Raw genomic sequence first — 55,287 nt, 5'->3', positions numbered from 1 at the left:
GGTTGCTGGTCCGACTTTGAGGAAGTCGGATGGGTTCAAATCTGCCGAAATTCGTGAACTGTGCGCCGGGGACTTTGCCGCCAATCAGGGGCAGCTCTCCGACTCGCCTGCCCAATAGCGGCCAGTCCGATCCAGTGACCGCAATGGGTCCTCTTGGTGTCGCAGATGCTCCCGGCACTGCGACACCCGATCCTGTGAACTATAAGAGGCGGACCGACATGCCCCCGTCAACGATCATGGGACTACCAGTCATGAACTGGGACCGATCCGAGAGAAGAAAGAGTGCGGCTTGAGCGATCTCCAAAGCCGAAGCCATTCTCTTTATGGGGTGCAGGTCAGAGACGAACTTTAAAGCTTCAGGATTACCTTCGCCACCTGCCGGGGTGACTGTCCCTCCGGGCAGCAGCGCGTTGACACGGATGCCCTCTCTGGCATGCTCAGCGGCAAGCGATTGGACAAGCCCATTCAACCCTGCCTTGGACGCGGCATAGGCTGCCATACCTGGTAGGCCGCCGTTGCTGAACCCGACGAAAGAGGACGTGAAGACAATAGAGCCGCCGCCTTGCTCCTTCAGAACTGGAACCTGCGCCTTGGCCGCCCAGAAGGCGCTGGTTAGGTTTGTCGAGATTACTCTGTTCCAGTTGTCAATGGACATGTCAGGTACCGCCACCATGTCACCCACCACGCCTGCGTTGTTGAAGGCCCCATGCAGGCTGCCGAAACGCTCCAGGGCCAACTCGGTCAGCACACCTGCATAGGCTTCATCCAGTACATCACCCGCACGGTACACGACGCTGCCGCCGCCTCTGGTGATGTCCTCGGCAACCGATTGAAGTTCATCAGATCGTCGCGCGGCCAGAACGACATTTGCCCCCTCGGATGCAAACAATCTGGCGGCGGCTGCTCCGATACCACTGCTGGCTCCGGTCACGATCAAAGTCTTGTTAGCCAGTTCCATTTTCATCTCCTGTTTATGATGCAGGAGATGGCTATTGCGCCCTCAGGCCGGTCGCCACCCGTTTCCTGTCTCAGCAGAAGTCCGCTTTGGGCCGAACACGGACGCATTGCCCGGCAACTGGCCTTGATGGCACAAGATTGTCCCCCGTCCGCGGTGCCCGTCATTGCCGTTAGGCGGATGACCTCCCCTTGGTGTCACGGCGGCCGCAATCTCGCAGTCCGCTTTTGGGGCATCAGAAGGGCCTGCATTTCGCCCTCTACATGAACCGACACCATGCACGCGATTAATTTGCGATTTGTGGTATTTTGTGGAGCCCTGAGATGGGCAGGCGCGGCGAAACTGGCGTCAGGCGGCCTGAACCACGGTCACGGCAATCATATGGAAGACGTCGGCCGCACTGCAGCCGCGCGAAAGGTCGTTGGCGGGCCGTGAAAGCCCTTGGAGGATCGGGCCTATTGCCGTCGCGCCGCCGATCCGCTGGGCGATCTTGTAGCCGATATTGGCAGCGTCGAGGTTCGGAAACACGAAGACGTTGGCCTCCCCGCGCAGCGCCGAATGCGGCGCCTTGGTCAGACAGACGGCCTCGACGAAGGCGCTGTCGAACTGCAATTCGCCGTCAATGATAAGATCGGGATCGGCGCGCCGCGCCATGCCGGTCGCCTCGACGACCTTCGAAACGCGCTCGTGAGCGGCGCTGCCGCCTGTCGAGAAGGAGAGCATCGCGACTTTTGCCCGTTCTCCGGCAAGCCTTTCAAAGGATTTGGCCGACATGCGCGCGATGTCGGCGAGACCGGCCGCGTCGGGGTCCACGACCAGTCCGCAATCGGCAAAGACGAAGGCCCCCTTCCTGGCGTGATGGGGCTCGCAAAGCATCATGAGGAAGAAACTGGAGACGAGCCCGACGCCGGGCGCCCTGCCGATCACCTGCAATGCGGCACGAACGGTGTCTGCGGTGGTTGCGACCGCGCCGCCGACAGTCCCATCGGCCATTCCTTCGCGCACCATCATCGCGGCGAAGGTCAGCGGTGACAGAACGGCGGCCCGAGCCGCGGTCTCGTCGACGCCTTTGCTCCTTCTGTGCTCCAGATAGGCGGTCGCGAAATCATCGGTAAGCGGAGAGCACGCCGGGTCCTCGATCCGGAATTCCTGCGGGATTGCGTCCAGGGCTGCGAGCCTCTGCGCAACCACCTCGCGGTTTCCGACCAGCGTAATCTCCGCCACGCCTTCCCGCCTCGCCTGCACGGCGCCGGCGACGATCCGCGGGTCCTCGCCTTCCGGAAGGACGATGTGCCGCGGCGCTTTCCTGGCGGCGTCGATGATGCGATCGAGAGGTTTCATCAGCTGTGTCCCAGATAGTACATGCCGGCGAGTATGAAGACGGCGATGAACAGCGTTTCGGCCACGACGAGGGCAACGGCATCTCCGCCAACTTCGAGGACGCGGCGCAGCGACGTCTTCATGCCGACCGCCACGATGCCCGCCAGCAGCGCCCATCTGGATATGGCCATCCCCACCTCGCTTGCGAGCACCGGCACCAGCCCGGCGGAATTGAACCCCGCGAGAACGAGGAACGCCAGGACGAAGCCCGGCACGAGCGGCGCGCGCTTTCCGATGGACGCGCCCTCCTGCGGAACGCCGCGCAGGGCGAGGGAAAAGATCAGGACCACCGGCGCCAGCATCGTCACCCGGATGAGCTTGACGAGCGTCGCGGTCTCGCCCGCCTCCGGAGAGACCGAAAAGCCGGCTCCCACCACCTGGGCGACATCATGGATCGTGCCGCCGAAAAAGATGCCGGTGGCTTGGCCGTCAAGCCCGAGATACTCGGCGACGATCGGATAGCCGATCATCGCAAGCGTGCTGAGCACGGTCACCGACAGCACGGTGAAGATCAGATTGCGCTCGGAGAATTCGTTGCGGGGCAGCACGGCGGCGATGGCCATGGCGGCCGAAGCGCCGCAAATGGCAACCGCGCCACTGGTGAGAAGGGCGAGACGCCAGCCCCGGCCAAGCAGGCGGGCGGCCAGGAGGCCGAACAGGATGGTTGCCACGATCGCCGAGACGAGCAGCAGAATGGTGCCGGCGCCGAGGCCGATCAGAAGATCGACGCTGATGCGCATGCCGAGCAGCGCCACACCGATCCTCAAGATCAGCTTTGCCGAAAGCTCGATGCCCGCGACGCAACGTCCTTCTTCCGCCAGGAAGTGGAAGGCGATCCCCAGCAGCAGCGCCATCAGCATCGCCGGCGCCCCGTAATGCTCCGACAGGAACTGGGCAGCCATGGCGACGGCGGCCGTCACCAGGAGACCCGGTCCATAGGTCGACAGGACGGCTGACAGGGATTGCTTCCGTCGCTCGGTTTTGGGGATCGCGTCCATCTTTTCTTTCCGTTGAGTGAGCTCGGCGGCGACCACCGCCGAGCGAGTCGCGAGAGCTTCTTACATAGGTCGCTGGGTGCGCATGTCGGCGCGATCGATGCCGGCCACCGCTACCGGCTTCTTCATCGCATCGCGGCGGAAGGGCTCACCGAGTTCCTGGTTGAGGATAACCTCGACGAAGGTGGTGATCCCCCTGGCCTGGTCCTCGATCGCCTTCGCAAGGGCCTCGGTGAGTGCGGCCGGCGTGTCGACCGTCACGCCCTTCAGGCCGCAGCCATCTGCAACCTTGGCGTAGCTCAGGTTCGGATTGAGCTCGGTGCCGACGAAGTTGTTGTCGTACCAGAGCGTGGTATTCCGCTTTTCCGCTCCCCACTGGTAGTTGCGGAAGATCACCATGGTGATGGCCGGCCAGCCCTCGCGACCGATCGACGTCATCTCGTTCATCGAGATGCCGAAGGCGCCGTCCCCGGCAAAGCCGACCACCGGCACGTGCGGGCAGCCGATCTTGGCGCCGACGATCGACGGGAAACCGTAGCCGCAGGGGCCGAACATGCCCGGTGCCAGATATTTCCTGCCCTGTTCGAAGCTCGGATAAGCGTTGCCGATCGCGCAGTTGTTGCCGATGTCGGTGGAGATGATCGCCTCCTTCGGAAGCACGGCCTGGATCGCCCGCCAGACCTGGCGAGGCGACATGCGATCGGGCTCGCGCTGGCGTGCGCCGACGTTCCACTCCGTGCCCGGATCGTCATCCTCATGGTCCATCGACGAGAGCTGCTGCAGCCAGGCCGAGCGCGTCTGGTGGATCAGCGCCTTCCGTTCTTCGCGGCTTGCGTCGCCGGCGGCCGGCGCAAGCTGCTGAAGAATCTGCCGCGCTACCTGCTTCGCGTCGCCGCAGATGCCGACCGTCACCTTCTTGGTCAGGCCGATCCGGTCGGCATTGATGTCCACCTGGATGATCGCCGCATCCTTCGGCCAGTAGTCGATGCCATAGCCAGGCAGCGTCGAGAAAGGATTGAGCCGTGTACCCAGGGCGAGCACGACGTCTGCCTTGCTGATCAATTCCATCGCCGCCTTCGAGCCGTTATAGCCCAAGGGTCCGACCGACAGACGGTGGCTGCCGGGAAAGGCGTCGTTGTGCTGATAGCCGCAGCACACCGGCGCATCCAGCTTCTCCGCAAGTGCCATGGATTCCTGGATGGCGTTGCCGATAACGACGCCGGCGCCGTTGAGAATGACCGGGAACTTCGCTTCCGAAAGCAGCCGCGCGGCCTGGGCGATGGCCGCGGGGCCGCCCGCCGGCCGCTCGAAGCGGACGATGCGCGGCAGATCCACGTCGATAACCTGCGTCCAGAAGTCCCGCGGGATGTTGATCTGCGCCGGTGCACAACCGCGCCATGCCTTTTCGATGACCCGGTTAAGGACCTCGGGAATGCGGCTCGGATCGCGCACTTCCTCCTGATAGCAGACCATCTCCTCGAACATAGCCATCTGGTCGACTTCCTGGAAGCCGCCCTGGCCGATGGTCTTGTTGGCGGCCTGCGGCGTGACCATGAGCAGTGGCGTATGGTTCCAGTAGGCCGTCTTCATGGCCGTGATGAAACCGGTCACGCCGGGGCCGTTCTGGCCGATCGCCATCGACATCGTGCCGGTCGCACGGCTGAAGCCGTCGGCCATCATGCCGGCATTGGTCTCGTGGGCACAGTCCCAGAACCGGATGCCCGCCTTCGGAAACAGGTCCGATACGGGCATCATCGCCGAGCCGATGATCCCGAACGCATGCTCGATGCCATGCATCTGCAGGACTTTTACAAACGCCTCTTCGGTCGTCATTTTCATGTCATGTTCCTTTCGCGTTGAGGGTAAGGCCGACCGGGCGGCTAAAGAATTTCATCCTTGAGGTAGTACCAGCGATACATGCCCCACTGGCCGAGGCGTCTGAACGGCGTGAGCAGGCCATGACTCGGCAGCGGCGACGTGAAGATCGGCAGATCGAGGGCGCCGCCCTTGCCCGCCACCATCTGGGCCATGCGGCGGCCGGCCTGTGCGGAATACATGACCCCGTTGCCGCCATAGCCCATGGCGTAGAACAGCGGCTGCTTCGGGTCGGGGCGGAAGATGCGCGGCATCATGTCGTGGCTGACATCGACCCAGCCCCACCAGGAGTAGTCGATCGTGATCCCCTTCAGGATCGGGAACTTTCGGTAGAGCCCTTCGAGCAGCCGATCGAGATGTTTGGGGTTGACCGCGTCGCGGCCGGTGATGGCGCTGCGGCTGCCGATCTGCACGCGACCGTCCGGCAACATCCGGTAGTAGTGGCGCAGCGTGCGCGTATCGGTGAGCGGGATCCGGGTCTTGAAGTTCAGTTCGGCGCGTTCTTCCTCGGTCAGCGGGCGTGTGACGATCGAGTTCGAGAGGATCGGCATCAGCCTGTGCCGCGTCAGCGTATGCAGGTCCGGCGAGGTATAGCCTGCCGTCGCAATGCAGACGGCGCGCGCACGAACGGTGCCGCCCGGCGTCGTCAGATGATAGGCTCCGTTTTTCCAGTCGCAGCCGAGAACGGGGCTTGCCGTGTGGACCCGCGCACCGAGCTTGCGCGCCAGACTGAGGTAGCCGAAGGCGAGCTTGGCCGCGTGGATGCCCATGCCGTCCGGTTCGTACATCGCCCCCCTCGCCTCCTCGTCGCGTACGAAGTCGCGGTGGACCTCATCGCGGCCGACCATGCGCGAGCGGTAGCCGAAAACCTCGTTGAGAAGCCGCGACTCGGCTTCGAGCGCCGGCAACACCTTGTCGCGGTGGGCGATATAAAGATGGCCGCCGTCCTGAGGGTCGCAGTCGATCTCGGGCGAACGGATCAGGTCCCGGAAGAGATCGAAGGCTTCGCTGATTTCGCCATGCAGCCTTTTGGCGACATCGACGCCCCAGCGCTCGATCCATTGCGAACGCTTGAGCCGGCCGGCGGAGATCTGCGCCTGACCGCCGTTGCGCGTGCTGCAGCCCCAGGCGACGCCATTGGCTTCGAGCACCGTCGCCTTGATGCCATGCTCCTGGGCCAGATGGATCGCGCAGGAGAGCCCGGTGTATCCGGAGCCGACGACAGCGACGTCGACGTCCATATCGCGTGTGACGGGTCCGTCGTCGGCAGGCGGAGTGCCGGCCGTGCCGATCCAATAGGTCGGCGCATAGTCCTTGCCGTCGCCCGGATTAGGCGCGCGGATCGGATCATAGGTCGGATCGAAGGGCTTCCGCGATGCGATCGGTCTGGCCAGTTGATGTTCCATGTCGTGATCCTGCCCTGAGGCTCTCAGTATCTCGGCTGCGGTTCGATGAGCGGCCGGTTCTTTCGGAATGCCTGCTTGCGGACGATCTTTCCGTCGCGAAGCGTGAAGAGATCGCAGCCTTCCGCGACGACGCGCGAGCCGTCCTCATTGGTGCCTGAGAACGTCCACTCGGAGACGGCGCGATCAGCGTGGACGAAGTGGCTGTGATGATCCCAATGGGCATCCCGCATTGCCGTCCATACACCTGAGAAGGCATCGGCAATCGCCGCAGCGCCGACGATGCGCTTGCCGCAGGCCTCCGGCCCGGCAACGGCGTTGAAGACGCAATCGGCGGCGAAAAAGGCCATGACGTCGTCGATGTCGTGCCTGTTGAAGGCGTCGAAAAGCTTTGCGAGATCTTCGGCAGTCATGTCGAAATTCCTTTGTTGATGCATGGGCATAGCTTCGCCGGGCGGGCGGCGCTAAGCCCGTTTGAAATGGGTTGGAAGAGGTTGTCCGGGGCGGCGCCCACTACGTCCGATTGGCTGCCGTCACACTTTGCCCTTCCAGGGAATGAGCGCCTTTTCGAGGTAGCGGATCATGAGATCGAAGGCGAAAGCGAAGACGCCGATGACGACGATGCCCATGATGACCGTATCGCTGGCGAGATATTCGGCGGCATTCAGCACCATGAAGCCGAGGCCACGATGGGCGGCCACCATTTCGGCGGCGACGAGCGTGGTCCAGCCGACGCCGATTCCGATACGCATGCCGGTGAATATCTCCGGCAGGGCAGCCTTCAGGATCACGTGCCTGATCACCTGGGCTCGCGTCGCGCCCATCGCATAGGCCGCATGGATCTGTTCCGTCGAGACCGAGCGGACACCGGCTCTGGCGGCGATCGCCATCGGCGCGAAGATCGCCAGATGGATCAGGAACACTTTCGGGAATTCGCCGATTCCGAGCCAGATGATGATCAGTGGCAGATAGGCGAGCGGCGGCAGCGGCCGGTAGAATTCGATGATCGGGTCGAAGAGACCGCGCACCACCCGGTTGACGCCCATGAGGATGCCGACGGGAACGGCCGTGACGAGTGCCAGCAGGAAAGCTCCGAGCACGCGGCCGAGACTTGACAGCGTATGCTGCGCCAAAGTGGAGTTCGAGACGCCTTCCGTAAGCGCAATCACGAACTTGTCCCAGACGGCGAGAGGCGACGGCAGGAACAGCGGCTTGATCCAGCCCATTTCGGTTACGAGCAGCCAGAGCGCGATGAACGCAAGGGCCGTGAGCAGGCTGATGTGGCCGCTCATGCCGTCGCCCGGCGCACCGTAGATCCTGCCCGGACGAACCGGTTTGCTCTTTGCGACACCCTCAAGCATGGAGGATCTCCGGGTTCCCGGACTGGCGCTCGTCGCCATAGATGATGCCGAGGATTTCTTCACGCATGTCGATGAAGTCGCGGCTGGATTTGATTGCGCGTGCATTGCCGTTCTCCAGGAAGCGTTTGTTGAAATCGAGCTCGTAGGTATGGGTGATGCGGCCCGGACGGGGCGACATCACGATCAGCCTGGAGCCGAGGAACAGCGCCTCCTCGACGCTGTGGGTGATGAAGAAGAACATCTTGTTGGTGAGTTGCCACACTTCGAGCAGCAATTCCTGGATGGTCTCGCGCGTCAGCGCGTCGAGGGCAGCCATCGGCTCGTCCATGAGCAGCATCGCCGGATCGCAGGTGAGCGCGCGGGCGATGCCGACACGCTGCTGCATGCCGCCGGAGAGGTGATAAATCATGTGCCGGTGGAAATCCTGCAGCCCGACAAGCGCGAGATTTCTGGTCGCCAGGTCCCGCCGGGTCGCCTTGTCGACACCCCTGAGCTTCAATCCGAACTCGGTATTGTCTATGACGTTAAGCCAAGGGAGCAGCGCGTGCTTCTGGAAGACGACGCCACGGTCGGCACCGGGGCCGGTGATGCGGCGGTCGCCCAGCATGATTTCCCCGGCGCTCGGCGCCATGAACCCCGCCATCAGGTTGAGAAGCGTGGTCTTGCCACATCCGGACGCACCGAGGGCGACGACGAAATCGCCGCTTTTGATTTCGAGATCCACGCCCTTGAGCGCGATGACCGCCTGGTCCGAATAGAGACCGGGATAGGTCAGACTGACATTGCTGACGTTAAGCGTTTCCATGTCGCAGGCCTTCCTGGAAAGTGCTGTGTCGAGGGTATCAGCGGCGCTCCTGACTGCGCACGGCGCGCGGGCGGGAGCGCGCGTCGTCTGCTACTTGGAGGCTTCTTTCGCATATGAGCTGTTGACGAAGGGCGCGTAGTCGTCGAGCGCGGTGTCGATCTGTTTCTGATCGACCAGAAATTTGGCGCTCGCCTCCAGCGCCCGGACAGCGCCGCCGCCAAGCCACTGATCGGAGACCTGTTCGTCGACGGTCGGGAAGGACAGGAGGTTCAAAGCCTGGACGATACCCTCGGCGTCGCCGCCGATCAGCTTGACCATGCCCTGGACCTGCGGCGAGTCAGCCTTCCAGCCGCTGCCATTCGCCTTGTAATCGGCATAGGCGTCCGCGAGCACCTTGGTGAAGGCGGCCATGAATTTGGGGTTTTGCTCGGCCCATTCCTTGTCGGCCACGAGGCCGTCGAAGGTCGGTACGCTCGCCGCGCCGATCGCCTCGGAATCGGAGATGACCTTGCCGCTCTTCAGGAGTTCCGACAGCGCCGGTGGCCAGACATAGGCGGCATCGATATCGCCGCGCTGCCAGGCTGCGACGATCTGCGGCGGCTTCATGTTGAGGATGTTCACTTCCCGCGGATCGGTTTTCCAGACCTGTTCGAGGCCGACCAGCAGGTGGAAGTGCGAAGTCGAGACGAAGGGAACGCCGACATTCTTCCCTTTCAGGTCTTCCGGCTTTTCGATGCCGGATCCTTCTCGGGCGACGAGCGCTTCCGACTTGCCGATATTGTCCAGTATCCAGAAGAGTTCGAGCCCGACGCCGCGGGTCGCCGCGGCTGTCGTGCCGGTCGAACCGATGACGCCGATCGGCACGTTTCCGGAAGCGAGGGCGGTCGAAATGTCACCGCCGGAACTGAACTGGCGCCAATCGATCGTATAGCCGGCTTCCTTCGCTGCGGCATCGAAACGACCGTCGGCGATCGCCGAGATGAACGGGCCGACGATCTGCTGGTAGCCCACGACGACGCTGGTTTCCGCCTGGGCGGCGAAGGAGGTGAGGACACCGGCGGCGATCGCCACGGCTCCGGATAAGTGCTTGAAACTTCTAAGGTGGATCATGTCGTTACCCTCTTGGTTATGTCGCCCCGCTTTTTGCGGGGTCGCGCCGTACATTGAATGACGGTCTTTGCTTGCCGAATAGAAATATGCCCACGTCCCGGATTGCCTTATATCCAGATAGGAAGTTAGATGAGTCCAGTTGGAGGAGGTGAACAATGGCGGGCTCGACGGTCTCGGAAACGATCTTCTTCCTCGACCGGGCCAGCCAAACGGGCCTGCAGGCGCAGATCCGTGAAACGATCGTTTCGGCCGTATTGTCGGGCCGCCTGGCGCCGGGCGCCCAATTGCCCTCCAGCCGCAAGCTTGCGGCCTATCTGAATATTTCGCGGATCACCGTAACGCTCGCCTATCAGGAACTCGCTTCCCAAGGCTATGTGGAGGCGGCGAACCGGAGCGGCTACCGTGTCGCCGGCAAACCCCCGACGACAGCAATCGCGATGCAGGCCGCCCATGCTGCGGCCGATGCGATCGACTGGTCGGCCAAGTTGCGCTCGACCTTCATCGTGGCCAAGCAGATGCGTAAGCCCCTCGACTGGCGAGCCTATCCCTACCCGTTCCTATACGGTCAGATGGACCCGTCACTGTTCGATCTCACGGCCTGGCGCGACTGCGCGCGACGGGCGCTGGCGCGCGAGGATTTCGAGCTGATGGCGGGCGACTTCGCGGCGGCGGACGACATCCAGCTCGTCAACTATATCTGTTCGCGCACCTTGCCGGGCCGCGGCATCCGTGCGAACCCCGACGAGATCCTGGTGACGGTGGGCGCGCAGAACGCCCTCTGGATCGTCATCCAGCTCCTGTTGCGTCAGGGCGCCCATGCGGTCTGCGAGAACCCCTGCCATCCCGACATGAGTGCATCGCTTCGCTTGAGCGGCGCCGGGATCACCTTCGTCGATGTGGACAGGGACGGCCTGCCGCCCGCCGCGCTTCCGCAAGAGGTCGATGCCGTGTTCGTCACGCCCAGCCATCATTCGCCGACCGGCGCGACGATGCCGATCGAGCGGCGGGCGGCCTTGCTCGAGGCGGCCGCCTCCAAGGACTTCATAATCGTCGAGGACGATTACGAGTTCGAGATGAGCTTTCTGGCGCCCCCTTCCCCTGCCCTCAAGGCCTTCGACCGCAGCGGGCGGGTCTTCTACATCGGCAGTTTCTCCAAATCGCTGTTTCCCGGCCTGCGTCTCGGCTATCTGGTGGCACCGGCTGCCGTGATCCGGGAGGCGCGGGCACTACGGGCGCTGATGTTGCGGCATCCGCCGGGACACCTCCAGAGAACGGCCGCCTATTTCCTGGCGCTCGGCCACTATGATGCCGTGCTGCACCGGATGCGCGAGGAGTATCATCGCCGCCACATCATCATGGACGCCGCCCTCCGGGATGCCGGATTGAAGATTGCAGGATCTGCGGCTTTCGGCGGCACGTCCTTCTGGATCGAGGGGCCGGAAGGTCTCGATGCGGACCTGCTGATGAACGCTTTGCGCAAGGACGGCGTGCTGATCGAATCCGGATCCCCCTTCTTCCCGCAGGACGACGGACCGTGCCGCTTCTTCCGCATGGGCTACTCGTCGATTGCACGCAACCGCATAGCCGACGGCGTGGCTCTGACCGCGGCGCGGATCGGGGAGCGGGGGTAGGATGAATCTTGCAGCTTCGGGTGGCAGCGGCGGGCAGTAGCGATCTGCGCATGGGCATTCACCGTGTCAACTTTGGCAGACGTGGGGAGTTGCCATTGGTGAGGGTGAAAAGGGGCCGACTGCTGCTGTCCGGTCCTGGAATATGCCCAGCCGATAGCTGCCGTTCGGCAAGCGACCCATTTCGGCCGTTTATGATGGGAGGCAAGGGCGCTTAAAGCGGACCTTGCACGTCGCTGTTATCTTGATCATCTTCGCGACACAGTTGACAATTTTTGGGAAAATGCCGCTCTTGTCTTGCCTCTCGCACTCACATCGGAGGCAAATCCATGAAGCATGTTCCCTATGTCGGCTCTGGCCCATACTGCTACGCTAATTCGTTCGCGATGATGTTCGGAGGGGATGCGCCGTCAACAGCGGCCATCGAGTTCGCGACCAGCAGCCCCTTCGGTATGCAGCTCGTGGGTGGCGCGCTGCCGTTCTTCGATCCCTATGGATGGACACCCGAAGCCGGTTTCAACGACGCCCTCGACGCGATGGGCTGGACTTCGGCCGTCACCAAGGGCGGCAGCGCGGAGGATGCGCTTGCCCGGCTCAAATCGGCGCTCTCCGACGGCCCGGTCTGGGTTGGCCCGGTGGAGATGGGCTATCTTCGGCACCAGCCCGGCATGGATGGTCCCATAGGAGCGGACCACTATGTTATCGTGCTTGCCGTTGATAACAGACAAGTGCGGATGCACGACCCGCAAGGCTATCCCTTCGCATCCCTGCCGCTGGATAATTTTTTAACCGCGTGGCGGGCGGAAACCCTAGACTATGGGGAGCCCTATACCATGCGGACCCATTTTCGCCGTGTGCGTGAGGTTGGGGAGGATGACATAATCCGGGCTTCGCTGCCCGCTGCGATGCGGTGGCTGTCGATGGAACACGCGCAGCACTTGCCAGAGGGCACCGTTGGCAATGATGAAGCCGCCGAGCTGCTGGCAAGCATGATCGAGAACGGGTGCAGCGAAGATCTACGTGGGCACCTGATCCACTTCGCCGTGCGCGTGGGCGCAAGGCGGCTTGCCGATGCGGCAAAATGCCTTGCCCGTGTCGGTCGAGCTGACGCGGCTCAAATAGCCTCTGACCAAGCAGTTTTGATTGGCTCGCTGCAATACCCATTGGCGGTTGGGCGTGATGCAGAGGCGGCCGCCATCTTGCGAAAGCTCGCCCCGACGTACCCCCGTTTTCTATCCGCGCTTCAAGGCATGTCGCAGAAATCCTAAGTTTCGCGTCAAAATCGCCGGCGCTCTCAGGAATTTCCGTCGCAAAAGTCAGGTGCCAAATTCGGTCCCCGCGTGACCGATTTCTGCGACACCGAATGGTCGCTTTATCCACTGCCAGTCTTAAGGCGGCCGTTCGGCTTCCTACCCAGGACTTGCAGAACGGCAACGTACGCTGTGACCTGAAGCGGTCATCCAATTTGGTGACCGCTCAGATGTCAAATTTCGGTTCGCGCTGCCAAGAGCAGTGCGTCCTCGACATCGACGCCAAGGTAGCGAACGGTGTTCTCGATCTTGGAGTGGCCAAGCAGGATCTGGATGGCGCGGAGATTTCCTGTCGCTTTGTAGATCATCGATGCCTTCGTGCGTCGAAGCGAATGCGTGCCATACTCCTCTGGAGGCAGACCAATCGCGGTGACCCATTCGTCTACCAGGCGGGCGTATTGCCGCGTGCTCATGTGGTGGGCGTGATTGATCCGGCTCGGGAATGCATAGTCGTCGACCGTGCCACCACGCCTTTCAAGCCAAGCCAGAAGGCTGGCTCTGACGTCGCTGGTGATCTCAAACTGGACTGGCCGACCCGTCATTTGCTGAACAACGATCGCACGGGTCCGAATTTCCGCCGGCGACCAGATCGCGGATCCTGATCTTTATCAGGTCGCAGCCGCGAAGCTTGCTTTCGATTGCCAGATCGAACAAGGCGCGGTCACGAACACGTCCCTCGCGATCGAGGAAGAAGCGAACAGCTCAGATTTGCTTCTGTGTGAGCGGACGCTTGGTTCCCACCTTCTTTCCTGTGTTCCAAGCGGCGCGTTCACGGCTGGCATCATCGTATTGAGAGTGGCCCATGTGAGTTCTGCTCGGCCTTGATTGGCCGATGGAGAGCCGGGAAACACCAGCTTAGCAGCTCGGGGGGCCGGAGGCGGACCTTCTGCTTCTAAGGCGGTTGTGAGAGAAGCAGATATCCGAGGCGCGGTGTGAGGTCTGAGACTCGGCCCGAAGCCGTTGTTAAAGCTTCCTGAGGCCGACGCGACACCGACGTTACCCTGCTGTCACGCCGGCATCCCACCGATATAGCGCATCGGGCATCTTCTCCTGACAGTCGGTTCCGTCCGTCTCACGAATCCTGACGAACCCGTTTCGCTCGTAGAAGGCGATCGCATCAACATTCGCCTGGAAAACCCAGAGCTGAAGATGGTCGAAATGGTCCTGCGCCTTCGCAATCAGCTTCCGGCCGATCCCGCGGCCCGTATAGCCAGGCAGGAGGTAAAGATGTTCCACCCAACCTTGCTGGAAGGCGCAGAAGCCGACGACCAACTGCTGTTCGTCAGCCACCCACACATCGCAGTCTTGGAACACGATGTTGCGGAAGTAGGCCTTGTCTTCCTCAAAGGTGTGCAGATCTGGCAAGTAGGGGAGAAAGGCTTGGCGCGACCTCCGGAATACAGATGCCACAACCTCTGGTTCAGTAGATCTAGCCCGACGAATCTTGATGCTGCACGGATCTGAACTCATCGCTTATGAATTTGCCTTCGGTCTGGATGGGCGATCGACCCTGTGAGAATCGCGCTATCGATGTTCAAGTCAGTGTCGATGGTTTAGGGAGCATTCATCGACGCCAGCAGAGCCGCCATGGCTGAAACCTCTTCGGGCAGTCCGAACCGCCCTGGCGGCCTGTCGGCAGTAAGCGCCTCCTTGCGCCTGCCCGGGGCATCGGCGAAGAACTCCTGCTCGTTATCCAATCCGGCCCGGTCTCCCGTCCAAGGTCACGACGCCAGACGCTCTCTATCACGTCTTAACAGTCGGGTCACGTTCGCGCCTCCAGCGCATGTGAAGGATCGGATACGGTCGACCCTCTGAATCCGTGTCCGATCGTCCCTGCTGATCAAAGCCCATGGCTTCATATAAGCCTTTTGCGGAGGCGTTCTGCTCGTTGACGTCGACGGTCGCCTCGCTTCGGGTTGCCAGAAACGAATGCAGAAGGAGCCGCCCGATGCCTTGACCCCTACTCTCAGCGTGGACGAACAAGGCATCGACATGATCTCCAGTCGTGCCCATGAACCCATGGGCGGTGTCATCCGCGTCAACCGCAACTGTAAAATCTGCGGTTGGCAGATACGACTTCTCGACGAGCTCGCCGATCTCGTTGAAGTCTTCCGCCGAGAGAAACTGGTGCGTCGCCAGAACCGACGTGCGCCAGATCTCGAAGTTGCGCGCAAGGTCTTCGCGTTTCACCGCTCTCAAGGTGAACATGCGGTGTCCTTGAAGAGGTGCAGCGCCGCATATTGCAGGAGCATAATGGTCTTGCCGTCGCGGATCCTGCCGTCGGCGATCATCCTCAGCGCCTCTTCGATTGTCGGCTCCAGACGTTCGATGTCTTCGCCTTCGTCCGGGTCGCCACCACCCTCCGATACTTGATCAGCGGTCGAATAGGCTCCAACAAAGAAGTGAAGCCGTTCCGTCACCGATCCAGGGCTCATGAACGCTTCGAACACCTGACTGACATCGGTGACGCGGTATCCGGTCTCCTCCTCCACCTCCGCCTTGATCCGCTCTTCCGGTGTTGCCTTGTCCAGAAGGCCAGCGGGTGTCTCGATCAGAAGATCGTCATACCCGTTGACAAAGGCAGGGTAGCGGAACTGCCGGGTGAGCAAGACCTTTCGGCGCTGCAAATCGTAAAGCAGGATCGTTGCGCCATTGCCGCGATCGTAGGTCTCCCTGCTCTGTCTCTGCCACTCTCCGTCCGTCCGACGGAAGCTGAAGGTCGTCTTCTTCAGGACATACCAGTCGTCCGACAGGGTGGTCACCTGCTCAACCCGAATCCGATCTGCAACCGACATACACGTTCTCCATCACATACTGCACGATATTGCATGATATTTGTGTTCGTGCAATATGCGGAGCATAGGCGACGGACGCATTATGGCGGGCGCGTTAAGGCGAGCTTCCACGTTCGGGAAATTCCTGCAGTCACTCCCGAGCCTGCATTGCAGAGCCGCCACGGGCTGGAGCTAGGGATTCAATTGCAGCGGTTATTGCCAGGTTTGCACTATCTGAAAAGGAAGCTTCCACATGCTGACCACTGAGCGCAAGGCGCTGCTCCTCGACGCCCTCGGCAAGGAAGGCCGGATCGTCGCGAAAGAGTTCAGCCGGAAGCTGGGCCTATCCGAGGACACGATCCGGCGAGACCTTCGGGAGCTTGCTGGCGAAGGACTACTTCAACGCGTGCATGGCGGCGCTCTCCCCGCCTCCAAGGCACTCAAAGACCTTCCCACGCGCCGAAATGTGTCCGTCAACGACAAGGCCGAGATCGCCAAGGTCGCCGCCGGCATGGTCAACGAAGGACAGATCGTCTTCCTGGATGGAGGCACGACGACAATCAGGCTCGCGCGCGCCCTCCCAAAGGGCTTGAGGGCGACGGTTGTGACCCATAGCCCCGACGTCGCAACCGCTCTTCTTGATCATCCGGGAGTGGATGTGGAGCTTATCGGCGGTCACATCTACAAGCATTCGAACGTCTCCGTAGGGGCCGTCGCCATCGAAGCAATATCGCAGATCCGCGTGGATCTCTACTTCATGGGCGTGACCGGTATCCATGTAGAGCACGGCCTGACGACGGGAGACCGCGAGGAGGCGGCGGTGAAGCGGGCGATCTGCCGCCAGGCTGCGGAGACGGTCGTGCTTGGCTCGAGGGAAAAGCTCGGTGCCGTCTCCGCGTACAGCGTCGTTGGCTTCGATGACGTCGACGGGCTTATTGTGAGCAGGAAGTGTTCCGAGGATCTGCTCACCCCTTTTCGCGATCTCGGCATGCAGATCATATCGTCGTAAGCAGACGGCGGACAGTGGCGGAAATGAAGGCCCATTCCTGTCTGAAGAATCGTCGCTTCATGGCCAAAACACCAGGTTCCACGCTAAGCTGGGAACCCGTCACGCCATCTCAAGGTGCGAAGATTCCGTTCCCTGCGTGACAAGCGGCGCGGTAGACTTCGCATGCGGGTGGGAAGCGTTAAGTCGCCGAGCCACGATATCGTGGTTGAGCCACAGGACGGGACCGGAGGGTTCGGAAGATTCGCCGAAAATCAGCTGCCCGGTTGCCTTCACGACGAGACCGCTCAGGAGATCGCTGATCATCAACTTGCTATCCCGATGCATCCGGGTGATTTCGTTGGACGTGCCGATGGTCAAATCGGCCTGTGCCTGGCTGTTTGCCATGGGCCATGCCGAAAACTCATAGAACGGGCGCATGACCTCGCTGGCCTGCATGTCGGTGATCTTCCGGAACACATCCTTCATGGTTAAGCCGTCTGCCAGAAGCTGCTCGCAGGCCTGCCACTGTTCGTCTGCCCATTGGCCGCCGTTTTCTTTCTTCAACGCAAGCAGCAGCGGTATCAGGGGCAGTTCGATACCCGTGAACACATCGGACGAATTGGTCCGGATTTCGGGACAGTTATAGACAGTTGCCTTGATGCCTTTCGCCCAGGCTTCCTCTGCAATGCCTTCGAGCCGCATCTTGGCATAACCCTGGGTGTAGTTGGTGTAGGTCTGCCAACGATAGCTTCCGTCAATGAGGATCGCCGATCCGTGGTAACCATAGGCCGTATATCGTATTTGACCGCCCGAAGCTTCCACGCGCTCGCGAATCGCCGCGCTGAAATCAATGAGATGGCGAAAGGTGTTTGCGGAGACGTCGTCAAAATTCTGCAGGATGAGTTTTCCCATATCACTGTCGAGCAAGGTCTGCGACGACATGTGGCGGGTTCCGGTTCCCTTGTAGATTCGATTGGCGACGACCAATAATACCTTCGCCTTCGGGATGCCTCCGGCCATTGTGTGGGCGAAGAAAACATTGCGGCCAGCGGCGATCATTCCGTCGAGAACGGTCATGACCTTTGCAAGCGACTCCGTAAAACGCGCAGTGGCGATGTCGCGGCATTGCCTCACATAGTCCCAGTCGAGCTTGTCGTGTTCCCAGCTCTCAAGCGTCATCTTTGCCAGGAGATCGGTGGGAGTTGGGCCGCCTGCGGGCGCATCGAGATCGAATCCCGCCATAAGAGGTATGTTGATGATCCTGCCGCCCAGCCGGGCCTCCGCCGAAGACAGTTCCTCGGCGTCGAGCGGCCGAAGCGCGTTGTTCTCGTCGCGCCGCCCGACGGTGATCCCGACAATCTCCATTCCAGCCCGCCGGGCTTCCTCGAGCAAACCGGTGGCGTATCCGCGGCCGAACAGTTCGCCGAAGAGTACGAAAACATCGCCTTTACGGAAGACCGTGTTCTCGGAAAGACGATTCAGTGCAACCGGATTTTCCATGCTGTCAGCTCTTTGATTCGTGTGTCGTCGAGCAATGGCTCATACGAGCGTCGCAAAGACATGACCGCACTGGCACCGAATGGGAACTCATTTTCGGTGACCGTTCATTTCAAAACGTGAAGTCGGTCTCTGCTGTTCCTGCAATGCGGCGAAATGCCGAGGCCGTTGGAGATCGGCGCGCCGATAAACGAGTGCGGCTTTCGGCGGCACGTCCGTCTGGATCGAGGGGCCGGAAGGTCTCGATGCAGCTTGGGGTGGCATCGGTGCGGCAGCGGCACTAGCAAGCGGAGCGCCGTTGACAGCGCTGTTTGCTGGCGGCTCGAAGTTTGTGGGTATCTTCTTTCCGCAAGGCGATACCCTTGTTGAGCGCACCCCAGGTAGAGTGTCTTCACACCCGGATTGAAGGCGGTGATAAAAAGGACCCATGGGCATCAAGAACTATCTAATCGAAGGCGGCTCGGGTACCGGAAAGACGTCTGTCGCTACCGAACTGGAGCGGCGGGGCTACCATGTCGTCCATGGTGACCGCGTTTTGGCCTATGTCGGCGACCCCGAGACAGGCCAGGCGCTCGCAGGACCACCCGAAGGCGCAGACCGCATCGCTTGGGGATACGCGCACTGGATCTGGTCTGTCGAGAAGGTCCGCGCTATTGCTGCCGACACCACCCATCCTGCCACGTTCTTTTGTGGCGGCTCGCGCAATTTCCACAAATTCCTGGACCTGTTCGATAAGGTTTTCGTGCTCGACATCGACGTTGAGACGTTGAACCGACGACTGGATGGGCGGCCGAATGAGCCGGGCTTCGAGCCGGCCGAGCGGGCCCTGGTACTCCGCTATCATCGTACCCGGAAGTATCTTCCTGCCGGCATCGATATCGACACGGCGAATACCGTCCCAAGTGTCGTCGACGCGATCCTCGCTAAACTCACCTGAAGCCCGGCAGGTTTGTGATAGGGAGGGAAGCAACTGATTGTTGCGAGAAAGCCGCTAGCTGCCGTACGGCTCACTGGCGGCGGTGTCGGCTTCACCGGGCTTTTTGATCGGAGCGGGCGCCAAGCAGACGCCGTTCGCATTCGCGGTACGCGCTGAGGATCGACAGGTCTACTCAGGCGCAACCTCAAGGCGCTGTTTCAGAAGCCAGTCCCAGAGCTCGGGATCGTTCAAGGCGGCCCGCTCGACGCCCGAGTGGTCCACGCCCTCCAAGACACTCAGACGAGCATTACGCTTCAGACCCACAAGCCGCTCATAAAGCACGACTGAATCCGACAAAGGGATGACTTCATCGTTCGTGCCGTGGAACACCCAGAAGGCTGCCTTTTCATTTGTTCTGCTAAGGTAGTGGCGATTGCCGCCGCCGGCGATCGGAACGACAGCGGCGAATGTTTCGGGAAACTGTTCTGCCATGGCCCAAGCAGCGAAAGCGCCGCGACTGAACCCCACGACATAGACACGCGCGCGATCGACGCGATACTTCGACATAACCTCGTCGAGCGCCGCCTCGACTTTCTCGATCGGATAAAGCAGCTCTTCACTCGGATTCTGAGGTGAAAACACCAGGAAGGGGAACTTCTTTCCCTCCTCGATCAATTTCGGAATGCCACTCGATCTGACTTTCTCGATATCGGTCCCGCCCTGATCGCCGCCGTGTAGCCACACGACAAGCGGATACGCGTTGCTGGACGACGCATAGTCGTCCGGCGTGTAAATCAGATAGTTGAGATCATTCTTTATGCTGGTGCTCGATCTCGCTGCCAACTGCTCTGCATGCGCCACGCCTGCACTGCCCATTCCAATTACGGCCGTGAAAGCCAGTGCCATGATGTTCCGCGTCATTCGACCACCTGCTTCATAATGTTGCGCCTGCAAGCATCAAATGGAACCGAAAAACGAGAACTCAAGCCTCCCTACCCCGGGGATGGAACCGTCGCCTCGGGGAAGGATTGTCGCGGAACGCCGCGGCAATCCCGGAAGCGCGACCTGACAGCCCGGTTGTCGAGTGAAGAATTACCTCCGGCGTGGCGAGCAATCACTGGGTCAGGCCGTTCTCTCCTTCTCGTAGAAGGGCAGACAGGTCGAGCCGAGCGAGCGGGTCCTGCCGCTACGTTTCCTCGATCGCATCCACCCGGTCCGGATAGAATGCCATGTGCTCCTTGATCTCACGGACCGCTTCATGCGGATTCTCATAGGTCCAGACGGCATTCTTCGAGCGTTCGCCACCGGCCGCGATGCTGTAATAGGACGCATCGCCCTTGTAGGGGCAATAGGTCCCATGATCGGTGCGCGCAAGCAGCGACATGTCGACGTCGCTGCGGGGGATGTATTGCACGGGCCGATAGGACGCCTCGCGCAATGTGAGCGCGTCGCGCGTATCGGCCACGATGCGGCCATCGAGCCTGACTACAACACGCCGGGGATTGCGTTCGACAGTGATCGGATGGTCGGGGCCTGGAATTCTGATCGGCTTGTCTGACATGAGCGTTCGCCTTCAGGTGGTTGCACCGCCCCTTAGATAGGGTCACGCCTCCCGCTCCCCAAGGGCCGCACCGCCTCGACGGGCTGGGATGGCTTCCGGTCCGGCCAAACAAAATCATGAACCATCGGATATCTGAAAGAGTTGGAGCGGATGCGGGCGGAAACGGGCATGCGCCCTTCCTTGATCCCGCTTGATGTTTAGCCAGATTGGAGATGCCGGCAGATGATTGCGAGAACAGGTGGGTGCCTTTGCGGCGCGCTGAGATATGAGGTGCGCGGAGAACCTTTGCGGGTGGGACTTTGCCATTGTGCGGACTGCCGCAAGGAAAGCGGCTCTTCTTTCGTGACCTTCGCCGTCTGGCCCACCCGGGCTTTCAAGAGCTCTGGCGAAGTCAGGATATTCGCGGGCCGTGGCTTTTGCCCCGACTGCGGATCGCGGCTCTTCAACCCGGGAGAAGAGGAAACCGAAATTCGCGTCGGGTCACTGGACGACGCCCCGGCCGCCCTCAATCCCCAATACGAGATCTGGGTCGTCCGGCGCGAAGGGTGGTTGCCTCCCCTTCCGGTGCCGCAATATCCGGGGGATCGAAGCCGAAGCTAATATTTTCTCGCGCGCTGATTTTTGTTGTTGTGTGTTCTTTTTAAAATTGACGCGCGATAAGTTTTATGGTGTTTACTCCCTGCCAAGGTCAGGGACGGGAGGGCCCGCCTGCCTGGTTGCAAACGTTGAAGGCCCGCCGTTTCCAAGGGAGGAAACCATGAATATGCCCCGCATTCTCAAAACTCTCGTCGCCGGCACCGCGCTCACCTTGCTGGCATCCGGCGCCTTCGCCGACGGTATCGGCGCATCGCTCCTGACCCAGCAGCACCCGTTCTACATTGAGCTCGCCGAGGCGATGAAAGCCGAAGCCAAGGAAAAGAATGTCGCGCTCGAAGTGGCGATCGCCAATCAGGATCTCAACAAGCAGCTCGCCGACGTCGAGGACTTCATCGTCAAGGGCGTTGATGTAATTGTCATCTCACCTGTCGACAGCCAGGGCGTACGCGCGGCCATCGCAAAGGCGGAAAAGGCCGGCATCAAAGTGATCACCGTCGACGTTCCGGCCAATGGGGCGACGGTGACGTCGCATATCGGCACCGACAATTTCACCGGCGGCGTGAAGGCGGGCGAGCTCATGGCCGAGGTTCTCGGAAACAAGGGCAAGGTCGCCATTATCGACTATCCGACGGTTCAGTCGGTGGTCAATCGCGTCAACGGCTTCAAGGAAGCGATCGCCAAGCATCCGGAAATGGAGATCGTCGCGACCCAGACGGGCATCACCCGCGCAGAAGCCCTCGCCGCCGCACAGAACATGCTGCAGGCCAACCCCGACATTACCGGCATTTTCGGCTTCGGCGACGATGCGGCCCTTGCCGCGGCCGTTGCCGTCAAGGCTGCCGGACTGGAATCGCAGGTCAAGGTCATCGGTTTCGACGGCATGAAGGAAGCACGCGATGCCGTCGACGGCAATCCGGTAATGGTCGGCGTGATCCAGCAATTCCCGGACCAGATGGGCAAACAGGCGATCGACACCGCCGTAAAGGTTGTCGCCGGAGAGACGGTGCCGGCCGAGCAGCCGATCGTACCGGGCGTCTACACCGGGAAATAGGTCCCTCCCAGGACGGCTGCCGCCTGCTGGCGGCGGCATACCACGGGCGTATCCGGCGCATGCCGCCGGATACGCTCCGGTCCGGCTGAAGGAGGCCCGCCATGCATGGTTCCGCTGCGGATACCATTCTCAAGATCACCGATGTCACCAAGTCCTTCGGGCAGGTCGCCGCCCTCAAGGGGATGCGGCTCGAGGTCCGGCGCGGCCGGGTGCATACGCTGCTCGGCGAAAACGGCGCCGGCAAATCGACCTTGATGAAGATTCTCGCCGGCGTGCACGGGGCAACGTCGGGAGAGATCGTTCTCGACGGGCAGCCCTACCGGCCCGCCAACCCGCAGGAAGCCGCCTCGCTCGGGCTGGCGATCGTCTTCCAGGAATTGAGCCTCTGCAACAATCTGACGGTCGCTGAGAACATCCTCGCCACGCGCGAGCCACGCCGTTTCGGCTTCATCAACGACAAGGCGCTCGTCGCAGAGGCGCAACGGATCGTAGCCGACCTCGGACTTCCCATCGACGTGACGGAGAAGGTCGGCAATCTCTCGATCGCCCAGCGACAGCTCGTCGAGATCGCCAAGGGCCTGAGCCATGATGCCAAGGTCGTCATTCTGGACGAGCCGACTTCCTCGCTCAGCGACAGCGAGGCCGAGATCCTCTTCGAGATCATCGGCCGGCTGAAGCAGCGCAACGCCGCGGTCATCTATATTTCGCACCGCATGGAAGAGATCATGCGGCTCAGCGACGACATCACCGTCATCAGAGACGGCGAATATGTCGCGACGCATGCGCGCGACGAAGTCACCATCGAGACGCTGATCGCATTGATGGTCGGGCGCCGCATGGACGAAATCTACCCGCCGCCGATGCACCGTGTGGCGGCGGACGGCGCCCCGGTCCTTGCAGTCGACCGGTTGACGCGCGAAGGCGAGTTTCACGACGTGTCCTTCCACGTGCGCGCCGGTGAGATCCTCGGCTTCTTCGGCCTTGTCGGTTCGGGCCGCTCGGAGGTGATGAACGCGCTCTTCGGCATGAAGAACGCCGAAGGCACGGTTCGCCTCGATGGCGAGTCCGTGCGGTTCCGTTCCCCGGACGAGGCCATCGCCCGCGGCATCGGTTTCGTGACGGAGAACCGGAAGGAAGAGGGCCTTGTCCTCGGCCACAGCGTCGAGTGGAACATATCCATGGCGGCTCTCGCGAACTTCGCCGGAGGTTTGGGCTTCATCCGCCACGGCGCGGAACGGGCGGCGGCATCCGAACAGGTCGGGAAGCTCTCCATCAAGACGAACTCGCTGGAAACGCCGGCGGGGGCCCTCAGCGGCGGCAACCAGCAGAAGATCGTGCTCGCCAAATGGCTGCTCACGCGACCCAGGGTGCTGATCCTCGACGAGCCGACCCGCGGCGTCGACGTCGGCGCGAAATTCGAGATCTACAAGATCATCCGCCAGCTGGCGGCCGAGGGAACGGCAATTCTGCTGATCTCCTCCGACCTGCCCGAAGTCCTGGGAATGAGCGACCGCGTGGTCGTCATGCATGAAGGCGCGCCCGGCGCCACGCTCGAAGGCTCCGCCCTCACTCCAGAGACGATCATGGCTCACGCGACAGGGTTTCGATCATGACACAGAACACAGCAGCCAAAGCCGCCCTCGTTCGGGCTCTCAAGCAATATGGCGGCATCTTCCTCTCGCTGGTGATGCTCTGCATCGTCTTTTCCTTCTTCAACCCGCGCTTCATGACGGTTGTAAACTTCATGAACATCCTGCAGCAGGTCGCCGTCGTCGCGATCGCGGCCTTCGGGATGACGTGGGTGATCCTGCTCGGCGAGATCGACCTTTCCGTCGGCTCGATCATCGCGGTGGCAGGAATGGTCGGGGCGCAATGCTTTGCCTTCGGGATGGGTTTCGTGCCGGCGATTGCGCTGACGCTCGTTGCCGGCGCCCTGATGGGAATGTTGAACGGGGTGCTGACGGCCAAGCTGCTCTTGCCGTCCTTCATCGTCACCGTCGCGACCATGGGTATCTATCGCGGCATGGTGAGCCTGCCCACCAACGGCGCGCCTGCCATGATCGAGAACGAAACCTGGACCGCAATCGGCACCGAGAGTTTCCTGGGGCTGCCGATCATCATCTGGGTCGTCGCCGTCCTCTTCGTTATCAATCAGATCGTGCTCAGCAAGACGAGCTTCGGCCGGCGCGCCTATCTGACCGGCGGCAACCGCGAGGCGGCCGTCTACTCCGGCATCAAGGTCGACCGGCTGAAGATCCTGATCTTCATGATCTCCGGCGTGATGGCGGCCATCAGCGGCATTCTGCTTTCCTCCCGCCTGTTCTCCGCGCAGACCAATGCGGGCATGAGCTACGAGCTTGACGCTATCGCCGCGGCCGTTCTCGGCGGCACAAGCCTTGCCGGCGGCGTCGGAACCATGGTCGGCACGCTGATCGGCGCGCTCATCATCGGCGTGATGAACAACGGCATGAACATGCTCTCCGTCCCCTACTTCTATCAGCTGATCGTCAAGGGCCTGGTGATCCTCGTCGCCGTCTGGCTCGACGTCCGCGCCAAGCAGGCAAAGCGCTGAACCCCGACACGAGTGACATCCACATGCACAAGATACTGACGATCGGCGAGATTCTCGTCGAAATCATCGCGACCGAGAAGGGCGACGGGTTCCGCCAGGCGACGCCGCTCATCGGCCCCTTCCCTTCAGGCGCACCGGCCATATTCATCGACCAGGCCGGGAAGCTCGGTCAGCCATGCGCGATCATCTCCCGCGTCGGAGGGGATGATTTCGGCACGGTCAACCTCGAACGCCTCAAGGGCGACGGCGTCGACATTTCTGGCATCGAGGTCGATCCGCTCGCCACGACCGGCAGCGCCTTCGTCCGCTACCGGCCCGATGGCAGCCGCGCTTTCGTCTTCAACATCCGCGACAGCGCCTGCGGCAAGATCATGCTCGACGCGCGAATGACCCGGCTCGTCGGCGAATGCAGCCATATCCATGTCATGGGCTCGTCGCTCTACGCGCCGAGCGTGGTCGAAAGCATTCTCGCCGCGATCGGGATCGTCAAGGCGGGCGGGGGCACCGTCTCCTTCGATCCGAATCTTCGCCCGGAGATCCTCAAAAGCCCCGGCATGCGCGAGGCGCTGCTTACGGTGCTCGCCGAGACGGATCTTTTCCTGCCGAGCGGAGACGAGCTTTTCCTCTTCACCGAAGCAAAGACGGAAGGTCAGGCGGTCGCGGAACTCCTCGCAGCCGGCATCAAAGCCGTCGTCGTCAAACGCGGCGCAGCAGGCGCCAGCTATTTCGATGCGGTGACGGCGCTCTCCCTGCCGGGCTTCCCTGTCGAAGAGGTCGACCCGACCGGGGCCGGCGATTGCTTCGGCGCCACCTTCGTCAGCTTCTGGCTCAACGGGGCGAGCCCCCGCGAGGCCCTTGAATTCGCCGCCGCGTCCGGCGCCCGCGCCGTCATGCACTTCGGCCCTATGGAAGGCGCTTCGACACGCGCGGAACTCGAACGATTCATCAGCGAGCAACAGGCCTGATCATGCAAGAGAACTATCTCATCGACATCGCCCGGTGGAGCAAGCGTCCCGGTCCGCGCGGCATACCGTCGATCTGTTCCGCGCACCCGCTCGTCATCGAAGCCGCCATGCTGCGCGCGCGCCGGGAGAATACGCCGGTGCTGATCGAGGCGACCTGCAACCAGGTCAATCAGGACGGCGGCTATACCGGAATGACGCCTGAGGATTTCACCCGCTTCGTCGGCACCATCGCCGACCGGATCGCGTTCCCCCGGGATAAGATCCTGCTCGGCGGCGACCATCTCGGCCCCAATCCCTGGAAGCATCTGCCCGCCGCGGAGGCGATGGCCAAGGCAGAGGCGATGATCGCGGCCTACGCGAAAGCAGGATTCACCAAGCTGCATCTCGACACCAGCATGGGATGCGCCGGCGAACCGACGGCCTTGCCCGATGCCACGACGGCGGCCCGCGCGGCGCGGCTCGCGGCCGTCGCCGAAGACGCCATCGGCGGCCGTGGGGGCGTACTCCCGGTCTACATCATCGGCACCGAAGTCCCGATACCGGGCGGCGCGCTCGAAGAGCTGGACACGCTCGAGGTGACTGCTCCCGAAGCTGCCATAGAAACCGTGCGCGTCCATCGCGCGGCATTCGATGAAGCCGGCGCCGCCGGTGCCTTCAGCCGCGTCGTGGGCGCCGTCGTCCAGCCGGGCGTGGAATTCGGCAACGAGAACGTCATTGCCTATGATCGTGCCAGGGCCGAAAAGCTCAGCGCCACGCTGGGCCAACTTGACGGGATGGTCTTCGAGGCCCATTCCACCGATTACCAGACGCCGGATGCGCTTCGCCAACTGGTCGCCGACGGCTTCGCGATCCTGAAGGTCGGACCCGGCCTCACCTTTGCTCTTCGTGAAGCCCTCTACGGCCTCGACCAGATCGCTGCCTTTCTCTTTCCCGGCGCGCGCGAGCGGACGCTTGCCGAAGTCACGGAATCGGTGATGCGCGAGGAACCGGCGAACTGGGGCAAATACTATCACGGCTCGGCGGACGAGCAGCGCCTCCAGCGGCACTTCTCCTATAGCGACCGCATACGCTATTACTGGCCGCATCCGAAGGCCGCTGCAGCCGTGGACGAACTCATGTCTCTGCTCGACGGCGTTGCGATCCCGGAAACGCTGATCAGCCAGTTTCTCGCCGGCAGCTACGCGCGCGTTCGCAATGGCGAGGTCGCGCCGCAGGCCAAGCCGTTGGCGCTTGCCGCCGTCGACGCCGTGCTGCAGGACTATTTCGCAGCGTGCCGGGTCTAGATCAAGACGTCAGAGCGGGATGCGGGCGGAAAGCCGCGCACACTTTTCCTCAACCCGCTCTAGCGGAAGCGCCGTGATCGGTGAATATTCCGAAAGACCAAATCAGATGAGCGGGGACGCTTCGACCGTGACCAGACAGATCAAGACGATGGAGGATTTTTCGGAGTTCGTCGGCCTGTCGCGCCCCACCGTCTCCAAATATTTCAACGATCCCTCATCGGTGCGCAAGAAGACACGCGACGCCATCGAGGCGGCGATAAAGCAATCGGGCTTTCGCCCGAACATCTTCGCCGTCAACCTGAACCGCCGTCGCACCAATATCCTCGGGGTCATCGTGCCCAACTCGACGGACCCGTTCTACATGGCGCTGACGCGGCGCATCGAGCACATTGCCGATCAGGCGGGATTCCTCGCCTTCGTCCTTTCCTCGGACGGCAGGCCCGAGATGGAAGAACGGGCGATCGAAACCTTCAAGTCGATGAACGTCGCCGGCGCGATCATCGCTCCGCTCGGCGTCCAGTCGCATCACCAGAAGCTGAGCGCGCTCGGACAAAGCATACCGCTGATCTATGTCGACTCGCCGCTCGACGACAGTTCCTCCTTCGTCGGAACCGACAACCGGCAGAGCTTCAGGCTGATGGTCGACTATCTCTGCCGTTCGGGTGGCGCGCCCTGCTATCTCGGCATGCCCCCGGTCAACAACAACGCCATGGCGCGCCAGGACGCTTACCTCGAGGCCATGCGGCAACTGAAGATGAAGCCGGCGGTCGTAGAGACGACGGCATATGCCTCCTGGGACTTCGAGAAGTTCGGCTTCGACGAGACGCTGCGCATCCTGTCCAGGGGCGGTTTCCCCACGCAAACCGTTCTTTGCGCGAACGACCGCGTCGCCTTCGGCGTCATTGCGGCCGCGTTTCAGTCCGGCCTGAAGGTCGGGCGGGATGCCGACAGCGATCTGAGGGTCGCCGGCCATGACGACCATCCCTTGTCCCGCTACACCTGTCCGCCACTGACCACGGTCGCGCAGAACTACAACGAAATCGGCAGGCTGGCGATCGAACTGCTCCTGTTCAAGCTCGGCGAGGCTTCGGGTAACGGTGAAGCCTTTCGCGACGACGAACGTATTTTGCTGAGCGCGGAGATCATGTTGCGCGGTTCGGCTTAGAACTCACCTGAACTGCGCGCACGGCGCAAGCGCGAGCGCTCCCGAGCCGGTCCACAGGACGCCCGTCAGGGCCAGGACCGTCAGAAGGCGCCCCGCGCGGATCAGGAAGGGCTGGTCGTCTCCCGGATCGGCACAGCGAAGCGCTTGCGCGAGCTTTCCCGGAAAAGAGAAGACCAGCAAGAGTGCTCCGGCCGCGGCGAGTGTGGCCACGACGATGGATCCCGGAACGATGGTGGTCGCCCACGGCCCCGCGGCGGCGCATGCCACGGCGTGGAAAGTATAGACGGCAAGCAGATGTCCACCCCAAAGAATCGGCCCGGCCAGAAGGAAGAGAATTGCGCCGGCAATGGGTGGTTCGCGGACGGGATCGTTCATGACGCACCTATCCGATCAGTCGCGGGAAGCCGTGAACCAGTCCGAGGCCCAGCAGCGACTGGGCGACGGCGTAGTGATAGAGCAGCGCGTAGCTGTCGTAGGTCACCCGCCGTACGGCATCCAGCTTCCCGGCCAGATGCCGCGCCATCGCGAACAGTCCCATGATCAGCAGGGCGAAGACGAGTTGAGCGAAGAGAACGGCGCCGAGATAAACCATGGCTCCGTAGGCGTTCCCATCGGGGGTCAAGCCGGTCGCCAAGTGTCCCCGGAGTTCAAGTGCGAACGCACCCGTCAGGCAGGCGAGCGAAAGAAGCAGAGCGGCCGCCATTGCCACGCGCGATGCCGAGAACATCCCCAGCCTGCGGCTGACAAGCCATAAGATACCCGAGCCGGCAAGAAGCAGCGCCGCGGACCCCAAGGGCCAGCGAAGGGGCGGTGGTTCCGGAGAACCGGCCGGTGCCCAGACCTCCGGCGAGACGACCCAGAGGAAAAGGTAGGAAAAGACATAGGCGAGATAGAGGGACGCCGCAACGAACATCAGGACCACCATCGCCCACCAGGAATGCGACGTCGGTCCGCTCATATAGGTGGGAAGGCGGACGCCCTTGGCGATTTCGATCATGCCTTTCGAAGGCCCGGGGTCGAGCCCCCAGGCCCAGACGAGGATGAAGGCGATGGCGAGGACTCCGCAGATCGTCGCGATCGTCACCATCTTGACCGTCAGCAGCAGGAAGAACGCCGCCGTGAAGACGGCCGCGAGGAAAGGCGGCCAGCCGGGACCGGGCATCTGGATGACATATTGCGGACGGGCATGGATCGGCGAGGTCACGATCGTTTCCCGCCAGCCGGTCGGAGCGTTTGGAAGATAGTGATGGCCGTCGCGTACCTCCTGAGGGAGACTCGGCCGGTCCCAGAGCGGTTCGCGACTGGTGATGTGAGGGATGCTTCGGGTGGAGTAGACGTCGTTCGGCAGCCATTCGAGCGTGCCCGCCCCCCAAGGGTTCTCGTGAGGTCCGTTGCCGGGGCGGAACTTCGCGGCGAGATCCACCAGAAACACGAGTACGCCGGCGGCAAGCACATAGGTCCCCACGGTTGAGATGAGGTTCAGCGTGTCCCAGCCCATGTCGCCGGGATAGGTCCAGACGCGCCGCGGCATGCCTCTGAGACCGGTCAGATGCATCGGCAGAAAGGTGACGTTGAAGCCGATGAAGATCAGCCAGAAAACCCACCGGCCCAACCGTTCCGAGAGCATCCGGCGGCTGAAGAGCGGCATCCAGTAATAGATCGCCGCAAACAGCGGGAAGACGAACCCGCCGATCAGCACGTAGTGGAAATGTGCAACCACGAAGTAGGTATCGTGTACCTGATGGTCGAAGGGCACCATGGCCACCATGACGCCGGTAAGCCCGCCAAGGGTGAAAATGAACAGGAAGCCGAGAATGAACAGCGATGCGGTCGTTATCCGGAAGCGCTCCCGTCCCGCGGCGATGGTCGCGATCCACGAAAAGACCTGGATGCCCGAGGGAACGGCGACCGCCATGCTGGCGGCGGAGAAGAAGGCGAGGCTCAGCGCCGGAATGCCTGTCGTGAACATGTGGTGCACCCAGAGCCCGAAGCTGAAAAAGCCCGTGCCGATCAAGGCGACGACGATCAGGTGATAGCCCACGAGCGGTGTGCGGGCCATGGTCGGTACCATCATCGAGACGAGGCCCGCGGCCGGAAGGAAGATGATGTAGACTTCCGGGTGCCCGAAGAACCAGAAGAGATGCTGCCAGAGCAGCGGATCTCCCCCCAGCGCGGCGGTGAAGAAGGGCCAGCCGAACGCCCGCTCGATCTCCAGCATCATCGTCGCCAGGATCACTGCCGGGAAGGCGAACATGATCATGCTGGCGAAGATCAGCATCGTCCAGGCGAAGATCGGCATCTTGGCGAGCGACATGCCCGGCGGCCTTGTCCTCAGCGCGCCAACGACGATCTCCACCGCCCCTGCGATCGCCGAAATCTCGATGAAGCCGATGCCGAGCAGCCAGAAATCGGCGTTGTCACCCGGCGAATATTCCATGAGCGTCAGCGGCGGATACATGAACCAGCCGCCTTTCGGCGCGAGGTCGTAGAAGATGGTCGAGAAGAAGACCAGCCCGCCGACAACATAGGCCCAGATCGCGAAGGCGCTAAGGCGCGGAAAAGGCAGATCGCGCGCCGCCAGCATCTGCGGCAGCAGCATGACACCGAGCGCCTCGACCGCCGGCACGGCAAAGAGGAACATCATCGTCGTGCCGTGGACCGTGAACATCTGATTGTAGAGGTCCTGGTCTATGAGGCGATTGTCGCCGAGGGCGAGCTGCGTGCGCATGACGACGGCCAGCAGACCGGCCATGAGGAAGAAGAGAAACGCGACGCCGATATAGAGAAGACCGATCACCGTATTGTTGACGGCCGTCACCAGCCGCCAACCGCGCGGCGTCGCCCAGATGCGCTCCAGTTCACGGACCTCGCCTTCGGGCCGGGTATCGGGATTTGGCAGTTCCATCATCCGCCTCCACCGCCAGTGTCGCGCAGGAAATAGAGGACGACCAGTCCCGCCAGGTAAACGGTGAGGACCGCGAAGGAGTCGTAACCCATCCGGAAGATCGTCCGGTCGCGCCGTTCGACCAGCCCGATGAAGAAGATCGCCGTGACCGTGATCGCGATCAGCGCTGCAAAGGCTTCGAAGCGCCCGGCCCCGTTCATCACCGCGTCGGCACCTCCGGTGATATCGACGATAAAAAGAAGGAAGAGATCAATGAGGTTCGTGCCGAAGATATCCGACATGGCCATGGTATAGAGGCCGGCACGCGTGGCGCTGAACACCGTGCTGACTTCCGGCAGCGACGTCGCAATTGCCACGAGGACCGCGCCGATGAAGCTCTGGCCGAGTCCGGTCGCTTCGGCGATCGCATCTCCCGAACGCGACAGCAGATAGCCTGCGACGATGATGACGGCGCCGCAGCCGGCAGTCGCCCAGCCCACCTCGCGCAGCGATTTCTCCTTGCTGTCTTCGGCCTCCTTCCGCGCCCTCTCTTCCTCCTTTTCGGGCGTGACCTCCTCGTCATTCGCTATCCAGGGCTTGTCGCGCTTCGTTCGTGACAAGACCCACATGCCGAAGCCCGTGACCGCTGCAAGCAACCACATCCACACGCCCGAGAAAAGCACCGGCACGTCCCCCACCACGATCGAGGCGGCGACGATCGACAGGAGAAGGATTTTGAAGCCACCCTGCAGCATGACGACCGGATCGGGAATGACCGAAGTCAGCGCCTGGCGGCCGATCAGCATGTCGGCAAAGGCGAGGATCGCCACCTGCATGACGATGCCGCCGAGGATGCTGTTGACCGCGAGACTGGCGTCACCGCTGAGCGACGAGGTCACGCCTACAGCCAGCTCCGGGAGGGAAGTGATGCCGCCGAGAAGCACGACGCCGATGAAGGCCTGGCCTACGCCCGTCTTCTCGCTGATCGCATTGGCATAGCCGGTGATCCTGACGCCTGCCATCCAGACTGCCACGGCAGCCCCCGCGAAAATCGCAAGATTCAGCCAAAGTCCAAGGCCGGCGAAGTCAAGCATAGGTCACCTCAACTGGTCCAGATAGGCGGCGAGCTGCCGCAATTCGTCGTCGGTGAAGATTTCGTATGGCGGCATCAGATTTTCCGGCTTCACGTGCTGGCCGTCGCGGATCCAGCGGACGAAGGCGGCGACATCGTTCTCGAGCGTGGCAGCGGCAAGCGAGTGCCGGCTGCCCACATGCGTGAGATCGGGGCCGATCGTGCCCCGGGCATCCGTGCCGCGGACCCGGTGGCATGCGGCACAGCCGGAGGAGAGGAACAGCGCCTGCCCTGCGGCCTGATCCTGTTTCGCAGCCGCGGCGTCGCCGGCCTCACCTGCCAGCCAGGAGGAAAACTGATCTTCGGGCATGGCGATCACGTAAAAGGACATGAAGGCATGCGGCCCGCCGCAATATTCCGCACATTGGCCGCGACTGATGCCGGCCTTCGTCGCTTGAAGCGTCAGCGTGTTGGTATGGCCGGGGATCATGTCGAGCTTGCCGGCGAGCCGGGGCACCCAGAAGCTGTGAATAACGTCTGCCGATGTCAGTTCCAATTCCACCGGTCGCCCGACAGGCAGCCTGATTTCGTTGGCGCTCTCGATGCGGCGACCGGCCTCGTCGACATAGGTCACCCGCCACCACCAGCGCTCGCCCACGACCTCGATGCGCAATCCGCCCTGCGAACGGGCCGCAGTGGCGCCGGGCGCCATAAGATAGAAGCCGTAGCCCAGCAGGACGCTGAGAGCGAGGATCGGGAAAACGAGACCGCCACCGATGACCACCCTTTCGCCCGCAATGCGGGCACGCCAGCGCTCACCGCCGAAAAGCGCGACCGCCGTGATCAGGCAGACCCCGGCGAGAATGGCGGTAGAGAACAGGATCAGCAGCCAACTGAGCGTGCCGATGCGCTCGGCTTCCGCTCCGGAAGGATCGAGCGCGGACTGCAGCCCGGCGCAGCCCTGCAGCGCGAGAGCGCTTGCCACGGCGAAATATCGGGCGAGCCTCATCGGTTCGCCTCCGTCATCGGCGCCGTGGCGCTTCCCGGAGGCAGCGAACCCAGATAGGCGGCGACGTCTTCGATCTGCGCTTCGTCCAGTGCGCCGGCAACCGCCGTCATGATCCTCCCATAGGGGGTCCCGATCCGCCCGCCGCGCCGCCAGAGCCGTATTTGCTCCTCTATATATTCGGCATGCTGGCCGGCGAGGACCGGAAACTGCTGCGATTGACGTCCGGAATGGCAGCTCAGGCAGGCCGGTACGCCCTGATGCGCGATGCCGCGCCTGGCTATGGCTTCGCCGCGCCTGAGTTGCTCAGGGTCAGGTGGCGCCGATTGATTTCCGGCGCTTGGCTGGAGCGCGGAGTAATGCGCTGCCAGCTCCCGCATGGCGTCCTCTGACAGAAGGTCGGCGACCGGTTCCATGGCACCGCTCGCGCGGGTCCCTTTCGCATACTCCTGGAGACTGCGCAGGAGATAGGCTTCGGGTAGCCCCGCGAGCCGCGGGATACGGTCGCCGTTCGTGCCTGTGCCTTCGCGTTCATGGCAGCGCCTGCAGGCGGTCAAGGCGCTGCCGCTCACGGATCCCTCATCTCTACTCGCCTGGCTGCGCGTGAGGCCTGCCAAGTCGGGATAATTGCCTGCCGTTGCGGGCAGGCTCGCGAGGAATGCCGTAACGGCCCAGACTTCGTCGTCGCGCCGCGTATTCGGCCATGCGGGCATGCCGGTATATTTGAGGCCGTGCTTGACGATCCAGAAGATCTCCTCCGGCGGGCGGCGCTTGCCGATGTCCATCAGATCCGGAGGCGGGGGCAGCATGCCGCTGACGATCGGGTTTATCTCTTCGCCGGGGCGGTTGTGGCACGCTACGCACGCACCTTCGAAATGGGATGCACCGAGTCGGATCATGCCGTCGTCATCGAGCGGCGGAACTTCGATCGTAAAGCTTCGGTTGGCGATCGATCGTTCGCGGACCAGCGTCAGGATCCATGTCGTAATCCGCAGATGGTCCTTGGAGGCCGCGACGTTGTAGACGCCGGACCAGACGAACACGACACCCGCAGTCACGAGCAGCACGGCGCCGACCCCGACGATTTTAGCAACGGCCGTCCAGTGAAGGTTTCTCAGGTCCACGCTGCTGCACCCGTTCTGGATCCGGCCTCGTCTTCCTCCATCGTCAAAAGCCAACGCGCGGCAATCACGATTCCTGCGAGAACATAGGTCACAGGACAGGCGACCAGCATGATAAGCCCCGCGAGCTGCTGATCGGCCAAAGTTGCGTTCAGGGTTCCAGTCGCATGCGCCGTGTGGGATGCAGCGAAAGCGGGGTAGAGCGCTCGCGGCGCGAAGACGAAGAGTACGGCGAGAAGACAGTAGAGCTTGCTGGTCATCAGAAGGGCAACGATCGGTTGCCAGGAACGCTTGCCATGAAGGAGCAGGACCGCCCGCCAGAACAGGAATGCGGTCAGGAACAGGCTGGCATTCATCAGCAGATGAACCGTGGGAAATTCCAGGGCCCGCTTGAGAAATGGCGGCGCATGCCAGGCCCAGAGGGCGGCGATCTGCACAAGTGTCGCAAGCGGCAGAACCCACCCGGCGATTTCCCGCCGCTGCGGCCGGCCCCACGTCATTGCGACGGCAGCCACGGGCGCGGCGAGGTTCATCAGCAGGATGTGCACTGCCATATGCGTCGCCAACGGCCCCATCACTCCCCCTAGTCCTCCGAGCGGTTGACCAAGACCGCGCCGGTCAGGTTTCAGAAAGGTCGCCGGCGCAGGCGGCCGGTCGAAACACGGCATCGAATTACTGTGTCGCAAGGCGAAACTGTTTGGGGTGCTTCATGGTTCCAATCCGCACCTCCTGTGGTTGCGGAGACGGCCGAACCGCCCGCCGCGAAGCGCTCACGGAACAAATGGGCAGGCCCGAGGTTTCAACGGTCGACCGAACAGGAGGCGCCGATGAATCTGAATTCCGCATCGACTGCCGCGACCGTCACCAACCCGGTCCATTCGTTGCTCGTGCCGTTTCCGGTCGTCTGCTTTACGCTCGCCCTTCTGACCGATATCGCCTTCTGGCAGACGGGACACATCATGTGGCAGAACTTCTCCGCCTGGCTGCTCTTTGCCGGAATCATCGCCGGCGTGATTGCTGGTGTGGCCGGTGTGTTGGAGTTCCTGTTTCGAAGGGAGCGGCGTAGGCAAGGGGCGGTTTGGCTCCATGTAATCGGCTACGTCCTCGTCCTCGGTCTCGCCTTCGTCAACAACCTCGTCCATGCCGCCGATGGCTGGACGGCTGTGGTACCCTACGGGTTGATCCTCTCCGCGGCGACGGTGCTTCTGACGATCCTCCTCGCTTTGCTTGGCCGCGCCACCCTCTATCGCAGGCAATCCGGAGTGAGCGATTATGAATAGCTCTGCCTTCTTCCGTGCAAGATTCCTCGTCGGAACCGGCGTTCTCCTCCTGGCGCTCGGAGGCTGCGGCGATGACGGCTCGGATTTCGACGTTTCGCAGCAGATCGGCCCCGATCCGGTCTTGCCGGAGCCGACATCGGAACTCATGCCGGACATGAAAATCGCCGAGGTCGTCGGCTGGCAGGACGGCACGGCACCGAGCGTTCCCGACAATCTCGTCATTGCCGCCTACGCGAAGGACCTTGCCAATCCGAGGACCGTCCATACGCTGCCGAACGGCGACGTTCTCGTCGTTCAATCGCGCGAACCCTCGGGCAAGCCGATAGAGCGGCCGAAGGACATGATCCGGGGTTGGATCATGTCCATGGCCCACGGCGGTGGTGCCGGCCCCCAAAAGGAAAGCAATCTGATCACGCTGCTCCGCGATACCGATCGCGACGGAACGGTGGACGAACGCCACGACCTGCTGACGGGGCTCAATTCTCCTTTCGGAGTGGCGTGGCACGACGGAACGCTTTACGTGGCTGCGGCCGATGCGATCCTCGCCTATCCCTATCAGCTCGGGCAGGCGGAGATCACCGGCGAGCCGCGGGTTCTAACACCGCTTCCCGGTGGCCCGATCAACCATCACTGGACCAAGGATCTGGCCCTCAGCCCCGACGGGCGCTACCTCTATGCCTCCGTCGGTTCCAACTCGAACGTGGCCGAGCGCGGGCTCGAGGCCGAAAAGGGCCGCGCTGCGATCTGGCAGGTAGATCGGGAAACGGGTGCGGCCCGCGTCTTCGCGTCCGGCCTTCGCAACCCGAACGGGTTGATCTTCCATCCGGAAACCGGCGTGCTCTGGACGGTCGTCAACGAGCGTGACGAGCTGGGGCCGAATCTGGTGCCGGACTACATGACCTCGGTGCAGGAAGGCGCTTTCTACGGCTGGCCATGGAGCTACTACGGCGCCCATGTGGACGAGCGGGTCCATCCGCCGCGGCCCGACATGGTCGAGAAAGCGATCCCGCCGGACTATGCTCTTTCCAGCCACGTCGCCGCACTGGGCCTGGTCTTCTCCAACGGCTCCGCCCTGCCGGAGCCCTTCGCCAACGGCGCCTTCATAGGCGAGCACGGGAGCTGGAACCGCAGCAGCTTCAACGGCTACAAGGTCGTCTATGTCCCCTTCGAAAACGGCCGGCCGGCCGGGAAGGCTCAGGACGTCGTGACCGGCTTCATCGAAGGCGATCAGGCACGCGGTCGTCCGGTCGGCGTTGCGATCGACGGGACCGGGGCGCTGCTTGTTGCCGACGACGCCGGCAACACCGTCTGGCGCGTCGCCGGAGCCGACGGCAGGGTCACGCCGAGCCCTGTCGGCACGGACGGACAGAGGGATAGCGCGGTCACCAGCGAAGCCACCCCGCCGGCGGGTGAGACAGGAGGAACATCCGGACTGGCCGCTCCTCCCGCAACCGGTGCCACGCCTCCGGAGCCGCCGCAGACCGATGTCGCGCCGGCTACTCTGCCGAGAGCTACGGAACAGGAATCACCGGAGCCGCAGCAATAATTTCCGATCTAATCCTCGGCGTCGCCCACCGTGTCGGCGACATAGGCATCGCGCTTTCCGAGCTCCTTGGGCCGCCCTGTCGTTGAATCCCTCGCCGTCTGATGTTCCAGCTCGGCATTGAGTTCAGCACCGATGATGACGATCATAGTGGATATCCAGATCCAGAGCATGAAGCCTATCAGCGTGCCGAGAGCGCCGTAGGTGGCATTGTAGTTCGCAAAATTGTCGATGTAATAAGAGAACGCCAGGGACGCGACGAGCCAGCAGATCGTGCTCAGGGCCGCACCCCAGGTAAGCCACCTGAGTTTGGCCGGCTCCCGGCACGGACCGTAGCGATAGATCAGGGTGATGCCCGCCGCTACGAGCAACAGCATCACGGGCCAGCGCACGAACCTGACGAGACCTTCCAGTTCCAGGTGGAGAAAGGCCAGCACTGCCGGCAATATGGCGATGGCCGCGATGAGCACGGCCGTCAGGATCAAACCGGCCAGCGTGAAGCCGATGCTTAACAGTGCCAGCCGGACGAAGCCGCGCTTTTCCGTCTCGTCATAGGCGATATTCATGGCTTCGAAAAGGGCGCCCACGCCGTTGCGCGCGCTCCAGAGAGCGAAGAGCAACCCGCCTATGAAGCCGAGGCTCAGGCTGGACGTGTTCTGGGAGGTCAGGGTTTCCAGTTGATCGGTCATCATTTGAAGCGACTGCGCCGGGAGCACGGTGGCGAGCATTGTAGCCTGCTCGGCGATCGCGGCTGGATCGGAAACGAGACCGTAGATGGAGACGAGCGAGCCGAGCGCTGGAAATATGGAGAGGAGCACGTAAAAGGTGACGCCGGCGGCAACGAGCGAAATCCGGTCCTCGCTGATCTGTGAAACCACCCGCCAGAAGACGTCACGCAGACCCCTCGCCGGGATTTCGCCCGGGCTGTCGGCCGTGCGTCCCCTGCCCTCCTCTTGAGCCTTCTCGTCAGTTCCCCTCTTTGCATCACCGGATTTCATCTGCTCTTCCTCACGGGTTCGAAAGTCCGCCGTGCCGCTGATCGGGCTTGCCGATGGCGGGCGAACGCGGGTGGCATTCGAACACGCCAGGCGATGGCTTGTTCCTTGCGATCTCCCCTATTCGGACGCGAAGCCCTTACTGAACGGCGCGACTTATTTTCTCATAAGAAGTGCTCCATGCTCTCGTGGCGCGTTTTCGGATTTGAAAGAACTGAATCATGAAACCTGCGACGCTGCGCCTGACCGCCATACTTTTGTCTGCGGCGACTCCGTTTCTTCCGGCAGTCGCGGGGAATGTGCAGCACGAAAAGGGAGACGTTCGAAGTCAAAGCCTGGCCATGAAGAATTTCGTAGATGCCAATCCCGACTGCCTCGAGTTCAATGATCAATGCTCTCTATGTTCGTTGTCGACGGAGCGGTCGAGTGCTCCTCGCCCAAGATCGCATGTATCAAGGGGGAGTACCGTTGCACGATGAGATCGAAATAAAGTGGCACCCTGAATTGGCGGACGAACCGGGGTTTCCAGCTTGGCACCACCTTTTCATCTCGGAATGATGCTTATTCCCCCGTCCGCCTCGAGAACAGCGAATTTGATCTGGTCGAGGCGAGCTAGACCCTGCTGCTCCCGGGCCGCGACCAGGATGTCCTCGATGTTGACCCGGGCTCTTCTCACGGCGCGCTCGTCGACCTTCCCGTCGGCGATAAGCACCGTCGGCGTGCCGTCGAGAAACAGAGCGATCTTCGGCGACCATTGCTTGACGTAGGAGAGAACGATATCGACGCCGAAAAGCGTCAAGATAAGCAATGTTGCGTTGACGATGGAGAAGTCGTCGCCGAGCAGCGCCTGCTGAGTGGTCTCGGCGATGATGAGCAGCAGCACGAAGTCGAAGGTGGTCATCTGTGCAACCGTGCGCCGGCCGGAAAGCCGGAGCGCGGCGAGGAGTATAAAATAGATCGTAATACCGCGAACGACGGAGTCCATGACGTATCTCCTAGGGCCAGACGATCGTCCGCACCTCCTTTACCGGCTCGTCATCGATACTTGCCCGGTAGGAAACGACGCCCGGAGTTTGGGCACGGAGGTGCAGAGTCAGCACGAGGGGCTGCCGCGAAGCGGACCGGAAGCGGTATACCAGCCCTTCATCGCCTGCTTCAGCGGAGACCGGTGGCGGATCCATATCCTCCACCTGAAAGCTTTTGAAGAATTCGGGCGACAAGGTCAGGCGACGTTCGTTCTCGCCGCCGGCCAATGACGCGTTCAGCGTCTCGGAAGCCTCCCAGCGGCTGAAACGGGGCACATCGACGGCGCCGCCGGCGAACGTCACGGTCTGCCTCTGAAGCCAGCCCCTTGAGCCGGTAACGCCCAGGACGGCGGCAAGCAGCATCAGGCCAAAAACGATCCATGCGGCGCGCTCTACTTTCCAGAAAAACTCCTGGAACGTGCGATGCTCTTCGATCTGCAATCCGTCCGGTCGAACTGGTGGTTGATCCAAAGCTTAGACCTCGCCCTTGAGCTTTGTAGAATGGCTGAACGGGCGGAAATGTTCCGTGAACCAACCCTCTACGACGGCCCGCTTCCTCGCCCTGGTGTCCGCCGCAGAACTCAAGCAGTGTCCGCGCAGAAGGCAGCAGCCCGAGCCGCGCCTGTTCGTCGAACGGGCGGCCTGGAATGCAGTTCTCCTGCGACCGAAGCTAATAGAAGGATACGGGCGGCAACCGGAAATCGGCTGGTTGCCGCCGCGGACGACAGGGCCTTTAGATGTGCTTCGTCCCATGCCTGGTGATGGATGGCGTGGCAGCGCCGTCCTCCGCCTCGGGGTCCATGCCGACGCGATGATGATAGACGAGCTCCCCGCCTTTCCAGCCGGTGTAGAGAAGCAGCAGGACGGTGGCGAGAGATAGCAGAAGGCCCCATGGCCAGACCGCCTCGACGGAACCGTTCGCGTAGCGCAGCCAAAAACTGGCCACTGCGAGGAGTACGACGACAACGTTTCCGATCATGTGCTTCCAAGCGTCGTCGATCGCCCGAATAAGGGCATTTCCGAGGAAATCCGTCAGTCCGGCGAGAGCGGCCAAGGCTGCCATCACGATGGCTGCACCCAGCGACCACATAGACACGTCTGCCCAGAATGAATTTCCGTTCGCGAGATACACGATGTCACATATGAACGTTGCGACAAGGAGCGCGATTGGAAAGGGAACGAGCATCGGATGGATCGGATGCCCGCCGATTTTCGCGCTGGCCGCCAGACCCAAGAGGTCACGATCTGCCATGGCATAGTCCTCCAGCACCGCAAGTCCCGGTGATCCTGAAATGCGTAAGAAGCGGCGATTGTTCCTTGGCGATGCGAACCGGCGCATGCCGCGGCTGATCAGTCGGCCGCCTTGCCGATGGTATCGGCCACATGAGCACCGCGCTCGCCCAAGGGGAGCGGCTTGCCCGTCGTCGAATCTACCGCCGTCTGGTGTTCGAGTTCGGCGTTGATGAGTGCGCCGATTATGAGAATCATCACCGAGATCCACACCCATGTCATGAGACCGGCAAGCGCGCCGAGGGCGCCGTATGTCGCGTTGTAGTTGGCGAAATGTTCCAGATAGTAGGAAAAGAGCCATGAGGCGGCCAGCCAAAACAAGGTACTGAACACCGCGCCCCAGTTCAGCCACCGCAACTTCGCCCGCTCGCGGCTTGGCCCGAAACGATAGATGAGGATGGTGCCGAAGGTGACGAGGAGGAGTACCACCGGCCATCTCGCCGCTCGGGTCACGAGCTCGACCCAACGATCGACCCACACATAGGCCAGTACGGCCGGCACGACCCCGATCGCAGCGATCAACGCGACCGCGAAGAGGAGCGCCGCGAAGGTGAACGCGATGCACAGGAGGGTTCTGGACAGAAAGCCTCTCCTTTCCCTTTCTCCATAGGCGACGTTCATCGCGTCGAAGAGGGCGGCAATGCCGTTGGCTGCCAACCACAGGGAGATTGACAGGCTCACGAAGAAACCGATGCCGAGAGTGGACTGCTTCTGCGTCGTCAGGGTCTCCAGCTGGTCCATGATCAGCCCGTAGGAGTCCGACGGCAGAATCACCTGCAGGATACCGACATGGGTGCCGATTTCCGACGGGTCCGCGACGAGCCCGTAGATCGAGACGAGGGCACCCATCGCGGGAAAGAGCGACAGCAGAAGGTAGAAGCTTACCCCCGCGGCTATCAGCATGACCCGCTCTTCGCCAATTTCGGAAAGCACCCGCCAGAAGACGTCCCGCATCCCCTTGGCGGGGATATCTGCGGGCGTGTCGGCTGCACGCCCCCTGCCCGGCTCCGCGGCCTCCAGCTTTTCGGCAAGTTCGATTTCGTTCGCACCCATGTATCAACGCCCGTCCGGTGACGGAACCCGGCTTTCGCCTCGCCGCATGCCTATCCAACGCCGCGGTAAATAGCTTGTTCCGGGACGCGACGGCTCAAAGGCGGTGCGCCTGCCCGCTTTCCGAAGCGCCGAGAAACGCATTGATGAGCCGGTGGACCTTCAGCGCCTCGCGCCCGTTGACGCGCGGTTCGCCATTACTCTCGACGGCATCGAGAAAGTCGGCGAGGACCGCACGGTGATGGTGATGCGGGAATGCCATCGGATCGGCGCCGGCACCACCCGCGGCCTCGTCCTCGACCGAGAGTTCCGTTCCGTCGTGGAAGGATACGGCAAGCAGCCGGCCGCCCAGGCGCGCCATCCCGCGCGTCCCGATTATATCTATCTCGTCCGGATAGCCGGGATAAGCGCAGGTGGTCGCGCTCACGGTCCCTATCGCGCCGCCCGCGAAGCGGATCGCCGCCATCGCCAGGTCTTCGGTTTCCATGCGGTGGATTCCGCTCGTCGCCGCATAGGCCTTGACCTCTTCCGGCAGGCCAGCGAGCGAAACGAGAAGGTCGAGCGTGTGTATGGCCTGGGTGAGAAGCACGCCGCCGCCGTCGCGAGCCCGCGTACCCCGGCCCGGTTGATCGTAATAGCTCTGCGGCCGCCAATTGTGCAGCCGGGCCGAAGCACTGACGATTTGGCCGAGGCGGCCTTCATCGATGAGCCTCGCAAGTTCCTGGCTGACCCTGCGAAAGCGGTGCTGAAGCACGATGCCGAGTTTTATTCCCGCGCGCTCGGCCAACGTCACCAGAGCTTCCGATCGCTCCGGGGTGATCTCCAGCGGTTTTTCGAGAAGCACATGCTTGCCCGCTTCGGCCGCCTGCCGCACCAGATCGAGATGCGTGCTCGGCGGCGTCAATATCATGACGGCCGTGATCGACGGATCATGGAAGATCGCCTCGGCGGAGTCGCAAGTCGCGAAACCATAGGCCTCGGAAAAGGCAGCCCGCCTGGCGGCCGTGGGACTGTAGGCTGCAGCGACGTCAACTCTCTCCTCGAGGTCCAGCAGGCTTTTGGCATGCGGGCCAGCCGCCATGCCGAGTCCGATCACGCCGATGCGCGTCTTTTTCATTCCGTCACCCCCTCAGCACAGTTCCTCCGGACCTCTCTCTACATCCTGCAGCGATGCGCGGCAAGAAAGTCATCATACAACTTCATGAAGTTTGTATGTTGACAATATATTTTACAAGCCGTAGCCATAGAGCACCTGTTGGAGGAGCGGGAGAGTGATGAGGGGACTGATCGATCCAGATCTGTTGTTTCCGGCCGAAGAGCGCACCCGTGCGCTGGCGCGGAGGCTATATGCCGAAGTAAGCGGTCTTCCGATCGTCAGCCCGCACGGGCATACGGAGCCGCGCTGGTATGCGCTGGACGAACCTTTTCCCGACCCCGCCCAACTTCTCATCGTGCCGGATCATTATGTGTTCCGCATGCTGTTCAGCCAGGGGATCAGGCTGGAAGAGCTCGGCGTTCCGGCGCTCGACGGTTCGCCGGTCGAGACGGATGGCCGCGCGATCTGGCGGCGTTTCTGCGAGAACTACCATCTCTTTCGCGGCACGCCGACGCGGCTTTGGTTCGACTATACGCTCTCCGAGCTTTTCGGCATCGACGAACTGCCCTCCGCCGCCAGTTCGGACCGGCTTTACGACCACGTCGCCGACTGTCTGGGGCGCCCGGATTATCGCCCGCGCGCGCTCTACGAGCGCTTCAATATCGAGGTGATCTCCACGACCGACAGTGCCCTGGACGATCTGGGCTGGCACGGCAAGATACTGGAAAGCGGCTGGAAAGGACGGGTCGTCCCCGCCTACCGTCCCGACGCGGTGGTCGATCCGGATTTCCAGGGTTTTTCGACCAATCTCGACAAGCTCGGCGACATCACCGGCGCCGACACCGCAACGTGGTCGGGCTATCTGGACGCCCATCGCTCCCGCCGCGCCTATTTCAAGAATTTCGGCGCGACCTCGACGGATCACGGCCATGCGACGGCAGACACGGCCAACCTTTCGCAAGCGGAGGCCGCGGCACTCTTCGACAGGGTGCGGCTGGGCAAGGCGGATGCCGACGAGCGGCGCTTGTTCCGGGCGCAGATGCTGACCGAGATGGCGAAGATGAGCCTGGACGATGGGCTCGTAATGCAGATTCATCCGGGCTCGTTCCGCAACCACTCGCCGGCGATCCTGGCAAAGTTCGGCCGCGACAAAGGTTTCGATATTCCGGCACGCACCGACTATGTGACCGCACTCAAGCCGTTGCTCGATGCAGTCGGGCTCGAGCGCGATCTGACCGTCATTCTCTTTACGCTGGACGAGACGAGCTATGCGCGCGAGCTTGCGCCGCTTGCCGGCGTCTATCCCGCGCTGAAGCTCGGACCCGCATGGTGGTTCCACGACAGTGCGGAGGGTATGCGCCGCTTCCGTGAGATGACCACCGAGACGGCGGGCTTCTACAACACCGTCGGGTTCAACGACGACACAAGGGCGTTTCCGTCCATCCCCGCGCGCCACGACATTGCGCGCCGGGTCGACTGCGCATTTCTCGCGCGTCTGGTCGCGGAACATCGCCTGCGGGAGGATGAGGCGTACGAGCTTGCGCGGGACCTTGCCTATGGTCTCGCCAAGGAGGCGTACCGGCTCTGAGAATTCACATCATGCAAACGGGAGGAAAAGCATGAAAATCCTGGTCAAACTGGCGGCCGGTCTGTTGGTCGCCGCTTCTTTTATAGGCAATGCAGCCAATGCTCAGACGGTGCTGCGCTCATCGGATACGCATCCGGACGGCTATCCGACGGTCGAGGGGGTCAAATATTTCGGCGAGCTGGTCAAGGAGCGCACAGCCGGCCGCTACTCCGTCGAGGTCTATCACTCCGCGCAGCTCGGAGAGGAAAAGGACACGATCGAGCAGGTGCGCTCCGGTGTCATCGAACTGAACCGCGTATCGATGGCGCCCTTCAACGGAACGGTGAAGGAATCGATCGTTCCGGCGTTGCCCTATGTCTTCCGTTCGGAAGAGCACATGCACAAGGTGATGGACGGCGCGATCGGCGATCAGATCAAGAAGGCCTTCGAAGGCGCCGGAGTGGTGGTGCTTGCCTTCTATGACGCCGGCGCGCGTTCCTTCTACAACAAGCAGAAGCCGATCAATTCGGTTGAAGACATGAAGGGCCTGAAGTTCCGCGTCATCCAGTCGGACATCTTCGTCGACATGGTGGCAGCACTCGGGGCGAACGCTACGCCGATGCCCTACGGCGAAGTCTATTCGGGCATCGAAACGGGCGTCATCGACGGCGCGGAAAACAATTTTCCAAGCTACGACACCGCCAAGCATTTCGAAGTGGCCAAGAACTTCTCGCTCGACGAACACACCATCCTTCCGGAGGTATTCGTCATGAACAAGGCGGTCTTCGACAAGCTCACGCCGGAAGACCAGGAGATCTTCAAGCAGGCAGCGAAGGAGAGCGTTGCCAAGCAGCGCGAGCTCTGGGCTGCCAAGGTGAAGGAGTCGCGTGCGAAGGTCGAAGCGGCCGGCGCGAAGATCACCACCCCCGACAAGCAGGGGTTCATCGACGCGATGAAGCCGGTCTACGAAAAGCACGTCACCGATGAGGTCCTCAAGAAGATGGTCGAGGACGTTCGCGCGGTGCAGTGACGAGTCAGACGGGCAGGCCTGCTGTGCCCATGCGCGTTGGAGCGGGATGAGGAAATGCGTGTGCGGTTCTCCGCCCGTATCCCGCTCCAATCAACTGAAATCGATGACGTTCATGATTTGGATCGACCCGACCCAGGATCATCGTAATCGAGCGCAAAGGCCGCGGCAGAAGCCTGCCCGTCCCTTTCAATAGGAATGAAACCTTGTCCAACGGATTGGCAAAACTAGGCCGGGGCCTCTCGTGGCTGGGCACCCTCTCGCTTTGGATGGCGGGTGTGGGCCTCGTCGCGATGACGCTCATCGTCGCCTGGCAGGTGTTCTGCCGCTACGTGTTGAACGACTCGCCGAGCTGGACCGAACCCGGCGCCGTCATGCTGATGAGCTGGTTCATCTTCTTGGGTGCCGCAGTCGGGGTGCGCGAAAACTATCATCTCGGCTTCGACGTGCTGCTCTATGTCGTGCCGAAAGGCGGCAAGATCTGGCTGCGCATGATCTCCGATATCGTCGCGCTCGCCTTCGGGGCCGGCATGATCTGGTATGGAGGGCAGCTCGTGGCTCTCACCTGGAACACCGTCCTGCCGTCGCTGCGGATTTCCGGCGGCTGGAGCTATGTGCCCCTCGTCGCGGGCGGCGTCCTTATTTGCCTGTTCGCGCTGGAGCGCATCGTCCTGCGCCTTGCCGGGGAGCCGATCGACGATCGTCTCGACGAAATGCCGCCGGCGGAAGTTGCCGCCGAACTCGAACCTGCTGAAATAAAGGCCTGACCCGATGGACATGATGATCCTCTTCGGCGTGTTCACGCTGCTGATGCTGATCGGCACGCCGATCGCCTTCTGCCTCGGCGTCGCGTCCTTCGCGACGGTTCTTTATCTGGGGCTGCCGCCGCTGGTGATCTTTCAGCGGCTCAATTCCGGCATGAGCGTGTTTTCGCTGCTTGCCATTCCATTCTTCATCTATGCCGGCGATCTGATGGTGCGTGGCGGAATCGCCCAGAAGATCGTCGCCTTCGCGGCATCGCTGGTCGGGCACATCCGGGGCGGGCTCGGTCAGGTCAACATCGTCACCGCAACGCTGTTCGGCGGCATTTCAGGATCGGCCGTGGCGGAAGCCGCGGCTGTGGGCGGGCTCATGATCCCGCAGATGAAGCAGCGCGGTTACGGCGCGGACTACGCCGTCAATGTCACCTCCATGGCGGCCTTGATCGCGCTGATGCTGCCGCCTTCGCACAACATGATCATCTACTCGATCTCGGCAGGCGGAAAGATCTCGATCGCAGATCTCTTCACCGCCGGCATCGTTCCCGGCCTCCTTTACGCTGCCGCACTGATGACTACCGCCTATTTCGTTGCACGCCGGCGCGGCTATCCGACGGAGATCTTTCCCGGGTTCGCCCGGGTCGGGCGCTATCTGCTGGTTTCGACGCCCGGCCTCCTGCTCATCGGCATCATCTTCGGGGGCGTACGTTCGGGCGTGTTCACCGCGACCGAGAGTTCCTGCATCGCCGTCCTTTATGCGCTCGCGGTGACCGTCTTCGTCTACCGGCAGATGACCTGGCAGGATTTCGTCCAGGCAACCTTCGCGGCCGTGCGCACGACGGCCATGGTCCTGCTCATCATCGGCATGGCGGCCGCCTTCTCCTGGCTGATGGCCTTCCTCAGAGTGCCCGCAGCGCTGATCGACTGGATGAACACGATCTCGGAAAATCCGATCATCATACTCCTGTTGCTCAACGTCCTGATGCTGTTCCTCGGCACCTTCATGGACATGGGCCCGACCATCATCATCAGCACCCCGATCTTCCTGCCCGTCGCCATGGCCTACGGCGTCGACCCGGTTCATTTCGGCGTCATCATGATCTTGAACTTCGGCATCGGCCTCAACACGCCACCAGTGGGCGCCGTGCAGTTCGTCGCCTGTGCAGTCGGGAAAATTTCCGTCTGGCAGGCGATGCGCAGCATATGGCCGTTCTACCTGGCGGGGTTGATCGTGCTCGGGCTCGTCACCTATGTTCCGGCCCTTTCGCTATGGCTGCCGGCCGTCTTCAAAGGGTGACAAACCGCATGGATCTTCTGACCGAACGCAAACCGAAGCTTTCCGAACGCGTCGCGAACGCAATACGGGAGCAGGTTCTGAAGGGCGAAATACAGCCCGGGCAGAAGCTGCCGACGGAGAGCCGGATGAGCGAGTTCTTCGGCGTCAGCCGCACGGTGGTGCGCGAAGCGATCGCAACCCTTGCCGCGGACGGCCTCGTGGAGCCGCGGCAGGGTGCCGGGGTTTTCGTCATGGACCACCCGACGCTTGCCTTCGGCTCGATCAGCCTCGACGTCGGCAACAAGATCTCCCATGCGCTCAACGTCATCGAGGTGCGGATGGGGCTCGAGATCGAGAGCGCGGGTCTGGCAGCGCTTCGGCGCAATGGTGCCCAGGAGGCCCAGATCCAGGAGGCCTTCTTCGAATTCGATCGCCTGCTCGAGCGCGGCGAGGCAACCGGAAAGAGCGACTTTGCCTTCCACCGGGCGATCGCGGCCGCGACCAACAATCCCTATTACGTGGAGGTTCTCGATGCGCTGGGTCTGCGGGCTATCCCTTGCGACGTCGCCTCCCCCTGGGGGACGGAAAGCGTGCTTTCTCGTGCATATCAGGAAAGCCTCCAGCGCGAGCATCTAGCGATCCTGAAGGCGATTTCCGAAAGCGATCCGGAAGCTGCCCGCGCGGCCATGCGCGCCCATCTGACCGCGAGCCAGGAACGCTACCGTGTCCGGTTGAGCGGACAGCAGGCCGCCTGGGGCGCTGCCAAGCGCGGCGTCTGATTGCCCATCTCCAGAGCGTTTTCGCTGCCTATCGAAGCAGCGGAACGCTTCAACACTTTGAAACGACGCACTCCTGGACGAGACCGTTACACGTTTTTCCTGGAAGTGCCCCAATCCGAGGACCGTGAGCCGATGACCGCAAGCCATATCGACTACACCATTCGTTTCGCCGTCGACCCGGCAGTAGCAGCCCGCATGGACACCGATGCCTTGCGCGCGAATTTTCACATCGGCGATCTGTTCCGGCAGGGGCGGATCTCGCTCACCTATAGCCATTACGACCGCATGATCGTCGGCGGTGCCGTGCCGGTCGACAAGCCCTTGGCTCTCGAAACCATCCGTCCGACGGGTACGGCGCGCTTTCTCGAGCGGCGCGAGCTCATCGCCGTCAATATCGGCGGCCCCGGCCGTATCGAGATGAATGGCGAAAGCTTCCGTCTCGAGCCGCGCGACATGGCCTATGCCGGCATGGGAGAGGAGGTCACCTTCTCGTCCGAGGACCCGGCCGTACCCGCCAAGTTCTACCTGCTCAGTGCGCCCGCTCATCAGGCGCTGCCAAGGCGCCATATCCGCATCGGCGACGCCAAACGGCTCGACCTCGGCAGTGCGGCCACCTCGAACGAGCGTTCGATCTTCCAGTTCATCCACCCCGAAGGCGTGAAGACCTGCCAGTTGGTCGTCGGCATGACGCAGCTTGCCCCGGGGTCGGTCTGGAACACCATGCCGTGTCACGTGCACGACCGGCGAATGGAGGCGTATCTCTATTTCGACCTCGATGACAGCGCCCGCGTCCTGCACCTCATGGGCGAGCCGAGCGAAACCCGGCACATCGTGATGGCCAGGGAAGAGGCCGTGCTTTCTCCGCCCTGGTCGATCCATTCGGGCTGCGGAACCGCAAACTACGCCTTCATCTGGGCCATGGCCGGCGACAATGTCGACTATACCGATGTGGAGATGGTGGCGATGGAGACGCTGCGATGAGCCTACCGTCGCGCTTCAGCCTTGCCGGCCGCCGTGTCGTCGTCACCGGTGCCAATACCGGGATCGGACAGGGTATCGCTGTGTCGATCGCCAGGGCGGGCGGCACGGTGATCGGCGTGGGCCGCTCCGCCATGGACGAGACGGAAAAGAAGGTCACCGACGCCGGCGGAACTTTCATTGCGGCCCATGCCGATCTTGCCGATCGCGAAGCCACGCGCTCCCTCATCGACGGGTTGTGGAACGAGCACGGCGCTCTGCAGGGCCTGGTCAACAATGCGGGGATAATCCGTCGTGCCGACGCGGTGGATTTCACCGAGGCCGACTGGGATGATGTCATCGACGTCAATCTGCGTTCGCTGTTCTTCCTCAGCCAGGCCTTCGGGCGCCGGATCATTGCCGAGGAAAGCCGCGGCAAGATCGTCAACATCGCTTCGCTGCTGTCTTTTCAGGGCGGCATCCGCGTCGCTTCCTATACCGCGTCCAAACACGGAGCCCTCGGCATCACCCGATTGCTGGCATGCGAATGGGCTGCCAAGGGCATCAATGTGAATGCCGTGGCCCCCGGCTACGTCGTCACCAACAACACGGAAGCTCTGCGCGCCGACCAAAAGCGCAGCGCCTCCATTCTGGAACGTATCCCCGCAGGGCGCTGGGGCACGCCGGACGATATAGGCGATGCGGCGGTCTTCCTGCTTGCACCGGCCTCCGACTACATGCATGGCGCCGTCGTTCCGGTCGACGGCGGCTGGCTCGCCAGATAGGAGAAACGATGGACACGAAACTTTTTGCCCGTGGCGACGACGGCGAATGGACAGAGCTCGGACAGGGCAATCGGCGCCGGGTGATCCTGCATACCGACGAGCTGATGCTGGTCGAATTCGCCTTCGAGAAAGGCGGAATCGGCGCACTCCACTCACACCCTCATGTGCAGGGAAGCTATATCGCAGAGGGCAGGTTCGAAGTCACCGTCGGCGAGCACACGCAGGTTCTTTCGACCGGCGACAGTTTCATTGCTCCATCGGGCGTGGTCCATGGCGTAAAGGCGCTGGAGGCCGGCCGGCTGATCGACAGCTTCACGCCGCACCGCGCCGATTTCCTGAAATAGACTTCAAGGAAGCGGTTTTCCGTCTGCAACCGCACAGCCGCAAGATCCGAAGCCGTCGCGTCGCGCCTGCGTCGGGCATTTCCGGTTCGACGCAGCCTCACCCCTCGCGCAAGGCAAGAGCACGTCCAGTCATCCTCTCGGGGATGGCTGCCGTCGTTCCCCGTTCTACCAGAGGGCCATCCACCTTGATCGTCATCGGGCGCGGGTTCTTTCCGTGTATCGCCATGTCGATCAGCATTTCCGCCGCCTTCTGGCCCATTTCATAGTTCGGCAGCACCAGCGTCGAAAGCGGCGGATGCGTGTAGCGGGCGAGTTCCTGGTCGTCGTAACCCATTACCGACAGGTCCTGCGGCACGAGAAGCCCGCGCTCCGAAGCTGCTTCGAGCGCCCCGATCGCCATCAGGTCGTTGCCGCAGAAGATGGCGGTCGGCGGATTGTCGATGGCAAGCAGCTCGAGTGCAGCCTCGTAGCCGCGCAAAGGCAGCCAGTCGCCATTTCGCACCAGGGATTCGTCATAGGCGATATCGGCGGTGGCCAGCGCCTGCTTATAGCCTTTGAGCCGATCGATTGCCGCATCCATCCACGGTTCACCGTTGATGAAGCCTATACGCCGGTGTCCGAGGGAAGTCAGATGCGCCGTCGCCGCGAAGCCTCCGGCGACCTCTCCGGGTACGATCGCCAGGTGCTGGCGCGGCTCGGCATAGCAGTTCAGCAGGATCGTCGGAATGTTCGCCAGTTCGTGCGGGACGCTCACCTTTCGTGTGAAGATCGTCGCATAAATCACTCCAGCTATTGCCGGATCGCGCAATACAGCACGCAGCACGGCGCTCTCGAGGTCGGGGTTGGAACGGGTCGCGTGCGCGGAAACGAGCAGGCCCTGTTCGAAGGCGTAGTCGCGAATTCCGTCGAGGCTGACCACCGGGTGCGGACTGGTCGATATCTCGTCTACGATGAAGGCTATCGTATCCTTTTCGATAGCGGGAGCGCGGGCGAGATCCTGCCGGGTATTCGGCAGCCTGTACCCGATCTTGCGCGCCGCTTCCCGCACGCGCGCCCTTGTTTCAGCCGAGATGCGGGCTCCGGACATTTCATTCAGAACGAGGGAAACGCTCGATTGCGAGACGCCGGCGATACGCGCCACGTCGGTCATGGTCGGCCGGCCGCCGCCCGCTTCCTTAGTCGACGCACCGCCCCCATTGCCCTTTGCCATTTCGTTCCCCAGTCCGGCGCTGCAACGCCGCATTCAATTTGTGCATGTGCTAATAACTTTAGCCTTGACTGCTAATAATATTAGCGCAAGGTTTTCCCGTGTGAAGCATAAAGTTGCTCGCAGCCGGTAGAGGAGTACCGGCAAACCGGGAGGAGAGAACACGATGAACAGGATTTCACGTCGCGCGTTCATGCTTGCGGCCACGGCGGCCGGCGCAATCGCCGTCGCCGGCACCGTCGCTTTCGCGGAACTGCCCAAACTGGCGCAGAAGGAGACCTATAAGGTCGGTTTCGCGCAAACGGAATCCAACAATCCCTGGCGCATCGCCCAGACAAACAGCATGAAAGCCGAGGCCGAGAAGCTCGGCCATCAGCTCGTCTACACGGACGCCGCCGGGTCCGCGGCCAAGCAGGTGGCCGACGTCAACTCGATGATCGCCCAAGGCGTGGACCTGATCTTCCTGGCGCCGCGCGAAGAGAAGCCGTTGATCCCCGCCGTCATGGCCGCCAAGAAGGCCGGCATTCCCGTCATCCTGCTCGACCGCAGCGTCGATCCGTCGCTTGCCAAGGCCGGCGAGGACTACGTGACCTTCATCGGCTCGGATTTCATCGAAGAGGGCAGGCGCATCGCCGAGTGGCTCGTCAAGAATGCCAACGGCAAATCGAAGATCATCGAGCTCGAGGGTACGACCGGCTCGTCGCCGGCCAACGACCGGAAGAAAGGTTTCGACGAGACGATCAAGGCGGCAGGCGGCTTCGAGATCGTCGCTTCGCAGTCGGGCGATTTCGCACGCGACAAGGGCCGGCAGGTCGCCGAAGCCCTGTTGCAGGCGCATCCGGATGCCGACATCGTCTATGCCCACAACGACGAGATGGCGATCGGTGCCATTGCCGCAATAGAGGCGGCGGGCAAGGTCCCGGGCAAGGACGTGCTGGTCTTGTCGATCGACGGCGGCAAGGAAGCGGTGCAGGCGGTCATCGACGGAAAGATCGCCGCGGTGGTCGAGTGCAATCCGCGCTTCGGGCCCAAGGCCTTCGAGACGATGCTGCGCTATGCCAAGGGCGAGAAGATCGACCCCACGGTCATAAACGAGGACAAGTTCTACGACGCGTCAAACGCGGCTGCCGAACTCGCCAACGCCTACTGACATCCTTCGCCGGCCGGCCGGATCGCTCCGGCCGGCCGGCGAAGTCCGCAATCACTGCGAAATCGGCCGCGATATAGACAGATCGGCATCGGGAGGACTTATGCTTCTGTCCATGCAGGGCATCTGCAAGTCGTTCAACGGCATTCCGGCGCTCCGCGCGGCTTCTCTCGAAGTCGGCGAAGCCGAGGTGATGGCACTCGTCGGGCAGAACGGCGCGGGCAAGTCGACGCTCATCAAGATATTGACCGGCGCGTACCGGCGCGACGAGGGTGCGGTCGTCTTTGCGGGAGAGGACGTATCCTTCAGCATGCCGGCGGAGAGCCAGGCCCGAGGCATTGCGACGATCTACCAGGAAATCAACCTCGCCCCGCAGCGCTCCGTCGCCGAAAACATCTATCTGTCGCGCGAACCCCGCCGCTTCGGCATGATCGACCGGGCCGCGATGCGACAAGGCGCCGCCGACGTGCTGCGGACCTTCAATCTGGAGATCGACGTCGATCAACCTGTCGCCGGCTTCAGCGCCGCTACCCGGCAGATGGTTGCCATCGCGCGCGCCGTGACACAGAAGGCACGGCTCGTCATCATGGACGAACCGACCTCTTCCCTCGACGAGCGGGAAGTCGGCATCCTTTTCGACACCATAAGGACGCTCAAACGCGGCGGCGTCTCGGTCGTCTTCATCGGCCATCGTCTCGACGAGCTCTACCGGATCTGCGACAGGGTCACCATCATGCGTGACGGCAAGACCGTGGCGACGGCCGCAATGGCGGACATGCCGAAGCTCGCACTGGTGCGCCATATGCTGGGCAAAGAACTCGCGGCCTTCGAAGCGATCGCCAAGGACGCCGACGAGGGCGCACAGCGACCGGTGCGGCTATCGGTCCGGAATGCGGGCGCCGGCGTCCGCGTGCGGGATGTGAGCCTCACGGTGCGCGAAGGCGAGATCTCCGGGCTTGCCGGCTTGCTCGGCTCCGGCCGAACCGAAACGGCCAACCTGATTTTCGGCGCCGAGCGGCTGCAGCGCGGCGAAATTCGCTACGATGGCGAAGCCCGCTCCTATCGCCAGCCCGCGGACGCAATTGCCGACGGCATCGGGCTCGTCGCCGAGGACCGGAAGGTCGACGGCATCATTCCCGATATGAGTATTCGCGAAAACATGACGCTCGCGCTTCTGCCGAAGCTCGCCCGCGCCGGTATCGTCGATCGCGCCCGCCAGGATGAAATCGTGGTTCGCTACATCGCGGCGCTGGGCATCAAATGCACCTCGCCGGACCAGCCTATCAAGGAACTTTCCGGCGGCAATCAGCAGAAAGTCCTGCTCGGCCGGTGGCTCTGCACCGATCCCAAGCTCCTGATCGTCGACGAGCCGACCCGCGGCATCGATATCGGCGCCAAATCGGAAATCCTCCGCCTCCTGCGCCGGCTCGCCGACGAGGGCCTCGGCGTGCTGATGATTTCGTCCGAACTCGAGGAATTGCTGGCGGCGGCCGACCGGGTAACCGTGCTCAGCGACGGAACCTCGGTCGCCGTGCTGCCGCGCAAGGAATTGAGCGAGGCTGCGCTCTTTGCCGCCATGGCACATCAGGTGGAGTAGCATGACGACGATCGAGACACAGGCGACCGCAGGCACCGTCCCCTCCGGCAAACGTTTCTTTAGGCTCGCCGGGCGTTACGGCACCGTCGCCGCCTTTCTGGCCTTGATCCTGTTCAACGTCGTTTTCACTCCGAACTTCCTGTCGCTGCAGACGCTCAACGTCAATCTCACCCAGGTCGCTACGATCGTGATCGTCGCCATCGGAATGACGCTCGTGATAGCCACCGGCGGCATCGATCTTTCGGTTGGCTCCCTGATGGCGATCGGCGGTGCGCTTGCGCCGATGATCTTCATGGGGACGCTGCTTCCGGTCTCCTCCATGCCCGTGGCCGTGGCGCTGGCCTTCGTTCTGCCGGTCGTCGCCACGGGGCTGCTCGGTCTTTTCAACGGCCTGCTCGTGACCCGTTTCGCCATCCAGCCGATCATCGCGACCCTCGTGCTGTTCATCGCAGGCCGCGGCATCGCCCAGGTAATGACCAACGGCAACCTGCAGGTCTTCCGGAACGAAGGTTTCCAATTCATCGCCCTGGGGCGTGTCGCCGGCATTCCCGCCCAGGTGATCCTGATGATTGCGATCGCGGCGATCGCCTGGGCGGCAATCCGCTACACGGTGTTCGGGCGGCAGGTCATCGCGGTCGGAGGCAACGAGAAGGCCGCACGCCTCACCGGCATACCCGTCCACCGCGTCAAACTGCTTGTCTACACGATCAGCGGCGCGCTTGCCGGGGTGGCGGGCCTCATCGTCGTCGCGCGCAATTCCGCAAGCGACGCGAACCTCGTCGGCCTCGGCATGGAGCTCGACGCGATCGCCGCAGTCGCCGTCGGCGGCACGCTTCTGACCGGCGGGCGGGCAAACATCGTCGGCACCGTGATCGGCGCCCTGGTCATCCAGCTGGTGCGCTACACCCTGCTGGCCAATGGCGTGCCGGACGCGGCCGCCTTGATCGTCAAGGCTGCACTGATCTTACTTGCGGTGTTCATCCAGCAGCGCGCCGGAAAGTCGTGAGGGAGAATGCCGATGAACTCACTCCTCAAGGCTCTTGCCCTCAAGTCCCCCGGCGATATGGCCCGCCTCGGCGTCATCCTGGCACTGTTCGGCCTCATCCTGTTCGGAGCGCTGCGCTACGAGAACTTCCTGTCGCAATACAACATCCTGAGCTTCCTGCGTTACAACTCCATGTTCGCGCTGATCGCGCTGGGCATGGCCTTCGTCATCATGACCGGGGGCATCGATCTCTCCGTCGGCGGTACCGCAGCCATGGCGAGCGTCGTCGCCGCGCTTCTGTCGCC

At 62.4% G+C, this 55,287-nt stretch carries 55 protein-coding genes and 1 pseudogene (2 of these 56 running past the window's edge); 26 read left to right on the top strand and 30 right to left on the bottom strand.

Annotation, left to right across the window (positions count from 1 at the left end):
- Positions 1–20: the 3' portion of a TetR/AcrR family transcriptional regulator gene (locus CN933_RS23980; protein ID WP_050563215.1), read on the top strand. 559 nt of this gene lie to the left of the window's left edge; 20 of the gene's 579 nt are visible here — the last part of the coding sequence; the start codon falls outside the window, past its left edge; the stop codon is at positions 18–20.
- A gap of 179 nt (positions 21–199) precedes the next feature.
- Here CN933_RS23980 and CN933_RS23975 read toward each other — a convergent pair whose 3' ends face one another.
- The 9 genes from CN933_RS23975 to tauA form a co-directional block, all read right to left on the bottom strand.
- Positions 200–958 (bottom strand): SDR family oxidoreductase, encoded by a 759-nt coding sequence (locus CN933_RS23975; RefSeq protein WP_102762615.1) that lies wholly within the window; start codon positions 956–958, stop codon positions 200–202.
- Positions 959–1,303: 345 nt separating this feature from the next.
- Positions 1,304–2,296: a phosphate acetyltransferase gene (gene pta, locus CN933_RS23970; protein ID WP_102762614.1), complete on the bottom strand. Its 993-nt coding sequence runs from the start codon at positions 2,294–2,296 to the stop codon at positions 1,304–1,306.
- Entirely contained in the window at positions 2,296–3,333 is a 1,038-nt protein-coding gene (locus tag CN933_RS23965) for a YeiH family protein (protein WP_102762613.1), read from the bottom strand. Before CN933_RS23965 ends, pta begins: the two co-directional genes overlap by 1 nt.
- Before the next feature lie 60 nt (positions 3,334–3,393).
- Positions 3,394–5,169, bottom strand: coding sequence for a sulfoacetaldehyde acetyltransferase (gene xsc / locus CN933_RS23960; RefSeq protein ID WP_102762612.1), 1,776 nt, complete (start codon positions 5,167–5,169; stop codon positions 3,394–3,396).
- Positions 5,170–5,210: 41 nt separating this feature from the next.
- Positions 5,211–6,611, bottom strand: coding sequence for an NAD(P)/FAD-dependent oxidoreductase (locus tag CN933_RS23955; protein WP_102762611.1), 1,401 nt, complete (start codon positions 6,609–6,611; stop codon positions 5,211–5,213).
- A gap of 23 nt (positions 6,612–6,634) precedes the next feature.
- Positions 6,635–7,021, bottom strand: coding sequence for a nuclear transport factor 2 family protein (locus CN933_RS23950; RefSeq protein WP_102762634.1), 387 nt, complete (start codon positions 7,019–7,021; stop codon positions 6,635–6,637).
- Between the two features lie 120 nt (positions 7,022–7,141).
- On the bottom strand, positions 7,142–7,969 hold the full coding sequence (locus CN933_RS23945) for an ABC transporter permease subunit (RefSeq protein ID WP_102762610.1): 828 nt from the start codon (positions 7,967–7,969) through the stop codon (positions 7,142–7,144).
- Positions 7,962–8,774 carry a taurine ABC transporter ATP-binding protein gene (locus CN933_RS23940; RefSeq protein ID WP_102762609.1) on the bottom strand — a complete coding sequence of 271 codons (813 nt, stop codon included), beginning with the start codon at positions 8,772–8,774 and terminating at the stop codon, positions 7,962–7,964. Before CN933_RS23940 ends, CN933_RS23945 begins: the two co-directional genes overlap by 8 nt.
- Before the next feature lie 90 nt (positions 8,775–8,864).
- The gene (tauA, locus tag CN933_RS23935; RefSeq protein ID WP_100670279.1) at positions 8,865–9,884 is read right to left on the bottom strand and encodes a taurine ABC transporter substrate-binding protein; all 1,020 of its coding nucleotides are present in this window, start codon (positions 9,882–9,884) and stop codon (positions 8,865–8,867) included.
- A 155-nt stretch (positions 9,885–10,039) separates the two neighbouring features.
- Between tauA and pdxR the strand changes: the two genes are divergently transcribed.
- Together pdxR and CN933_RS23925 are read left to right on the top strand one after the other, a co-directional pair.
- Positions 10,040–11,515, top strand: a complete 1,476-nt coding sequence (gene pdxR, locus CN933_RS23930; RefSeq protein WP_102762608.1) for a MocR-like pyridoxine biosynthesis transcription factor PdxR — start codon at positions 10,040–10,042, stop codon at positions 11,513–11,515.
- 326 nt (positions 11,516–11,841) lie between these two features.
- On the top strand, positions 11,842–12,780 hold the full coding sequence (locus CN933_RS23925) for a YobF C-terminal domain-containing protein (protein WP_102762607.1): 939 nt from the start codon (positions 11,842–11,844) through the stop codon (positions 12,778–12,780).
- Between the two features lie 215 nt (positions 12,781–12,995).
- Here the strand turns inward: CN933_RS23925 and CN933_RS23920 are convergent.
- The 5 genes and pseudogenes from CN933_RS23920 to CN933_RS23905 form a co-directional block, all read right to left on the bottom strand.
- A pseudogene (locus CN933_RS23920) lies at positions 12,996–13,626 on the bottom strand (tyrosine-type recombinase/integrase).
- A 192-nt stretch (positions 13,627–13,818) separates the two neighbouring features.
- Positions 13,819–14,292, bottom strand: a complete 474-nt coding sequence (locus CN933_RS23915) for a GNAT family N-acetyltransferase (RefSeq protein ID WP_245425144.1) — start codon at positions 14,290–14,292, stop codon at positions 13,819–13,821.
- A gap of 83 nt (positions 14,293–14,375) precedes the next feature.
- Positions 14,376–14,519 carry a hypothetical protein gene (locus CN933_RS31615; protein ID WP_180980796.1) on the bottom strand — a complete coding sequence of 48 codons (144 nt, stop codon included), beginning with the start codon at positions 14,517–14,519 and terminating at the stop codon, positions 14,376–14,378.
- Positions 14,520–14,565: 46 nt separating this feature from the next.
- Positions 14,566–15,030, bottom strand: a complete 465-nt coding sequence (locus CN933_RS23910; protein ID WP_102762605.1) for an acetyltransferase — start codon at positions 15,028–15,030, stop codon at positions 14,566–14,568.
- Positions 15,018–15,617, bottom strand: a complete 600-nt coding sequence (locus CN933_RS23905; protein WP_102762604.1) for an NUDIX domain-containing protein — start codon at positions 15,615–15,617, stop codon at positions 15,018–15,020. The genes CN933_RS23910 and CN933_RS23905 overlap by 13 nt, the downstream gene beginning before the upstream one ends.
- Before the next feature lie 232 nt (positions 15,618–15,849).
- On the opposite strand from CN933_RS23905, the gene CN933_RS23900 reads away from it, so the two are divergent.
- Complete coding sequence (locus CN933_RS23900; protein WP_102762603.1) at positions 15,850–16,605, top strand: DeoR/GlpR family DNA-binding transcription regulator; 756 nt, start codon at positions 15,850–15,852, stop codon at positions 16,603–16,605.
- A 99-nt stretch (positions 16,606–16,704) separates the two neighbouring features.
- Here CN933_RS23900 and CN933_RS23895 read toward each other — a convergent pair whose 3' ends face one another.
- Positions 16,705–18,084, bottom strand: a complete 1,380-nt coding sequence (locus CN933_RS23895; protein ID WP_102762602.1) for an enoyl ACP reductase FabMG family protein — start codon at positions 18,082–18,084, stop codon at positions 16,705–16,707.
- 424 nt (positions 18,085–18,508) lie between these two features.
- Between CN933_RS23895 and CN933_RS23890 the strand changes: the two genes are divergently transcribed.
- Positions 18,509–19,018, top strand: coding sequence for a DEAD/DEAH box helicase family protein (locus CN933_RS23890; RefSeq protein WP_102762601.1), 510 nt, complete (start codon positions 18,509–18,511; stop codon positions 19,016–19,018).
- A 168-nt stretch (positions 19,019–19,186) separates the two neighbouring features.
- On the opposite strand, the gene CN933_RS23885 is transcribed toward CN933_RS23890, so the two are convergent.
- Positions 19,187–19,918, bottom strand: coding sequence for a carboxylesterase family protein (locus CN933_RS23885; protein WP_102762600.1), 732 nt, complete (start codon positions 19,916–19,918; stop codon positions 19,187–19,189).
- Between the two features lie 265 nt (positions 19,919–20,183).
- The gene (locus tag CN933_RS23880; RefSeq protein WP_102762599.1) at positions 20,184–20,558 is read right to left on the bottom strand and encodes a DUF427 domain-containing protein; all 375 of its coding nucleotides are present in this window, start codon (positions 20,556–20,558) and stop codon (positions 20,184–20,186) included.
- Between the two features lie 222 nt (positions 20,559–20,780).
- On the opposite strand from CN933_RS23880, the gene CN933_RS23875 reads away from it, so the two are divergent.
- The 7 genes from CN933_RS23875 to CN933_RS23845 all read left to right on the top strand — a co-directional run bounded on the left by CN933_RS23875 (position 20,781) and on the right by CN933_RS23845 (position 28,191).
- Positions 20,781–21,158 carry a GFA family protein gene (locus CN933_RS23875; RefSeq protein WP_102762598.1) on the top strand — a complete coding sequence of 126 codons (378 nt, stop codon included), beginning with the start codon at positions 20,781–20,783 and terminating at the stop codon, positions 21,156–21,158.
- A 157-nt stretch (positions 21,159–21,315) separates the two neighbouring features.
- Positions 21,316–22,206 carry a substrate-binding domain-containing protein gene (locus tag CN933_RS23870; protein WP_010975799.1) on the top strand — a complete coding sequence of 297 codons (891 nt, stop codon included), beginning with the start codon at positions 21,316–21,318 and terminating at the stop codon, positions 22,204–22,206.
- Positions 22,207–22,307: 101 nt separating this feature from the next.
- Positions 22,308–23,819 carry a sugar ABC transporter ATP-binding protein gene (locus tag CN933_RS23865; RefSeq protein ID WP_102762597.1) on the top strand — a complete coding sequence of 504 codons (1,512 nt, stop codon included), beginning with the start codon at positions 22,308–22,310 and terminating at the stop codon, positions 23,817–23,819.
- The gene (locus tag CN933_RS23860) at positions 23,816–24,778 is read left to right on the top strand and encodes an ABC transporter permease (RefSeq protein WP_100670268.1); all 963 of its coding nucleotides are present in this window, start codon (positions 23,816–23,818) and stop codon (positions 24,776–24,778) included. The genes CN933_RS23865 and CN933_RS23860 overlap by 4 nt, the downstream gene beginning before the upstream one ends.
- Before the next feature lie 23 nt (positions 24,779–24,801).
- Positions 24,802–25,743, top strand: coding sequence for a tagatose kinase (locus CN933_RS23855; protein WP_102762596.1), 942 nt, complete (start codon positions 24,802–24,804; stop codon positions 25,741–25,743).
- A gap of 2 nt (positions 25,744–25,745) precedes the next feature.
- Positions 25,746–27,026, top strand: coding sequence for a D-tagatose-bisphosphate aldolase, class II, non-catalytic subunit (locus tag CN933_RS23850; protein WP_102762595.1), 1,281 nt, complete (start codon positions 25,746–25,748; stop codon positions 27,024–27,026).
- 106 nt (positions 27,027–27,132) lie between these two features.
- A complete protein-coding gene (locus CN933_RS23845) occupies positions 27,133–28,191 on the top strand; it encodes a LacI family DNA-binding transcriptional regulator (RefSeq protein WP_080636763.1) in 1,059 nt (352 codons plus the stop codon).
- Positions 28,192–28,194: 3 nt separating this feature from the next.
- Here the strand turns inward: CN933_RS23845 and CN933_RS23840 are convergent, their stop codons facing one another.
- From CN933_RS23840 to CN933_RS23815, 6 genes are read right to left on the bottom strand one after another with little or no spacing between them, the layout of a single operon-like run.
- Entirely contained in the window at positions 28,195–28,566 is a 372-nt protein-coding gene (locus CN933_RS23840) for a hypothetical protein (protein ID WP_102762594.1), read from the bottom strand.
- 7 nt (positions 28,567–28,573) lie between these two features.
- Positions 28,574–31,096, bottom strand: coding sequence for a cytochrome c oxidase subunit I (gene ctaD, locus CN933_RS23835; protein ID WP_164866854.1), 2,523 nt, complete (start codon positions 31,094–31,096; stop codon positions 28,574–28,576).
- Positions 31,096–32,169 carry a sodium:calcium antiporter gene (locus tag CN933_RS23830; protein WP_102762592.1) on the bottom strand — a complete coding sequence of 358 codons (1,074 nt, stop codon included), beginning with the start codon at positions 32,167–32,169 and terminating at the stop codon, positions 31,096–31,098. Before CN933_RS23830 ends, ctaD begins: the two co-directional genes overlap by 1 nt.
- 3 nt (positions 32,170–32,172) lie before the next feature.
- Positions 32,173–33,156, bottom strand: coding sequence for a cytochrome c oxidase subunit II (locus tag CN933_RS23825; protein ID WP_102762591.1), 984 nt, complete (start codon positions 33,154–33,156; stop codon positions 32,173–32,175).
- Positions 33,153–34,277, bottom strand: coding sequence for a c-type cytochrome (locus CN933_RS23820; RefSeq protein WP_102762590.1), 1,125 nt, complete (start codon positions 34,275–34,277; stop codon positions 33,153–33,155). Before CN933_RS23820 ends, CN933_RS23825 begins: the two co-directional genes overlap by 4 nt.
- Complete coding sequence (locus CN933_RS23815) at positions 34,268–34,849, bottom strand: cytochrome c oxidase assembly protein (protein ID WP_102762589.1); 582 nt, start codon at positions 34,847–34,849, stop codon at positions 34,268–34,270. Before CN933_RS23815 ends, CN933_RS23820 begins: the two co-directional genes overlap by 10 nt.
- 252 nt (positions 34,850–35,101) lie before the next feature.
- On the opposite strand from CN933_RS23815, the gene CN933_RS23805 reads away from it, so the two are divergent.
- Positions 35,102–35,554, top strand: a complete 453-nt coding sequence (locus CN933_RS23805; RefSeq protein ID WP_102762587.1) for a DUF2231 domain-containing protein — start codon at positions 35,102–35,104, stop codon at positions 35,552–35,554.
- Positions 35,547–37,100 carry a PQQ-dependent sugar dehydrogenase gene (locus CN933_RS23800; protein WP_102762586.1) on the top strand — a complete coding sequence of 518 codons (1,554 nt, stop codon included), beginning with the start codon at positions 35,547–35,549 and terminating at the stop codon, positions 37,098–37,100. Before CN933_RS23805 ends, CN933_RS23800 begins: the two co-directional genes overlap by 8 nt.
- Before the next feature lie 8 nt (positions 37,101–37,108).
- Here the strand turns inward: CN933_RS23800 and CN933_RS23795 are convergent, their stop codons facing one another.
- From CN933_RS23795 to CN933_RS23765, 6 genes are all read right to left on the bottom strand, one after another.
- Positions 37,109–38,095, bottom strand: a complete 987-nt coding sequence (locus tag CN933_RS23795) for a YihY/virulence factor BrkB family protein (protein WP_102762585.1) — start codon at positions 38,093–38,095, stop codon at positions 37,109–37,111.
- A 541-nt stretch (positions 38,096–38,636) separates the two neighbouring features.
- Entirely contained in the window at positions 38,637–39,077 is a 441-nt protein-coding gene (locus CN933_RS23785) for a DUF421 domain-containing protein (protein ID WP_018098814.1), read from the bottom strand.
- Between the two features lie 10 nt (positions 39,078–39,087).
- Positions 39,088–39,588: a hypothetical protein gene (locus CN933_RS23780; RefSeq protein ID WP_018098815.1), complete on the bottom strand. Its 501-nt coding sequence runs from the start codon at positions 39,586–39,588 to the stop codon at positions 39,088–39,090.
- Between the two features lie 262 nt (positions 39,589–39,850).
- Positions 39,851–40,369 (bottom strand): DUF2231 domain-containing protein, encoded by a 519-nt coding sequence (locus CN933_RS23775; protein ID WP_100670253.1) that lies wholly within the window; start codon positions 40,367–40,369, stop codon positions 39,851–39,853.
- 98 nt (positions 40,370–40,467) lie between these two features.
- Entirely contained in the window at positions 40,468–41,460 is a 993-nt protein-coding gene (locus CN933_RS23770; protein WP_102762584.1) for a YihY/virulence factor BrkB family protein, read from the bottom strand.
- Between the two features lie 94 nt (positions 41,461–41,554).
- Positions 41,555–42,574 carry a Gfo/Idh/MocA family protein gene (locus tag CN933_RS23765; RefSeq protein WP_018098818.1) on the bottom strand — a complete coding sequence of 340 codons (1,020 nt, stop codon included), beginning with the start codon at positions 42,572–42,574 and terminating at the stop codon, positions 41,555–41,557.
- Between the two features lie 157 nt (positions 42,575–42,731).
- Here CN933_RS23765 and uxaC point away from each other — a divergent pair, with 157 nt between their 5' ends.
- From uxaC to CN933_RS23725, 8 genes are all read left to right on the top strand, one after another.
- Complete coding sequence (gene uxaC, locus CN933_RS23760; RefSeq protein WP_018098819.1) at positions 42,732–44,141, top strand: glucuronate isomerase; 1,410 nt, start codon at positions 42,732–42,734, stop codon at positions 44,139–44,141.
- Positions 44,142–44,172: 31 nt separating this feature from the next.
- Positions 44,173–45,150, top strand: coding sequence for a TRAP transporter substrate-binding protein (locus CN933_RS23755; protein ID WP_102762583.1), 978 nt, complete (start codon positions 44,173–44,175; stop codon positions 45,148–45,150).
- Between the two features lie 203 nt (positions 45,151–45,353).
- A complete protein-coding gene (locus CN933_RS23750; protein ID WP_018098821.1) occupies positions 45,354–45,914 on the top strand; it encodes a TRAP transporter small permease in 561 nt (186 codons plus the stop codon).
- Between the two features lie 4 nt (positions 45,915–45,918).
- Positions 45,919–47,202 (top strand): TRAP transporter large permease, encoded by a 1,284-nt coding sequence (locus tag CN933_RS23745; RefSeq protein ID WP_018098822.1) that lies wholly within the window; start codon positions 45,919–45,921, stop codon positions 47,200–47,202.
- A gap of 8 nt (positions 47,203–47,210) precedes the next feature.
- Positions 47,211–47,960, top strand: a complete 750-nt coding sequence (locus CN933_RS23740) for a FadR/GntR family transcriptional regulator (RefSeq protein WP_018098823.1) — start codon at positions 47,211–47,213, stop codon at positions 47,958–47,960.
- 132 nt (positions 47,961–48,092) lie between these two features.
- Positions 48,093–48,941 carry a 5-dehydro-4-deoxy-D-glucuronate isomerase gene (gene kduI, locus CN933_RS23735; RefSeq protein ID WP_102762582.1) on the top strand — a complete coding sequence of 283 codons (849 nt, stop codon included), beginning with the start codon at positions 48,093–48,095 and terminating at the stop codon, positions 48,939–48,941.
- On the top strand, positions 48,938–49,702 hold the full coding sequence (kduD, locus tag CN933_RS23730; protein ID WP_102762581.1) for a 2-dehydro-3-deoxy-D-gluconate 5-dehydrogenase KduD: 765 nt from the start codon (positions 48,938–48,940) through the stop codon (positions 49,700–49,702). The genes kduI and kduD overlap by 4 nt, the downstream gene beginning before the upstream one ends.
- 8 nt (positions 49,703–49,710) lie before the next feature.
- Positions 49,711–50,046, top strand: a complete 336-nt coding sequence (locus tag CN933_RS23725; RefSeq protein WP_100670244.1) for a cupin domain-containing protein — start codon at positions 49,711–49,713, stop codon at positions 50,044–50,046.
- Positions 50,047–50,143: 97 nt separating this feature from the next.
- On the opposite strand, the gene CN933_RS23720 is transcribed toward CN933_RS23725, so the two are convergent.
- Positions 50,144–51,256: a LacI family DNA-binding transcriptional regulator gene (locus tag CN933_RS23720; RefSeq protein ID WP_180980795.1), complete on the bottom strand. Its 1,113-nt coding sequence runs from the start codon at positions 51,254–51,256 to the stop codon at positions 50,144–50,146.
- Between the two features lie 163 nt (positions 51,257–51,419).
- Between CN933_RS23720 and CN933_RS23715 the strand changes: the two genes are divergently transcribed.
- The 4 genes from CN933_RS23715 to CN933_RS23700 all read left to right on the top strand — a co-directional run.
- Complete coding sequence (locus CN933_RS23715; RefSeq protein WP_100670243.1) at positions 51,420–52,403, top strand: ABC transporter substrate-binding protein; 984 nt, start codon at positions 51,420–51,422, stop codon at positions 52,401–52,403.
- Positions 52,404–52,503: 100 nt separating this feature from the next.
- Positions 52,504–53,997: a sugar ABC transporter ATP-binding protein gene (locus CN933_RS23710; RefSeq protein WP_100670242.1), complete on the top strand. Its 1,494-nt coding sequence runs from the start codon at positions 52,504–52,506 to the stop codon at positions 53,995–53,997.
- A gap of 1 nt (position 53,998) precedes the next feature.
- Positions 53,999–55,003: an ABC transporter permease gene (locus CN933_RS23705; protein ID WP_100670241.1), complete on the top strand. Its 1,005-nt coding sequence runs from the start codon at positions 53,999–54,001 to the stop codon at positions 55,001–55,003.
- Positions 55,004–55,015: 12 nt separating this feature from the next.
- Positions 55,016–55,287 carry the 5' end (the start) of an ABC transporter permease gene (locus tag CN933_RS23700; RefSeq protein ID WP_180980794.1) on the top strand. Its footprint extends 721 nt past the window's final position, so the window shows 272 of its 993 coding nt (coding positions 1–272); its start codon is at positions 55,016–55,018; its stop codon lies beyond the right edge, outside the window.

Source organism: Sinorhizobium sp. M4_45 (assembly GCF_002885915.1).
Classification (GTDB): domain Bacteria; phylum Pseudomonadota; class Alphaproteobacteria; order Rhizobiales; family Rhizobiaceae; genus Sinorhizobium; species Sinorhizobium meliloti_A.
The sequence above is the reverse complement of the archived record's forward strand: the minus strand, read 5'-3'. Positions and strand labels throughout refer to the sequence as shown.

What these genes read in the sequence shown, in the direction of transcription:
- CN933_RS23710 (WP_100670242.1), top strand. Translation starts at nt 52,504, where the DNA reads ATGCTTCTGTCCATGCAGGGCATCTGCAAGTCGTTCAACGGCATTCCG.
- CN933_RS23705 (WP_100670241.1), top strand. Translation starts at nt 53,999, where the DNA reads ATGACGACGATCGAGACACAGGCGACCGCAGGCACCGTCCCCTCCGGC.
- CN933_RS23870 (WP_010975799.1), top strand. Translation starts at nt 21,316, where the DNA reads ATGAATATGCCCCGCATTCTCAAAACTCTCGTCGCCGGCACCGCGCTC.
- xsc (WP_102762612.1), bottom strand. Translation starts at nt 5,169, where the DNA reads ATGAAAATGACGACCGAAGAGGCGTTTGTAAAAGTCCTGCAGATGCAT.
- CN933_RS23950 (WP_102762634.1), bottom strand. Translation starts at nt 7,021, where the DNA reads ATGACTGCCGAAGATCTCGCAAAGCTTTTCGACGCCTTCAACAGGCAC.
- CN933_RS23800 (WP_102762586.1), top strand. Translation starts at nt 35,547, where the DNA reads ATGAATAGCTCTGCCTTCTTCCGTGCAAGATTCCTCGTCGGAACCGGC.
- CN933_RS23850 (WP_102762595.1), top strand. Translation starts at nt 25,746, where the DNA reads ATGCAAGAGAACTATCTCATCGACATCGCCCGGTGGAGCAAGCGTCCC.
- CN933_RS23940 (WP_102762609.1), bottom strand. Translation starts at nt 8,774, where the DNA reads ATGGAAACGCTTAACGTCAGCAATGTCAGTCTGACCTATCCCGGTCTC.
- uxaC (WP_018098819.1), top strand. Translation starts at nt 42,732, where the DNA reads ATGAGGGGACTGATCGATCCAGATCTGTTGTTTCCGGCCGAAGAGCGC.
- CN933_RS23900 (WP_102762603.1), top strand. Translation starts at nt 15,850, where the DNA reads ATGCTGACCACTGAGCGCAAGGCGCTGCTCCTCGACGCCCTCGGCAAG.
- CN933_RS23715 (WP_100670243.1), top strand. Translation starts at nt 51,420, where the DNA reads ATGAACAGGATTTCACGTCGCGCGTTCATGCTTGCGGCCACGGCGGCC.
- CN933_RS23765 (WP_018098818.1), bottom strand. Translation starts at nt 42,574, where the DNA reads ATGAAAAAGACGCGCATCGGCGTGATCGGACTCGGCATGGCGGCTGGC.
- CN933_RS23965 (WP_102762613.1), bottom strand. Translation starts at nt 3,333, where the DNA reads ATGGACGCGATCCCCAAAACCGAGCGACGGAAGCAATCCCTGTCAGCC.
- CN933_RS23895 (WP_102762602.1), bottom strand. Translation starts at nt 18,084, where the DNA reads ATGGAAAATCCGGTTGCACTGAATCGTCTTTCCGAGAACACGGTCTTC.
- CN933_RS23955 (WP_102762611.1), bottom strand. Translation starts at nt 6,611, where the DNA reads ATGGAACATCAACTGGCCAGACCGATCGCATCGCGGAAGCCCTTCGAT.
- CN933_RS23725 (WP_100670244.1), top strand. Translation starts at nt 49,711, where the DNA reads ATGGACACGAAACTTTTTGCCCGTGGCGACGACGGCGAATGGACAGAG.
- CN933_RS23860 (WP_100670268.1), top strand. Translation starts at nt 23,816, where the DNA reads ATGACACAGAACACAGCAGCCAAAGCCGCCCTCGTTCGGGCTCTCAAG.
- CN933_RS23815 (WP_102762589.1), bottom strand. Translation starts at nt 34,849, where the DNA reads ATGGGGCCGTTGGCGACGCATATGGCAGTGCACATCCTGCTGATGAAC.
- kduD (WP_102762581.1), top strand. Translation starts at nt 48,938, where the DNA reads ATGAGCCTACCGTCGCGCTTCAGCCTTGCCGGCCGCCGTGTCGTCGTC.
- CN933_RS23795 (WP_102762585.1), bottom strand. Translation starts at nt 38,095, where the DNA reads ATGAAATCCGGTGATGCAAAGAGGGGAACTGACGAGAAGGCTCAAGAG.
- kduI (WP_102762582.1), top strand. Translation starts at nt 48,093, where the DNA reads ATGACCGCAAGCCATATCGACTACACCATTCGTTTCGCCGTCGACCCG.
- CN933_RS23785 (WP_018098814.1), bottom strand. Translation starts at nt 39,077, where the DNA reads ATGGACTCCGTCGTTCGCGGTATTACGATCTATTTTATACTCCTCGCC.
- CN933_RS23945 (WP_102762610.1), bottom strand. Translation starts at nt 7,969, where the DNA reads ATGCTTGAGGGTGTCGCAAAGAGCAAACCGGTTCGTCCGGGCAGGATC.
- CN933_RS23880 (WP_102762599.1), bottom strand. Translation starts at nt 20,558, where the DNA reads ATGTCAGACAAGCCGATCAGAATTCCAGGCCCCGACCATCCGATCACT.
- CN933_RS23875 (WP_102762598.1), top strand. Translation starts at nt 20,781, where the DNA reads ATGATTGCGAGAACAGGTGGGTGCCTTTGCGGCGCGCTGAGATATGAG.
- CN933_RS23910 (WP_102762605.1), bottom strand. Translation starts at nt 15,030, where the DNA reads ATGTTCACCTTGAGAGCGGTGAAACGCGAAGACCTTGCGCGCAACTTC.
- CN933_RS23775 (WP_100670253.1), bottom strand. Translation starts at nt 40,369, where the DNA reads ATGGCAGATCGTGACCTCTTGGGTCTGGCGGCCAGCGCGAAAATCGGC.
- CN933_RS23840 (WP_102762594.1), bottom strand. Translation starts at nt 28,566, where the DNA reads ATGAACGATCCCGTCCGCGAACCACCCATTGCCGGCGCAATTCTCTTC.
- CN933_RS23855 (WP_102762596.1), top strand. Translation starts at nt 24,802, where the DNA reads ATGCACAAGATACTGACGATCGGCGAGATTCTCGTCGAAATCATCGCG.
- CN933_RS23845 (WP_080636763.1), top strand. Translation starts at nt 27,133, where the DNA reads ATGAGCGGGGACGCTTCGACCGTGACCAGACAGATCAAGACGATGGAG.
- CN933_RS23925 (WP_102762607.1), top strand. Translation starts at nt 11,842, where the DNA reads ATGAAGCATGTTCCCTATGTCGGCTCTGGCCCATACTGCTACGCTAAT.
- CN933_RS23720 (WP_180980795.1), bottom strand. Translation starts at nt 51,256, where the DNA reads ATGGCAAAGGGCAATGGGGGCGGTGCGTCGACTAAGGAAGCGGGCGGC.
- CN933_RS23905 (WP_102762604.1), bottom strand. Translation starts at nt 15,617, where the DNA reads ATGTCGGTTGCAGATCGGATTCGGGTTGAGCAGGTGACCACCCTGTCG.
- CN933_RS23755 (WP_102762583.1), top strand. Translation starts at nt 44,173, where the DNA reads ATGAAAATCCTGGTCAAACTGGCGGCCGGTCTGTTGGTCGCCGCTTCT.
- CN933_RS23805 (WP_102762587.1), top strand. Translation starts at nt 35,102, where the DNA reads ATGAATCTGAATTCCGCATCGACTGCCGCGACCGTCACCAACCCGGTC.
- CN933_RS23770 (WP_102762584.1), bottom strand. Translation starts at nt 41,460, where the DNA reads ATGGGTGCGAACGAAATCGAACTTGCCGAAAAGCTGGAGGCCGCGGAG.
- pta (WP_102762614.1), bottom strand. Translation starts at nt 2,296, where the DNA reads ATGAAACCTCTCGATCGCATCATCGACGCCGCCAGGAAAGCGCCGCGG.
- CN933_RS23890 (WP_102762601.1), top strand. Translation starts at nt 18,509, where the DNA reads ATGGGCATCAAGAACTATCTAATCGAAGGCGGCTCGGGTACCGGAAAG.
- CN933_RS23975 (WP_102762615.1), bottom strand. Translation starts at nt 958, where the DNA reads ATGGAACTGGCTAACAAGACTTTGATCGTGACCGGAGCCAGCAGTGGT.
- tauA (WP_100670279.1), bottom strand. Translation starts at nt 9,884, where the DNA reads ATGATCCACCTTAGAAGTTTCAAGCACTTATCCGGAGCCGTGGCGATC.
- CN933_RS23745 (WP_018098822.1), top strand. Translation starts at nt 45,919, where the DNA reads ATGGACATGATGATCCTCTTCGGCGTGTTCACGCTGCTGATGCTGATC.
- CN933_RS23825 (WP_102762591.1), bottom strand. Translation starts at nt 33,156, where the DNA reads ATGAGGCTCGCCCGATATTTCGCCGTGGCAAGCGCTCTCGCGCTGCAG.
- CN933_RS23865 (WP_102762597.1), top strand. Translation starts at nt 22,308, where the DNA reads ATGCATGGTTCCGCTGCGGATACCATTCTCAAGATCACCGATGTCACC.
- pdxR (WP_102762608.1), top strand. Translation starts at nt 10,040, where the DNA reads ATGGCGGGCTCGACGGTCTCGGAAACGATCTTCTTCCTCGACCGGGCC.
- CN933_RS23830 (WP_102762592.1), bottom strand. Translation starts at nt 32,169, where the DNA reads ATGCTTGACTTCGCCGGCCTTGGACTTTGGCTGAATCTTGCGATTTTC.
- CN933_RS23740 (WP_018098823.1), top strand. Translation starts at nt 47,211, where the DNA reads ATGGATCTTCTGACCGAACGCAAACCGAAGCTTTCCGAACGCGTCGCG.
- ctaD (WP_164866854.1), bottom strand. Translation starts at nt 31,096, where the DNA reads ATGGAACTGCCAAATCCCGATACCCGGCCCGAAGGCGAGGTCCGTGAA.
- CN933_RS23885 (WP_102762600.1), bottom strand. Translation starts at nt 19,918, where the DNA reads ATGACGCGGAACATCATGGCACTGGCTTTCACGGCCGTAATTGGAATG.
- CN933_RS23915 (WP_245425144.1), bottom strand. Translation starts at nt 14,292, where the DNA reads ATGAGTTCAGATCCGTGCAGCATCAAGATTCGTCGGGCTAGATCTACT.